52 protein-coding genes and 2 tRNA genes (2 of these 54 only partly in view) are annotated in these 56,160 nt (G+C 68.7%); 12 read left to right on the top strand and 42 right to left on the bottom strand.

The window, feature by feature from the left end; translation table 11 throughout:
* Positions 1 to 11: the 3' end of a M16 family metallopeptidase gene (locus tag ACWDV4_RS17965; RefSeq protein ID WP_449980021.1), read on the top strand. It extends 1,315 nt beyond the left edge of the window; 11 of the gene's 1,326 nt are visible here — the last part of the coding sequence; the start codon falls outside the window, past its left edge; the stop codon is at positions 9 to 11.
* A 2-nt stretch (positions 12 to 13) separates the two neighbouring features.
* Positions 14 to 1,345, top strand: a complete 1,332-nt coding sequence (locus tag ACWDV4_RS17960) for a M16 family metallopeptidase (RefSeq protein WP_449980018.1) — start codon at positions 14 to 16, stop codon at positions 1,343 to 1,345.
* 66 nt (positions 1,346 to 1,411) lie between these two features.
* Here the strand turns inward: ACWDV4_RS17960 and ACWDV4_RS17955 are convergent.
* The 3 genes from ACWDV4_RS17955 to ACWDV4_RS17945 all read right to left on the bottom strand — a co-directional run bounded on the left by ACWDV4_RS17955 (position 1,412) and on the right by ACWDV4_RS17945 (position 3,963).
* A tRNA-Ile gene (locus ACWDV4_RS17955) sits at positions 1,412 to 1,488 on the bottom strand.
* 116 nt (positions 1,489 to 1,604) lie between these two features.
* Entirely contained in the window at positions 1,605 to 3,734 is a 2,130-nt protein-coding gene (locus ACWDV4_RS17950; protein ID WP_449980016.1) for an MMPL family transporter, read from the bottom strand.
* Between the two features lie 156 nt (positions 3,735 to 3,890).
* Positions 3,891 to 3,963, bottom strand: a tRNA-Asn gene (locus ACWDV4_RS17945).
* 257 nt (positions 3,964 to 4,220) lie between these two features.
* Here ACWDV4_RS17945 and ACWDV4_RS17940 point away from each other — a divergent pair.
* The gene (locus tag ACWDV4_RS17940; RefSeq protein WP_449980014.1) at positions 4,221 to 4,640 is read left to right on the top strand and encodes a hypothetical protein; all 420 of its coding nucleotides are present in this window, start codon (positions 4,221 to 4,223) and stop codon (positions 4,638 to 4,640) included.
* Between the two features lie 194 nt (positions 4,641 to 4,834).
* Here the strand turns inward: ACWDV4_RS17940 and ACWDV4_RS17935 are convergent, their stop codons facing one another.
* From ACWDV4_RS17935 to ACWDV4_RS17925, 3 genes are all read right to left on the bottom strand, one after another.
* On the bottom strand, positions 4,835 to 5,842 hold the full coding sequence (locus tag ACWDV4_RS17935; RefSeq protein ID WP_449980012.1) for a sugar phosphate isomerase/epimerase family protein: 1,008 nt from the start codon (positions 5,840 to 5,842) through the stop codon (positions 4,835 to 4,837).
* A gap of 82 nt (positions 5,843 to 5,924) precedes the next feature.
* Positions 5,925 to 7,688, bottom strand: coding sequence for a ThuA domain-containing protein (locus ACWDV4_RS17930; protein ID WP_449980009.1), 1,764 nt, complete (start codon positions 7,686 to 7,688; stop codon positions 5,925 to 5,927).
* A 77-nt stretch (positions 7,689 to 7,765) separates the two neighbouring features.
* Positions 7,766 to 10,609 (bottom strand): PQQ-dependent sugar dehydrogenase, encoded by a 2,844-nt coding sequence (locus ACWDV4_RS17925; RefSeq protein WP_449980007.1) that lies wholly within the window; start codon positions 10,607 to 10,609, stop codon positions 7,766 to 7,768.
* A gap of 386 nt (positions 10,610 to 10,995) precedes the next feature.
* On the opposite strand from ACWDV4_RS17925, the gene ACWDV4_RS17920 reads away from it, so the two are divergent.
* A complete protein-coding gene (locus ACWDV4_RS17920) occupies positions 10,996 to 11,448 on the top strand; it encodes a nuclear transport factor 2 family protein (protein ID WP_449980005.1) in 453 nt (150 codons plus the stop codon).
* A 43-nt stretch (positions 11,449 to 11,491) separates the two neighbouring features.
* On the opposite strand, the gene ACWDV4_RS17915 is transcribed toward ACWDV4_RS17920, so the two are convergent.
* The 15 genes from ACWDV4_RS17915 to ACWDV4_RS17845 form a co-directional block, all read right to left on the bottom strand.
* On the bottom strand, positions 11,492 to 12,157 hold the full coding sequence (locus ACWDV4_RS17915; RefSeq protein WP_449980003.1) for a hypothetical protein: 666 nt from the start codon (positions 12,155 to 12,157) through the stop codon (positions 11,492 to 11,494).
* Between the two features lie 7 nt (positions 12,158 to 12,164).
* Positions 12,165 to 14,327, bottom strand: a complete 2,163-nt coding sequence (locus ACWDV4_RS17910; protein ID WP_449980000.1) for a glycoside hydrolase domain-containing protein — start codon at positions 14,325 to 14,327, stop codon at positions 12,165 to 12,167.
* 93 nt (positions 14,328 to 14,420) lie between these two features.
* Entirely contained in the window at positions 14,421 to 15,494 is a 1,074-nt protein-coding gene (locus tag ACWDV4_RS17905) for a polyprenyl synthetase family protein (protein ID WP_449979998.1), read from the bottom strand.
* On the bottom strand, positions 15,491 to 16,927 hold the full coding sequence (locus ACWDV4_RS17900; RefSeq protein WP_449979995.1) for an alkaline phosphatase family protein: 1,437 nt from the start codon (positions 16,925 to 16,927) through the stop codon (positions 15,491 to 15,493). The genes ACWDV4_RS17905 and ACWDV4_RS17900 overlap by 4 nt, the downstream gene beginning before the upstream one ends.
* Positions 16,924 to 18,117 carry a metabolite traffic protein EboE gene (gene eboE, locus ACWDV4_RS17895; protein ID WP_449979992.1) on the bottom strand — a complete coding sequence of 398 codons (1,194 nt, stop codon included), beginning with the start codon at positions 18,115 to 18,117 and terminating at the stop codon, positions 16,924 to 16,926. Before eboE ends, ACWDV4_RS17900 begins: the two co-directional genes overlap by 4 nt.
* Positions 18,117 to 18,980, bottom strand: coding sequence for a TatD family hydrolase (locus ACWDV4_RS17890; RefSeq protein ID WP_449979989.1), 864 nt, complete (start codon positions 18,978 to 18,980; stop codon positions 18,117 to 18,119). Before ACWDV4_RS17890 ends, eboE begins: the two co-directional genes overlap by 1 nt.
* The gene (locus tag ACWDV4_RS17885) at positions 18,980 to 19,603 is read right to left on the bottom strand and encodes an EboA domain-containing protein (RefSeq protein WP_449979987.1); all 624 of its coding nucleotides are present in this window, start codon (positions 19,601 to 19,603) and stop codon (positions 18,980 to 18,982) included. Before ACWDV4_RS17885 ends, ACWDV4_RS17890 begins: the two co-directional genes overlap by 1 nt.
* Positions 19,603 to 20,526 (bottom strand): sugar phosphate isomerase/epimerase family protein, encoded by a 924-nt coding sequence (locus ACWDV4_RS17880; RefSeq protein WP_449979984.1) that lies wholly within the window; start codon positions 20,524 to 20,526, stop codon positions 19,603 to 19,605. Before ACWDV4_RS17880 ends, ACWDV4_RS17885 begins: the two co-directional genes overlap by 1 nt.
* A 104-nt stretch (positions 20,527 to 20,630) precedes the next feature.
* Positions 20,631 to 21,626 carry an SCO3242 family prenyltransferase gene (locus ACWDV4_RS17875; protein ID WP_449979981.1) on the bottom strand — a complete coding sequence of 332 codons (996 nt, stop codon included), beginning with the start codon at positions 21,624 to 21,626 and terminating at the stop codon, positions 20,631 to 20,633.
* Entirely contained in the window at positions 21,598 to 22,833 is a 1,236-nt protein-coding gene (locus tag ACWDV4_RS17870) for an inositol-3-phosphate synthase (protein ID WP_449979978.1), read from the bottom strand. The genes ACWDV4_RS17875 and ACWDV4_RS17870 overlap by 29 nt, the downstream gene beginning before the upstream one ends.
* A 247-nt stretch (positions 22,834 to 23,080) precedes the next feature.
* Positions 23,081 to 24,253: a Gfo/Idh/MocA family protein gene (locus ACWDV4_RS17865; RefSeq protein ID WP_449979976.1), complete on the bottom strand. Its 1,173-nt coding sequence runs from the start codon at positions 24,251 to 24,253 to the stop codon at positions 23,081 to 23,083.
* Between the two features lie 20 nt (positions 24,254 to 24,273).
* Positions 24,274 to 25,329: a substrate-binding domain-containing protein gene (locus tag ACWDV4_RS17860; RefSeq protein ID WP_449979974.1), complete on the bottom strand. Its 1,056-nt coding sequence runs from the start codon at positions 25,327 to 25,329 to the stop codon at positions 24,274 to 24,276.
* A 110-nt stretch (positions 25,330 to 25,439) separates the two neighbouring features.
* Positions 25,440 to 26,510 (bottom strand): ABC transporter permease, encoded by a 1,071-nt coding sequence (locus ACWDV4_RS17855; protein ID WP_449979971.1) that lies wholly within the window; start codon positions 26,508 to 26,510, stop codon positions 25,440 to 25,442.
* Positions 26,507 to 28,069 carry a sugar ABC transporter ATP-binding protein gene (locus ACWDV4_RS17850; protein WP_449979968.1) on the bottom strand — a complete coding sequence of 521 codons (1,563 nt, stop codon included), beginning with the start codon at positions 28,067 to 28,069 and terminating at the stop codon, positions 26,507 to 26,509. The genes ACWDV4_RS17855 and ACWDV4_RS17850 overlap by 4 nt, the downstream gene beginning before the upstream one ends.
* Positions 28,066 to 29,244, bottom strand: coding sequence for an ROK family protein (locus ACWDV4_RS17845; protein ID WP_449979966.1), 1,179 nt, complete (start codon positions 29,242 to 29,244; stop codon positions 28,066 to 28,068). The genes ACWDV4_RS17850 and ACWDV4_RS17845 overlap by 4 nt, the downstream gene beginning before the upstream one ends.
* A gap of 178 nt (positions 29,245 to 29,422) precedes the next feature.
* Between ACWDV4_RS17845 and ACWDV4_RS17840 the strand changes: the two genes are divergently transcribed.
* On the top strand, positions 29,423 to 29,575 hold the full coding sequence (locus tag ACWDV4_RS17840; protein ID WP_449979964.1) for a hypothetical protein: 153 nt from the start codon (positions 29,423 to 29,425) through the stop codon (positions 29,573 to 29,575).
* A gap of 33 nt (positions 29,576 to 29,608) precedes the next feature.
* Here ACWDV4_RS17840 and ACWDV4_RS17835 read toward each other — a convergent pair whose 3' ends face one another.
* The 3 genes from ACWDV4_RS17835 to ACWDV4_RS17825 all read right to left on the bottom strand — a co-directional run bounded on the left by ACWDV4_RS17835 (position 29,609) and on the right by ACWDV4_RS17825 (position 32,513).
* The gene (locus ACWDV4_RS17835; protein ID WP_449979961.1) at positions 29,609 to 30,685 is read right to left on the bottom strand and encodes a hypothetical protein; all 1,077 of its coding nucleotides are present in this window, start codon (positions 30,683 to 30,685) and stop codon (positions 29,609 to 29,611) included.
* Positions 30,686 to 30,871: 186 nt separating this feature from the next.
* A complete protein-coding gene (locus ACWDV4_RS17830) occupies positions 30,872 to 31,681 on the bottom strand; it encodes an ABC transporter permease (RefSeq protein WP_449979960.1) in 810 nt (269 codons plus the stop codon).
* Between the two features lie 31 nt (positions 31,682 to 31,712).
* Positions 31,713 to 32,513 carry an ABC transporter permease gene (locus ACWDV4_RS17825; protein WP_449979958.1) on the bottom strand — a complete coding sequence of 267 codons (801 nt, stop codon included), beginning with the start codon at positions 32,511 to 32,513 and terminating at the stop codon, positions 31,713 to 31,715.
* A gap of 166 nt (positions 32,514 to 32,679) precedes the next feature.
* On the opposite strand from ACWDV4_RS17825, the gene ACWDV4_RS17820 reads away from it, so the two are divergent.
* The 4 genes from ACWDV4_RS17820 (at position 32,680) to ACWDV4_RS17805 (ending at position 35,217) form a co-directional block, all read left to right on the top strand.
* Positions 32,680 to 33,819: an LLM class flavin-dependent oxidoreductase gene (locus ACWDV4_RS17820; RefSeq protein WP_449979956.1), complete on the top strand. Its 1,140-nt coding sequence runs from the start codon at positions 32,680 to 32,682 to the stop codon at positions 33,817 to 33,819.
* Entirely contained in the window at positions 33,816 to 34,430 is a 615-nt protein-coding gene (locus ACWDV4_RS17815) for an FMN reductase (protein ID WP_449979954.1), read from the top strand. Before ACWDV4_RS17820 ends, ACWDV4_RS17815 begins: the two co-directional genes overlap by 4 nt.
* A gap of 77 nt (positions 34,431 to 34,507) precedes the next feature.
* The gene (locus ACWDV4_RS17810) at positions 34,508 to 34,831 is read left to right on the top strand and encodes an ArsR/SmtB family transcription factor (RefSeq protein WP_449979952.1); all 324 of its coding nucleotides are present in this window, start codon (positions 34,508 to 34,510) and stop codon (positions 34,829 to 34,831) included.
* On the top strand, positions 34,831 to 35,217 hold the full coding sequence (locus ACWDV4_RS17805; RefSeq protein ID WP_449979949.1) for a VOC family protein: 387 nt from the start codon (positions 34,831 to 34,833) through the stop codon (positions 35,215 to 35,217). The genes ACWDV4_RS17810 and ACWDV4_RS17805 overlap by 1 nt, the downstream gene beginning before the upstream one ends.
* Before the next feature lie 56 nt (positions 35,218 to 35,273).
* On the opposite strand, the gene ACWDV4_RS17800 is transcribed toward ACWDV4_RS17805, so the two are convergent.
* From ACWDV4_RS17800 to ACWDV4_RS17785, 4 genes are all read right to left on the bottom strand, one after another.
* Positions 35,274 to 36,080, bottom strand: coding sequence for an inositol monophosphatase family protein (locus tag ACWDV4_RS17800; RefSeq protein WP_449979947.1), 807 nt, complete (start codon positions 36,078 to 36,080; stop codon positions 35,274 to 35,276).
* Positions 36,081 to 36,201: 121 nt separating this feature from the next.
* Positions 36,202 to 37,188, bottom strand: coding sequence for a hypothetical protein (locus ACWDV4_RS17795; protein ID WP_449979945.1), 987 nt, complete (start codon positions 37,186 to 37,188; stop codon positions 36,202 to 36,204).
* 100 nt (positions 37,189 to 37,288) lie between these two features.
* Positions 37,289 to 37,951, bottom strand: a complete 663-nt coding sequence (locus ACWDV4_RS17790) for a TOPRIM nucleotidyl transferase/hydrolase domain-containing protein (protein ID WP_449979942.1) — start codon at positions 37,949 to 37,951, stop codon at positions 37,289 to 37,291.
* A gap of 152 nt (positions 37,952 to 38,103) precedes the next feature.
* Positions 38,104 to 38,712 carry a TetR/AcrR family transcriptional regulator gene (locus ACWDV4_RS17785; protein ID WP_449979939.1) on the bottom strand — a complete coding sequence of 203 codons (609 nt, stop codon included), beginning with the start codon at positions 38,710 to 38,712 and terminating at the stop codon, positions 38,104 to 38,106.
* A 67-nt stretch (positions 38,713 to 38,779) separates the two neighbouring features.
* Here ACWDV4_RS17785 and ACWDV4_RS17780 point away from each other — a divergent pair, with 67 nt between their 5' ends.
* Positions 38,780 to 39,631, top strand: coding sequence for an NmrA family NAD(P)-binding protein (locus ACWDV4_RS17780; RefSeq protein ID WP_449979937.1), 852 nt, complete (start codon positions 38,780 to 38,782; stop codon positions 39,629 to 39,631).
* Positions 39,632 to 39,698: 67 nt separating this feature from the next.
* On the opposite strand, the gene ACWDV4_RS17775 is transcribed toward ACWDV4_RS17780, so the two are convergent.
* Both ACWDV4_RS17775 and ACWDV4_RS17770 read right to left on the bottom strand, forming a co-directional pair.
* Positions 39,699 to 40,100 carry a carboxymuconolactone decarboxylase family protein gene (locus tag ACWDV4_RS17775; protein ID WP_449979934.1) on the bottom strand — a complete coding sequence of 134 codons (402 nt, stop codon included), beginning with the start codon at positions 40,098 to 40,100 and terminating at the stop codon, positions 39,699 to 39,701.
* 37 nt (positions 40,101 to 40,137) lie between these two features.
* Complete coding sequence (locus ACWDV4_RS17770; RefSeq protein ID WP_449979931.1) at positions 40,138 to 41,070, bottom strand: ABC transporter ATP-binding protein; 933 nt, start codon at positions 41,068 to 41,070, stop codon at positions 40,138 to 40,140.
* Between the two features lie 169 nt (positions 41,071 to 41,239).
* On the opposite strand from ACWDV4_RS17770, the gene ACWDV4_RS17765 reads away from it, so the two are divergent.
* Entirely contained in the window at positions 41,240 to 42,313 is a 1,074-nt protein-coding gene (locus ACWDV4_RS17765) for a sugar phosphate isomerase/epimerase family protein (RefSeq protein WP_449979929.1), read from the top strand.
* A gap of 84 nt (positions 42,314 to 42,397) precedes the next feature.
* Here ACWDV4_RS17765 and ACWDV4_RS17760 read toward each other — a convergent pair whose 3' ends face one another.
* The 3 genes from ACWDV4_RS17760 to ACWDV4_RS17750 form a co-directional block, all read right to left on the bottom strand.
* On the bottom strand, positions 42,398 to 42,943 hold the full coding sequence (locus ACWDV4_RS17760; RefSeq protein ID WP_449979928.1) for a hypothetical protein: 546 nt from the start codon (positions 42,941 to 42,943) through the stop codon (positions 42,398 to 42,400).
* Positions 42,944 to 42,946: 3 nt separating this feature from the next.
* On the bottom strand, positions 42,947 to 44,821 hold the full coding sequence (dnaG, locus tag ACWDV4_RS17755) for a DNA primase (RefSeq protein ID WP_449980081.1): 1,875 nt from the start codon (positions 44,819 to 44,821) through the stop codon (positions 42,947 to 42,949).
* A gap of 141 nt (positions 44,822 to 44,962) precedes the next feature.
* Complete coding sequence (locus ACWDV4_RS17750) at positions 44,963 to 46,204, bottom strand: phospholipase D-like domain-containing protein (RefSeq protein WP_449979926.1); 1,242 nt, start codon at positions 46,202 to 46,204, stop codon at positions 44,963 to 44,965.
* A 243-nt stretch (positions 46,205 to 46,447) separates the two neighbouring features.
* On the opposite strand from ACWDV4_RS17750, the gene ACWDV4_RS17745 reads away from it, so the two are divergent.
* Positions 46,448 to 48,649, top strand: coding sequence for an MMPL family transporter (locus ACWDV4_RS17745; RefSeq protein ID WP_449979923.1), 2,202 nt, complete (start codon positions 46,448 to 46,450; stop codon positions 48,647 to 48,649).
* Between the two features lie 203 nt (positions 48,650 to 48,852).
* Here ACWDV4_RS17745 and ACWDV4_RS17740 read toward each other — a convergent pair whose 3' ends face one another.
* The 9 genes from ACWDV4_RS17740 to ACWDV4_RS17700 form a co-directional block, all read right to left on the bottom strand.
* Positions 48,853 to 49,263 carry a RidA family protein gene (locus ACWDV4_RS17740; protein WP_449979922.1) on the bottom strand — a complete coding sequence of 137 codons (411 nt, stop codon included), beginning with the start codon at positions 49,261 to 49,263 and terminating at the stop codon, positions 48,853 to 48,855.
* Between the two features lie 93 nt (positions 49,264 to 49,356).
* Complete coding sequence (locus tag ACWDV4_RS17735) at positions 49,357 to 50,112, bottom strand: DUF1275 family protein (protein WP_449979919.1); 756 nt, start codon at positions 50,110 to 50,112, stop codon at positions 49,357 to 49,359.
* A gap of 9 nt (positions 50,113 to 50,121) precedes the next feature.
* The gene (gene amt / locus ACWDV4_RS17730; RefSeq protein ID WP_449979918.1) at positions 50,122 to 51,834 is read right to left on the bottom strand and encodes an ammonium transporter; all 1,713 of its coding nucleotides are present in this window, start codon (positions 51,832 to 51,834) and stop codon (positions 50,122 to 50,124) included.
* An 80-nt stretch (positions 51,835 to 51,914) separates the two neighbouring features.
* Positions 51,915 to 52,952 (bottom strand): urea transporter, encoded by a 1,038-nt coding sequence (gene yut, locus ACWDV4_RS17725; RefSeq protein WP_449979915.1) that lies wholly within the window; start codon positions 52,950 to 52,952, stop codon positions 51,915 to 51,917.
* Positions 52,953 to 52,980: 28 nt separating this feature from the next.
* Positions 52,981 to 53,916 carry an urease accessory protein UreD gene (locus ACWDV4_RS17720; protein ID WP_449979913.1) on the bottom strand — a complete coding sequence of 312 codons (936 nt, stop codon included), beginning with the start codon at positions 53,914 to 53,916 and terminating at the stop codon, positions 52,981 to 52,983.
* On the bottom strand, positions 53,913 to 54,596 hold the full coding sequence (gene ureG / locus ACWDV4_RS17715; RefSeq protein WP_449979910.1) for an urease accessory protein UreG: 684 nt from the start codon (positions 54,594 to 54,596) through the stop codon (positions 53,913 to 53,915). The genes ACWDV4_RS17720 and ureG overlap by 4 nt, the downstream gene beginning before the upstream one ends.
* 22 nt (positions 54,597 to 54,618) lie before the next feature.
* Positions 54,619 to 55,299 (bottom strand): urease accessory protein UreF, encoded by a 681-nt coding sequence (locus ACWDV4_RS17710; protein ID WP_449980079.1) that lies wholly within the window; start codon positions 55,297 to 55,299, stop codon positions 54,619 to 54,621.
* Between the two features lie 23 nt (positions 55,300 to 55,322).
* Positions 55,323 to 55,889, bottom strand: coding sequence for an urease accessory protein UreE (gene ureE, locus ACWDV4_RS17705; RefSeq protein WP_449979909.1), 567 nt, complete (start codon positions 55,887 to 55,889; stop codon positions 55,323 to 55,325).
* A 106-nt stretch (positions 55,890 to 55,995) separates the two neighbouring features.
* Positions 55,996 to 56,160 carry the 3' portion of an urease subunit alpha gene (locus ACWDV4_RS17700; protein ID WP_449979907.1) on the bottom strand. The gene runs 1,554 nt beyond the window's last position, so 165 of the gene's 1,719 nt are visible here — the last part of the coding sequence; the start codon falls outside the window, past its right edge — the gene reads right to left on this strand; it ends in the stop codon at positions 55,996 to 55,998.

Below are 56,160 nucleotides of genomic sequence, written 5' to 3'. Positions count from 1 at the left end.
AGCGGAGGTAGCGATGGAGGCACCTCTGATACCTGCGATCGGCCCGATGAAGCCGCTGCGGGTTCCCGCATTCCACGAGCAGGTGCTGTCGAACGACCTGACGGTGACCGCCATCCGACGCACCGGCTCGCCCCTGGTGGACATGCGAATCCGAATCCCATTCGGCGGTGTGGACCCAAGCGTCTCCTCGGTCCTCGCCCGCCTCATCGGCACCCACTCGTCCGGGCCCGGCTCGCTGCCGGCTGCCGCAGCCGCGGAGGCGATCGGGGGCGGTGTGCAGACCAGCATCAACCCGGACCGCCTCCTGATCTCCGCACACGCGCTCGGCAGCCACCTGGACCAGATCCTCGGAATACTTGCCTCGATCCTCACGGCACCGGCCTACCCCGTCGACGCCGTAGCCTCGGCAACGGCGCGTCTCGTGGCCCGCGCTCGGAGCGCGGCCTCCCAGCCACGCCATCTCGTCCGCGCCGCCCTGATGTCGCGCTTCTACGGCCGACACCCGTACGGGCGGCGCAGTCCGACCGCGGCTCAACTCCAGTCGGTCGATCAGGCCGCGGTGACCGATCTCCACCGGCGGCGAATCCGTCCAGACCGGGCACATCTGGTTCTCGTTGGGGATCTGGATCCGGCAGCGGTAGTCGAGCATGCCGAGCAACGCCTGGGCGGTTGGACGGGCAGGAGCGAGGTGCCCCAGACATCCGTTCCCGGACCGCCGCAGGCAGGGCCGGCTACCCTGCTGGACCTGCCGGGCTGCGGGCAATCCTCGATACGGGTCGCGCTGCCCGCCGTCGGACGGACCGATCCGGACTACGAGTCGCTCCACCTCGCCAACATCATCTTTGGTGGCTGCTCCTCCAGCCGATGGGTGGACAACCTGCGCGAGACGAAGGGCTACAGCTACAACCCGATTTCCTCGATCGAACACCAGGCCACCGCCTCGTTGCTGCTCGCGACAGCCGAAGTGGGATCGGAGGCAACGGCACCTGCGCTTGCCGAGACCTTGCGGGAACTGGAGAACATGTCGACGGGAGGCATCGACGAAGAGGAGCTCGAGCGCGCGAAACGCTACGCCCTCGGCACCCTGCAGCTGGGAATCTGCAGTCAGCGGAACCTCGCCGGACTCGCCGCGATCTACCTGGGTGCCGGGCTGAGACTCGACCACCTCGTGCGGCATGCCGAACGGATGGTCGCGGCAACCCTGGCGGACGTCGACCGAGCCGCGGAACAATTCCTGAGCCCGGCGCGGGCGGTGGTGGTGGTGCTCGCCGACGCGCAAGGCATCGGGTCGACACTTGAGCAGGTCGTTCCGGTCGCGCCGGTGCAACCTGCGCAAACCGGCTAGAGGCCACCACGATGGGTGTCCGGCGCTTCGCATGGAAACGCAGGTCGACAACGAAATCACGTTGTGTGGTGGGGCGGACGGGACTCGAACCCGTGACCGATCGATTATGAGTCGACTGCTCTAACCTGCTGAGCTACCGCCCCTCGCCGGGCGAAAGCCTAACGTACGTACCCCGTTCGTGTGGTCTCCGCCAGGACAGCCCGGCGTGGCCCGCCCCACCACCAGGGGCTGGCCGTGGTCACCGTCCGACGGGCTACGGTCACCGATCGAGCGGGTCGCCGGTGTCACCGTGGTTACGCCGGGCGAGCCGGCTCGGCCACCACATCGGCGACCCCAGGTCGTACGCCAGTGCCGGCACGAGCAGCGAGCGTACGACGACGGTGTCGAGCAGCACGCCGATCGCCACCGCGAGGCCGAGTTCGACCAGCACCACCAGCGGGAGTACGACCAGCGAGGCGAAGGTGGCGGCGAGCACCACGCCCGCCGAGGTGATCACGCCACCGGTGACCACCAGGCCGCGCAGGGTTCCGGCCCGGGTGCCGCGTTTTATCGCCTCCTCGCGTACCCGGCTCATCAGGAAGATGTTGTAGTCGATGCCGAGGGCGATCAGGAACACGAAGGCGAAGATCGGGAAGGACGAGTCGATTCCGGGATAGCCGAGGACATACTTGAACAGCAGCGCGCACAGTCCCAGCGTGGCGGCGAAGGAGAGCGCGACGGTGAGGATCAGCAGCACCGGCGCGACCAGGGAACGCAGCAGTACGGCGAGAATGACCGCGATCACCAGCAGCACCACCGGGATGATCACATTGCGGTCCCGGTCCGAGGCGTCGGCGGTGTCCACGTCGATGGCGGTCGAGCCGCCGACCACCGCGTCGGCACCGGGCACGTCGCGTACGGCCACCCGCAACTGACGTACCGTCTCTTTTGCCTCGCTGCTGTCGATCGGGTCGGCGAGGGTGGCCTGAAGCTGGATCCGCCCGTCGACCACCTTCGGTGCGGCGTTGTCCGGCTGGTTCGGTTGTTCGGAGGCCGCCCCGGTCTGCGGGGTGACCGGCTGCACCTGGGCGATTCCGGGGACGCTGCGGATCCGCTCCGTCATCCGGTCGGCCGCCTCTGCCCGGGTGAAAACAAGCACCGGGTCGCCCAACCCACCCGGGTAGTGCCGGTTGATCGTCTCCTGGCCGACGACCGCGTCGGTCCGGCTGGTGAAGAGGTCGACCTGACTGAGGGTGGTGGTGCTGAACTGGGTCAGGCCGATGGCCAGCGCGGCCAGCCCCAGGGTGGTGACCAACCAGACGGTACGGGCCCGCCGGGCAACGAAGTGGGCAATCCGGTGCCACACGCCGCCAGCCGCCTCGGCCGAGTCGAACTGGGGTCGGCGGGGCCAGAACGCCCATCGCCCACCGATCAGCAGCAGCGCCGGCAGGAAGGTGAGCATGACCACCAGGGTCGCCCCGATACCGACCGCCGAGACCGGCCCCATCGCCTGGTTGGATTCGAGCCCGGAGAGCAGCAGACAGAGCAGGCCGGCGATGACCGTGGTCCCGGAGGCGAAGATGGCCGGTGCGGCACCGCGCCAGGCCACCAGCATGGCCTCGGCGGGGTCGGGATGGTTCCGCAGCTCCTCCCGGTAGCGGGCGATGAGCAGCAGCGCGTAGTCGGTACCGGCACCGAAGACGAGTACGGTGAGGATGCCCTGCGCCTGCCCGTTGAGCATGACGATGTCGTTGTCGGCCAGGTAGTAGATGGCAAGGGTGGAGAGCAGGTACGACACGCCGGCACTGAGCAACGGGATGATCCACAACACCGGGCTGCGATAGACGATCAACAGAATGACCAGCACCACACAGAGGGTGACCAACAACAGGCGCCCGTCGATGCTGGAGAAGACCTCGAGCAGGTCGGCCTGGAGGCCGGCCGGCCCGGCGACGTTGATGGAGAGGCCGCCGTCGCCCTTGCCGGTGATCTCCCGCAGCCGGTCGACGACATCCAGCACCGAGGTCCCCTCGGCCTCGCTGATCGGCACCATCACCTGGAGCGCCTGTCCGTCCTGACTCGGGACGGGTGGCGGCACCGGCGACAGCACACCCGGCACCTCGGCGAACCGGGCCGCGTCGGCAGCGGCCCGCTGCCGGTCCGCCTCGGTGATTCCGCTGGTGCGCTGGTAGACGACGAGCGCTGGGGTCGTCTGCTGCTCGACGAAACCCCGGGTCAGCTCCAGGGCCCGGCTGGATTCGGCGTCCTTGGGCAGAAAGGCGACGCTCGAGTTGGTCGCCACACTGGCGAGCTTCCCACTGTAGGGAGCGGCGATCAGTGCGATGACCAGCCAGACGAGTGCCACCGCGATCGCGACCAGTATCGGCCTACGCGTCCGATTCTTGACCATTCCAAACCCACCTGTCGCACGTAGCTTCAGGCGACGCCCCCGCGTACCCGGGACGGCTGCCAGCCCGGAAGCCCGGCTGACCACCTTGCAGTGGACGGGCCCCAGATATGACGATGCCCGCCGACCTGGGGTCGGCGGGCGGGTTTGGTGAAGAGGCTCCCCCGTTTGGACTCGAACCAAAAACCTGCCGGTTAACAGCCGGCTGCTCTGCCAATTGAGCTACGGAGGATTGTGCTGTGCCCGGCTCGGGATCTCTCCTTCACCGTGCGACGGGACAAGAGTACAGGACATCGGGGGGTGCTTCGCTACTGGGTTCCCGGTGAAAAATCGCCCACTCGGATATCGGGGCAAATTGTGATGCTGGTCGTCTCAGGCATGCCCTTCGAGGAGGATGGGTAGTTAGCACTGGACAGACGACGTAGGCGCGACACGGTGGCACACCGGTCCCCCGGTGAGCGACTCGCGTCAGGTACGAGAGGAGCCGCCATGCGCGGAAAGCTGTGGTTCATCGGCGGGCTCGCCGCGGGCTTCGTCCTAGGCGCCCGCTCAGGCCGTGAGACGTACGAGCAGTTGGTCGTCAAGGGCCGCAAGGTGCTGGACCACCCGACGGTGCAGGAGGCGGCCGGGGTCGCCCAGGCCCAGGCCACCCGCCTCTACACCGAGGGCCGGGACAAGCTGAGCCAGACTCGGCTCGGCGAGAAGCTGCACGTCAGTTCGAGCACCGACAGCACCACGGAGCTGACCCCGGCGGACACCGCCCTGGCCGGCACCACCTCCGGCGCGAGCCGGACCCCCGGCACGTCGACCTCTGCCGCGACGCCTTCTTCGGCAACGACCTCTTCGGCAACGACCCAGCCCCGGGCCAAGTCGACGACCAGCGCCAACACCAACGGCAGCACGGTCTGAACATCGGTCCGCGCGAGCTGAACATCGGTCCGCGCGAGCCGAACCGTCGCCGCAACGCTGAACATCGGTCGGCGCGAGTCGAACCGTCGGTCGGGGGCGGTCACCGAATGTCTCGGTGACCGCCCCCGCCGCATGTGTCGCCTGGGCCGTTGCGTCCCGGCCGCTGGCTACTTCTCGCCGGTGCAGGCGGTGTCTTACTTCTCGCTGCTGAAGGCGGCGTCGAAGGCAGCCGCCGGCGCATCGAAGGCGAGCCCCCGGACGAACCGCAACGCCTCGGGGGCACCCACCAGCCGGTCCATGCCGGCGTCCTCCCACTCGATGGAGATCGGGCCGTCGTACCCGATGGCGTTGAGCGCCCGGAAACAGTCCTCCCACGGCACGTCCCCGTGCCCGGTGGAGACGAAGTCCCAGCCGCGCCGCAGGTCAGCCCAGGGCAGGTGGGAGGCCAGCCGCCCTCGCCGCCCATCCCCGGTACGTACCTTCGCGTCCTTGCAGTCGACGTGGTAGATCCGGTCGGCGAACTCCAGGATGAAGTTGACCGGGTCGAGGTCCTGCCAGACGAAGTGCGACGGATCCCAGTTCAGCCCGAACGCCGGCCGGTGCCCGATCGCCTCCAGGGCCCGACGGGTGGTCCAGTAGTCGTACGCGATCTCGCTGGGGTGCACCTCGTGGGCGAACCGTACGCCCACCTCGTCGAAGACGTCGAGGATCGGATTCCACCGGTCGGCGAAGTCCTGGTACCCCTTCTCGATCATGGAGGGCGGGACCGGCGGGAACATGGCCACGGTGTGCCAGATCGACGAGCCGGTAAAGCCGACGACAGTCCGTACGCCGAGCTTCGCCGCCGCCCGCGCGGTGTCCTTGAGCTCCGCTGCGGCCCGCTGGCGTACCCCCTCGGGTTCCCCGTCGCCCCAGATCCGGGCCGGCAGGATGTCCTCGTGCCGTTCGTCGATGGGGTGGTCACAGACCGCCTGACCGACCAGATGGTTGGAGATCGCGAAGACCTGGAGGTGGTACTTCGCCAGCGTCTCCCGCTTACGGTCGACGTACGTGTCGTCGGCGAGCGCCTTGTCGACCTCGAAGTGGTCACCCCAGCAGGCGATCTCCAGTCCGTCGTAGCCCCACTCGGAGGCCAGCCGGCACACCTCCTCGAACGGTAGGTCGGCCCACTGGCCGGTGAACAGCGTGACGGGTCGCGCCATGCTCCCTCTCCCCTCCCTTGAAAGGAAGGGCCCCTTCTTATCGCTTTCTGTATAGGAAGGGGCCCTTCCTAACCGCGCTGCGCTACGGCAGCGTCCACTTCTGGTTCGCCCCGGTGTGGCAGGTCCAGATGTGGATCTGCGTACCGTCGGCGGAGTTGTTGCCGGAGACGTCCAGGCACTTGCCCGACTGCGGATTCAGTACCGTGCCGTTGGCCTGCGGCGTCCAGTTCTGCGCGCCGCTGCCGTTGCACGTCCACAACTGGACCTTCGTGCCATCGGCCGTACCACCAGCCGACACGTCCAGGCACTTGCCCAGCGCGCGAATCGTGCCGCCCCCAGCGGAAACCGTCCACTGCTGCGCCCCGGTGCCGTTGCAGCCGTACAGCTGGACCTTCGTACCGTCGGCGGTGGCCGCACCCGCCACATCCAGGCACTTACCGGCCAACCCCACGACCGGACCGGTACGCGGACCCGGCGGGGCGGTCAGGTCCTTGATCCGAATGTTGCGGAACGATGCGTCGTCGCCGTCGCCGTGGTTCTGGATGCCGATGTGGCCGGCCAGCGAGCGGGCCGGGTTGGTGTTGGTGAAGTCGTTGATCTTCACCCCGTTGAGGAAGACCTGGAGCCGTTCGCCCTCGACGAGCAGTTCGTAGGTGTTCCACTCCCCCGGCGGGTTCAGCGCCGCATCCCGGGCGGCGATGTCCGCCGATTTGAACGTGTAGACCGCGCCGGTGGTCCGGTCCGCCGCGTCGGTGGCGTCGATCTGGACCTCGTAGCCGTTGTTCACCGCCGACCACGGGTCACTCGACGGCGGGAAGCCGATGAAGACGCCGGTGTTGTCGTCGCCGGCCAGCTTCCAGTCCAACTTCAAGGAGTACGAGGTGAACTCCCGCGCGCTGTACCAGTAGAGGCCCATCCCGCCGACCGAGGTCAGCGTGGCGTCCGAGTTGGTGAAGCTGCCCGGCCCGGCCTGCGACCAGCCAGTGGTCGAGCCGTTGTAGAGGCTGGTGTAGCCGGACTCGGGCCGGCAGTCGGCCTTCGTGCGGCCGGCCGCGTACCGGATGCCGCCGAGCAGGTGCGCCCGGAACGCCGGCTCGGCGTACGACTGCTGGGTGTGGCCGCCACCGGTGTAGAACGAACGCCCACCCTCGTACGGCTTGCACCAGGTGTGCGGGTGGTCGGCCCCCATCCCGCCCCCGGAGTACGACGACTCGTCGAGCGTGGTCAGCACCCGGGCGGTGGACCGGGCGTTGGTCTGGTAGTTGTACCACTCGTCGGTGCGGGTCCAGGTCTGCGGCAGGTGGGCGGTGGCGGCGTGCCCCCGGTCGACTGCCTTGACGTTGGCCTGCTGGATGGCCGGGTGCGAGGCGAAGTACGCCCCGACCAGGTTGCCGTAGAACGGCCAGTCGTATTCGGTGTCGGCGGCGGCGTGGATACCGACGTACCCGCCCCCACCCCGGATGTACGCCTCGAAGGCGCTTTGCTGGCCGGCGTCGAGTACGTCCCCGGTGGTGTTGAGGAAGATAATCGCCTCATATTGGGCGAGGTTGCCGGTGGTGAACGCCCCAGCATCCTCGGTGGCGGTAACGGTGAAACTGTTCGCCGCGCCGAGGTCGCGGATGGCCTGAGTGCCGACCGCGATCGAGTCGTGCCGGAAGCCGGCGGTCTTCGAGAAGACCAGCACGTCGTACGGGGTGTCGGCGGTGATGGCCGTCGACCCCGTCGGGTCGATGCTGGCGCCGGCCGGAGTGGTGTCGGCAATCGCCGGGCTGGCGGGGGTGGTGCAGGCGAGCGCAGCCAGGGTCGTGGTGGCTGCGGCTAGAACCGGACGGAGGAGTCTACGCATGGTTGCTCTCCTATCGACGGTGGTTAGGAAGGGCCCCTTCCTATGCAGAAAGCGATAAGAAGGGGCCCTTCCTTACATCAGGGCAGGGTCCACTTCTGGTTGGCACCGGTATGGCAGGTCCAGATGTGGATCTGCGTACCGTCGGCGGAGTTGTTACCGGAGACGTCCAGGCACTTGCCGGACTGCGGGTTGAGCACCGTGCCGTTGGCCTGCGGCGTCCAGTTCTGCGCGCCGCTGCCGTTGCACGTCCACAGTTGCACGATCGTGCCGTCGGCGGTGCCACCGGCGGAGACGTCCAGGCACTTGCCCAGCGCCTTGACCGTGCTGCCCGGTGTAACCGTCCACTGCTGCGCCCCGGTGCCATTGCAGCCGTACAACTGCACCTTCGTACCGTCGGCGGTGGCCGCACCCGCCACATCCAGACACTTACCGGCCAAGCCCACGACCGGACCGGTACGCGGACCGCCGGTGTTCAGGGTGAACGCGTCCACGTCGTAGAGCGCCCCGGTCCCGCCCGCGAAGGTGAGGTAGAGGGTGGTGGTGCCGGCCGGGGCGCCGGAGATCGTGCCGGTGACCTCGGTGAAGGTCTCCCATCCGCCGGTCACCGGCACGGTGGCCGAGCCGAGCACGGTGCCGGTGGCCGACCCGGCCCGGATCTGGAGCGTGCCGCCGATCCCGCCGGAGGAGACCCGCGCGGTGAAGGAGGTCGCATTGTTCAGCCGGTACGGCTCGAAGGCGATCCAGTCGCCGTTGTGGATGTCACCGACGGTCTTTCCGCCCTCGGCCGTGGCTTTGTCGAAGATGTTGATGCCGGCGGAGGTCTTGAAGTGTTCGGCCTGCCGGTGTCGGGGTTGCAGGGTCTGCTGGGTGTGCGTGGTCAGTCCGCCGCCGTCGGTGTACTCGGCGTCGAAGATGGCGAAGATGTTCGCCGCGTCGTCGTGTTCACCGTCGACCGGGATGTCGATCGAGCCGGAGCAGCCGGTCTTGGCGGTGATCTGGTGGCCGTGGCTGTCGTGGCCCAGCACGTAGGTCATCTTGACCTTGGTGCAGTCGATGGTGCCGTCCTCCGGGTCGGTGACGGTGATCTGGAACGGCACGGTGTCACCGAAGGAGAAGAGCTGCCCGTTGCCGGGGGCGCTGACCGTCACCGTCGGCGCGGTGTTGCCGACCGTGATGGTGACGCTGGAGCTGCCGGTGGCCCCTTCCGGGTCGGTCACGGTCAACGTCGCGGTGTACCGCCCGTTGGTGTTGTAGGTCTTCGTCGGGTTGGCCGCCGTCGAGCTGGTGCCGTCACCGAAATTCCAGGCGTACGTCAACGCGCTGCCCTCCGGGTCGGACGAGCCGGCCGAGGAGAAGTTGACGGTCAACGGGGCCGGACCGGAGGTCCGGTTCGCGGAGGCGGCGGCGGTCGGTGCCCGGTTGCCCCCACCCACGTAGTCGAACCGGTAGAGCGCCGAGTTCTCGTCACCGTTGAAGTAGCCGGTGCCGTAGTCGAGCACGTAGTACGCCCCGTCGGGGCCGAACGCCGAGTCCATCACCTGCTTGCCGACCCACGGGAAGGCGTCGATGGTGCCGGGTGACCCGTCGGCGTTGACGTGGATCGGCTTGATCCAGCCCCGGCCGAACTCGGTGGCGAAGAACTGCCCGTCGAACGAGGACGGAAACTTCGTCGCCGAGTTGAGGTTCGGGTCGTAGCGGTAGACCGGGCCGCCCATCGGCGACTCGGATCCGCCGCCGAACTCGGGGGGCGTGCCGGCGTCCCCGCCGTACCGGATCCAGGAGGGCCGGGCGGCCGGGAGGGTGGTCAGGCCGGTGTTGCGGAACGAGTTGTTGGTCGGGCCGCCGGTGCAGTTGTACTTCGCACCGCTGGTACCGGCGGCGAAGTCCCACTCGTTGTACGTCTCGCTGCTGGTGTTGGTGCCGGTGCAGTACGGCCAGCCGTAGTTGCCGGGTCCGCTGACCCGGTTGAACTCGACCTGGCCGGCGGGTCCCCGAGTAGCGCTGGTGGTGCCGGCGTCCGGACCGTAGTCGCCGACGTAGACGATGCCGGTGGTCTTGTCGACGCTCATTCGGAACGGGTTGCGGAAGCCCATCGCGTAGATCTCCGCCCGTGCCCCGGCGGTGCCGGGCGCGAACAGGTTGCCCGCCGGGATCGCGTACGTCCCGTTGGCGTTGACCTTGATCCGCAGGATCTTGCCCCGCAGGTCGTTGGTGTTACCGGCACTGCGCTGGGCGTCGTACGCCGGGTTGCGGTTGGTGCGCTCGTCGATGGGGGCGTAGCCGGCCGAGTCGAACGGGTTGCTGTCGTCGCCGGTCGACAGATAGAGGTTGCCGGCCGCGTCGAAGTCGATGTCCCCGCCGACGTGGCAGCACATGCCCCGGTCGGCCGGTACGTCGAGCACGGTGACCTGGCTGCCCAGGTTCAGCGTGTAGTCGGCGTTGAGGGTGAACCGGGCCAGTCGGTTGACGCCCTGCCAGGCCGAGAAGTCGGTGCCGGTGGCCGGGGCGTCACCGGCCGGGGTGGACAGTGGGGGCGCGTAGTAGAGGTAGATCTGCCGGTTGGTGGTGAAGTTGGGGTCGACACCGACGCCCTGCAGCCCCTCTTCGTCGTGGGTATAGACCGGCAGGGTGCCGATCACGGTCGTGGTGCCGGCCGCATCGGTACGACGCAGGCTGCCGTCGCGTGCGGTGTGCAGCACCGACCGGTCGGGCAGTACGGCCAACGACATCGGCTCGCCCATTTCGGTGACGCCCCGCGCCATCTCGACCTGCTGGAAGTCGGTCGCGCTGATCGGGTGTGCCTGGGCGGGGGCGGCGGTGGTGCCGACAGCCGTGCTGATGGCTGCCGCAACGAGCAGCAGGGCGGAGCCGCCCGCCTGCCATCGTCGGGTACGTCCGGATCGGGAATCCAAACTGGACATGGTGGGGTCTTCCCTTCCTGACACGGGGGTCTGCCAGGCCGGGCGCGCGCCGTCGCGCCGGATGCCGTAGCGGTGGGGGCCGGGCCGCCGGGGATGCTCCCCCGGTTGTCCGTGACCGCCGATCGGTGTCGACCACCGTGCTCGGAGGTCACCAGTCGATGGGCTAACCGCGCCGCCGGTTACATCGACGAAACATGTTCGTGTTGCGGACGACACTAGGAGGGAACCGACGACGTGTCCAGACCTTCTGCCCAGACAACGCAAACTTTCGCTCGCTCCGAAAAAACGGGGTTACCTGCGAGGTAATTGCCGGCAAGCACCCACGTTGGCAGGGTTGGTCTCACCGCGCCAGTCAGGGCGCGGACGCACGATGAAGGAGAACCACCATGCCCGTAGCCTCGGAGACGACCACCCGCGCAGTAGTACAAGAGCTGCTCCAGCGGATCGGCGCGGGTGACCTCGAGCGCATCGCCGAACTCTTCGCCGAGCAGAGCGACTGGAAGCTGAACTGGCCGGAGGCCGAGCACGGCTCGGCCGTCACCCCGTGGATTCGGCACCGATCCACCCGCGCTGACGCCGTAGCCAACTTCCGCGAGCTCGCCGAACACCACGTACCTGGGACGGTGGACACCCAGATCGAGCGGATCCTCGTCGACGGGGAGCATGCCGTCGTGCTTGGCGAGATCCGCCAAACCGCCAGGCGCACCGGTCGCGCGTACCGCGCCCGGTTTGCCCTGCATCTCACGGTCGAAGGCGGCCTGGTCACCCGATACCACATTTACGAGGACAGCCTCACCATCGCCCAGGCGTTCGCGGACGGCCCTCAGGACCGACCCTGAACAGGGGCCGGTCCTGACTTCCCGCGTCACCGGATGGCAAAGGTCAGCGCGGGCGAGGCAGCCGCCGCGCCTTCTCCCGTCGGGCTGGTGTCGTCGGGTCGGCGACCGCACCAGCGGTCTGGGACCGGAACTCGGCGTGCCTACTGGTGTCCAATCGAGCGGAGACGCGCGCCAGGGCCGGCGTGCCGGGACGGGCGACGAGCTGGAAGTGGGAGAGCTTCGCCGGGGTGAGGTCGCCACCCCAGACGACCGTGCCGTCACAGTCGACGAGGATGTCCCGCACGATCGCCTCCTGATGGGGCCACAGCCGCTCACTGCCGCCCAGCGGATAGGCGGTGGGATGCAGGGCGAGGGCGGTTCCGGAGAGGTAGTTGGACTCGAAGTCCGCCCGTACGGTGCGCCGGGTGGTGTGGGCGGTGACTCCTCCCCCCTCCCCCGTGTCCAACGGACCGATCTCGTAGTGCCAGCGCCGCGCCACATGCAACAGCACTGCGGCGGCCTGGCCCTGCCGGAGCGCGATGGAGACTCCCGCCCCTTCGACCCGGTAGGTGGCGATGGCGGCGGGATCGATCCGCCAGCCGTTGGCGGACACGTCTCGGGTCCATTTCCCCACACCCGGACCGGCGGCGTGAGCCACCGCACCGGGCGCGACGACAAACGCGCCGACACCAGCAGCAGCGGCACCGAGAAGACTACGTCTGGTGATCATCAGGTCCTCACAAACCGGTGACGAGGGTGGACACGCCGGGATCTGCTCCCTGACGCCAGACGTCGTGGTCCAGCCCCCAGCCGGGCTGGAACTCGTACTCCCTGATCTGGTTGAACGACCAGTTCTCCGGCAGTGGAAAGCCGAGGTTCCCGGAGTAACCCCAGGACATGCCGGACACCAGCGACCAGCGGGCACCCACCTCGTGCGACACCCGACTGCACACGTTGCGCGATCCGTAGATGCCGAAGGTGTAGCGGTTGCCCAGTTCGGCAAGCCCCGCCTTGACCCCCGAGAAGTACGGCTTGATGTTGGAGTCGATGTCGATGTCGAGCGCGTCGTAGTCGACCGCGAAGTAGATGCAGGTGCCGGCGGGGATACGGTGCTCCAGGGCCTTCTGGTGGGCGATCTTGCCCTGGTCGTACCCCTTGTCGTACGTGAAGTTGCCCAGCTGCGTGCCGTTGTACTGGAAGATCGGAAAGAATCGCAGCCCCGCATCCAGGATGGTCTGCGGCTCACCGGGCTTGAGCGCCTTGCCGAGGTAGTACGGATCGCTCGGCGGAAGATGCTCATCGAGGTAGCGGCCGACGATCTGGTAGCCGGCCGCCTTGAGCTGCGCACCCCGGGTGGCCGTGATCTCCGTGATGCAGTCGCAGCCGGTGGCCGGCCGGTCCGTGTCACCGGAGGAGACGAGCAGTTGGGCCCAGGTCGTGTAGTCGTTGGTGCCCGTGACGGGTATCTGCGAAAACCGCTGGAAGGCGCGCACCCACTCCAGGTGGGTGCTGGTCTGGGTGTCGGTGCCGATGTCGTCCGGGTCGTACATCAGCGGCACCTGGGGATCGCCCGGCAGCATCGTGGGGGAATTGAAGTAGCACGCCGAGCGGAACAGGTAGCGCAGGTTTCCGGTGAGCTGACCGGAGCCCGGCCCCCGCAACCCGGCCTGGGTGCCGGGACCGAAGTAGCCGGTGATGGCGTCCGGGGCGATGCCGATCTCGTACTGGACCGCCATCATGAAACCCTGCTGCACGTCCCGGGAGTAGATACCGTCGCAGGGCACCAGAGCCATCGCGGGGATGCCGATATCGGCGACATAACGCGAGTTGAGCCGCTGCTGGATCCGCTGGATGTTGATGTCGCCACGAGGCACCAGACGGAACTGGTCCATCCGCATCAGCGCCTTGACCACGTGCGGCCACATCTCGTACCGCTCTGACGAGTCCGAGTACGACAGGCCGGCGTGGCCGTAGAGTGCCTCAAGCGCGGCCTGTGAGTCGCTGTTCCAGAACGCCTGGACGGTGGAAGTCCAGTAGCCCTTGCACCACAGGGCACCGTTGTAGATCCGGATCAGGTTCAGGTTGGACTCGTCGGAGGGCATGAGCCTTCGCTGCTTGACCGCGGCGAAGGTGCCGGGGCCGAAGTTCTGGACGGTCGGGGAGATGCCGAGTTCGTGCTGGAGCCCCTGGGTGAGGGAGAGCACCGTGGACCAGCCGGTACGCCCGTTCTCGGGGCACCGCAGGTATCCCGGCGCGTTCTGGTAGGTCGCGTTGACCCATTTCTGCGCCGCGAAGATGTAGATGTCGGCGGGACCGGTCCATGGGGCGGCCGGGTCGATGGTCGAGCCCGGCTGCGCGTACATCGTGAGGTTTCCCGGGCACTCGGTGTCGTACCCGAAGGAGTGCGGGTAGATCCTCGTCCCGCAGGTGCGCGGCGCCTCGGCACGAAGGTGCTGAATGAGCTGCCGGTACGCCTCCAGCAGCGGCACGGTGGCGGTGTGGTTGGACCGCATGAGGGCGCAGATGGAGTAGAAGTTGGCGTTGCGCTTCAGGCCGTCGACCGGACCCGCCTCGCCGGCATTCGCCTCACCGCGTTCGTAGCCCCGCCCCTCGTAGATGTTGCCGTGCTGGCAGATGAGGAAGTTGTAGGCGATGTCCCCGTTGAACTCGTCGTCCGACGTGTGCTCCTCGTAGACCTCGGCGATGTCCCGCAGGCAGTCCTCCTCCGTCGGGTAGTCACCGCCGAAGGGGTCGGCCGGGCCACGGTGGTGGACGAACACCCCGCCGATCGGATTCCAGTCCGGGTTGTCGCTGGGAGCAGGGTCCGCAGCGGCATGCGCCCGCTGGCTCTCATCGACGTACTGCGCCCACGTTGCACGCCTGTGGATCGTGACAGGCATAGCTCCTCGTTTCGCCGACGACTCAAAACTCAACCTATTGGCGATCATTTGAATAGTCACTGACCAATATCTGACGCCGCCCGCCCGACCGGTTCAGACGTGCCGGTCGATCGCCTCGGCGGCCAGCGCGGCCAGCGCTGCTCGGGCCTCCTGCGTCATCGGCATCTCCGCCAGCTCGACCAGGGCAGCGTCAGCGCGTACCCGGATCATCTCCTCCACCCGACGCAGCGCGCCGGTGTCGACGATGATTCCGCGCAGCTCCGCCGCACCGGCCGCATCGAGGTACGGGTTGCCGAAGAGCGCGGTCAGCCGGGCAGTCTGCCGCCGGTTGGCGGCGTCCCGCACCAGCCCCATCATTACCGTGGGCTTGCCCTCCCGCAGATCGTCCAGGGTCGACTTGCCGGTCACCGCCGGATCGCCGAACACCCCCAGCACGTCGTCACGCAACTGGAAGGCGTCGCCCAACGGGTCGCCGAAGGCAGCAAAGCCGTCCATCAACTCGGGGCCGGCACCGGCCAGCGCCGCGCCGATCTGCAACGGCCGGGTGATCGTGTAGCGCCCCGACTTGAGCCGGATCACCGTGAGGGCATTCTCGACCGACCCGTCGTCCACCCCGGAGACCAGGTCCAGATACTGCCCGGCGATCACCTCGGTACGCATCGCCGCGAACATCCGGTAGCCCCGAAGCATCTGCTCGGTGCCCAACCCGCACTCGTGGAACATCTGGTCCGCCCAGGCGGCACAGAGGTCCCCGCAGAGCAGGGCGGTGCTGCGGCCGTACGAGGTGGGGTCGCCCCGCCACTGCGACTGGGAGTGCAGCTCGGTGAAGCGCCGGTGTACGGAAGGCTCCCCCCGACGCTGGTCACTGCCGTCCATGATGTCGTCGTGGATCAGCGCGAACGCGTGGAAGAGTTCCAGCGCGGCGGCGGCGGTCACGATCGGCGTACCGTCCGGCCCCCCGGCGGCCCGCCAGCCCCAGTAGCAGAACGATGGCCGGAGCCGCTTTCCGCCGGCCAGCACAAACCGGCGCAGGGTGGTGAAGACGTCCCGGGGCGTGCTGTCCGGCCAGTCCGGCTCCTGCCGGTCCAGAAACGCGGCGAGCCGCGCGTCGAACCGGGACCGTAGGTCCTCAGCGAGGCCCACCGGGGCCGCCATCTCCACCGTCATGCCTTCTCCCCATTCAGTCCAGCCAGGTCGAGCAGCGTCTGTTTCACATCCACGGCAGCGAACCGGCCCCGGGCCACGGACCGGTCGGAACAGAGCAGCACCGGCCCGTCCAGCGGGTCAGCCGGTAGCCGCCCGTGCGAGCCCCGCACCGCGCGCGCCCCGGCATCCAAGCCCACCACGTTCATCAGGTAACGCAGGCCGAGCTTCTTGCGGATCAGCGCCACCGCCGCCCGTCGCTTGGCCGAACCCGGGGCCGCGGGGTCGAAGAACAGCTCTGCCGGGTCGTACCCGGGTTTGCGGTGGATCTCCACCAGCCGGGCGAAGTCGGGGGCCGCCGCGTCGTCCAGCCAGTAGTAGTAGGTGAACCAGGCATCCGGTTCGGCGACCAGCACCAGCTCACCGGAGCGGGGATGGTCCAGGCCGTACCGTGCCTGACCGGTCCGGTCGAGCACCTCGGCCACCCCGGGCAGGCCGGCGCAGAGCTTCGCCACCGCCGGCACGTCGGCCGGATCCGGTACGTAGACGTGGGCCACCTGGTGGTCGGCGACGGCGAATGCCCGGGAGGTCCACGGGTCCAGGTATTCCATGCCGTCCTGGGTGTGGACCCGCAACCACCCCTCGGTCCGGAGCAGCCGGTTGACGTCGACCGGCCGGGAGACGTCGGTGATGCCGTACTCGGAGAGGGCCACCACGGTCGCGCCCCGGGCCGAGGCGGCGTCCAGCAGCGGACCGAGCACCCCGTCCAGCGCGGTCGCGGCGGCCGCCGCCTGCGGCGAGGACGGGCCGAAGCGTTGCAGGTCGTAGTCGAGGTGCGGAAGGTAGACCAGGGTCAGGTCTGGCCGGTGGGCCGCCATGATCTCGACCGCCGCGCCGGCGATCCACTCCGACGACGGCAACCCCGCCCCCGGCCCCCAGTACGTGAACAGCGGAAAGGTGCCGAGCGCGGCGGTCAGCGTGTCGTGCAGCTCGGGTGGATCGGTGTAGCAGTCCGGCTCCTTGCGCCCGTCGGCGTAGTAGATCGGCCGGGGCGTGACGGTCCAGTTCACGTCCGCGCCCATCGCGTACCACCAGCAGACGTTGGCGACCGTGTAGTCCGGGCGTACCCGCCGGGCCGCCTGCCACAGCTTCTCGCCGCCGACCAGGGCGTTGTGCTGCCGCCACAGCAGCACGTCACCGACGTCGCGGAAGTACCAGCCGTTGCCGACGATGCCGTGCCCGGCTGGCAGCTCCCCGGTCAGGAAGGTGGACTGTGCCGAGCAGGTGACCGCCGGCAGCACCGTACCCAGCTCGGCCTGGAACCCGGCCTCGGCCACCGCCCGCAGTCGGGGCATGTGGGCCAACAGCCGGGGGGTCAGGCCCACCACGTCGATCACCACCAGCGGAGTCACGACCGGCGGGGGCACGACTGGCGGGGGCACAACCGGTCCGGTCATGACCACACCTCGCTCGGCGCTGCCGGTACGAGCCCGAGCCCACCCAGTTCGGCGCGGGCGTACGCCAGCTCGGCCGCGATGCCGGCGGCGAGTTCCGCATCGGATCGCGGCCGGCGCGACGTCGGCAGCACCCCCCAGGTGTACGTCTCGACGTCGAGGTGGTCGCAGCCGGCGACCGGACCGGCGAAGAGTTCCCGGAGCGCGGCGCGCAGCACCGGGTTGGTCGAGGTGAGTGGCGGATCCGGCTGGGCGTGCAGCGGCACGTGGTAGTGCACCCGCCAGGCCCCGGGCAGCCCATCGTCCAGCGCCGTGTCCAGGTCGTCGGCGGCGTGCGCCGGGTCGGCCGGTTCGACCGCATCAGCGCAGGCCGCGGATCGGGTCTGGTGCAGGAAGCGGGGTTCGACGTACCCCCGAAGGTGATCGGCGGCGGCGACCGGGTCGAGGGCCTGGAGTGCGGCGGAGACCTGGACCTTGACGACCGGCAGTCCGGCCGCGTGCAGCCGGGCCAGCGCGGCGGCTGGTTCCTCCCAGGCGCAGGCCAGATGGGCCAGGTCGAGGCAGATCCCCAGCCACCTGGTGTCCACCTTGGACAACCGCTCGACCGCCTGCGTGGTGCTCTCCACCACGCAGCCCGGCTCCGGCTCGAAGGCGACCCGGACCACCCGCCCGGTACGGTCGTACAGCTCGGCCAGCCCGGTCGCCAGCTCGGCCAACCGCCGATCCGCCTCGGCGGCCCGGGCCGCGTCCCACGGGTCACGCCAGGCCAGTGGCAGGGTGGAGATGGAGCCCCGGGCCGCCTCCTCGGGCAGCAGATCGACCAGCACGCGGGCCAGGTTCAACGTGTAGTCCAGCCGCTCCCGGGCGGTCCAGTCCGGCTGGTAGACGGCGTGCTTGACCACCGGTGCCTGGAACGACCGGTAGGGAAAGCCGTTGAGGGTCACCACCTCCAGCCCGCGCGCATCCAGCTCGGCGCGAAGTCGCCGTCGGGCGGCCGGGTCGGCGGCCAGCGCGGTGGCGACCGGGGCCGACAACCACAACCCCAACCCGAGTACGTCGGAGTCGAGCCGCCGCCGGATCGGCACCGCGTACGCGTCGAGCTGCCCGACGATGCCGGCCAGGTCCTCGGCCGGGTGCACATTGGTGCAGTAGCTCAGGTGGACCGTCTGGCCGTCGCGGTGCCGCAGCCGCATCAGCTGCCTCCCCGCAGGATCGAGTTCCCCTCGAAGGTCGGTGCCAAGTCGAGCCCGGCCAGGTCGAGGTCGGCCAGGTCGAGCCGGCCGGACTGGGCATAGAACTCGACCGGGTTACGCCACAGCACCCGGTCGACCTCGTCATCACTGAACCCGCCCAGCAGCATCGCCTCGGCCGTCGCCCGGGTGAGCAGCGGGTCGGAACGGCCCCAGTCGGCGGCCGAGTTGACCAGCATCCGCTCCGTGCCCCAGCGGCGCAGAATCTCCACCATCCGGGGCGGGGACATCTTGGTGTCCGGGTAGATGGAGAAACCCAGCCAACAGCCGCTGTCCCGGACCAACTCGACGGTCACCTCGTTGAGGTGGTCGACCAGCACCCGTCCCGGGTCGAGGCCGGACTCGGCCACCACCGCCAGGGTGCGTTCCGTCCCCCGGGCCTTGTCCCGATGGGGGGTGTGCACCAGGGCGGGCAGCTCGTACGCCACGGCCAGGGCGAGCTGGGCGGCGAAGGCCTCGTCTTCCTCGGGGGTCATCGAGTCGTACCCGATTTCGCCGACCGCCACCACCCCGTCCTTGTCGAGGTAGCGCGGCAGCAGGTCGAGCACCTCGCGGCAGCGCGGGTCGTTGGCCTCCTTGGGGTTGAGCGCGATCGTGGCGTGGTGTCGGATGCCGAACTGGCCGGCCCGAAACGGCTCCCAGCCGAGCAGCGAGTCGAAGTAGTCGACGAAGGTGGCGGCGCTGGTACGCGGCTGCCCCAGCCAGAACGCCGGCTCGACCAGGGCCCGGACCCCGGCGGCGGCCATCCGCTCGTAGTCGTCGGTGGTCCGTGAGGTCATGTGGATGTGCGGGTCGAAGATGCGCATCACGCCTCCTTCGAGGTGGGCCGGTCGAGGTATGCGGTCAGGCGCTCCAGCAGGTCGGTCGCGTCTGCGGGGATGCTCCGGCCGGCGGCGCGCCGCTCGTCGGCCAGCCCGGCCAGCATCACGGCCAGTTCGGCGTCGGCCCGCTCGTCGAGCGCGTCCACCGCCGACAGCGGTACGCCGAGGAAGACGCACTTGAGCACCGCCTGCCGCCAGGCCGCGTCGTCGAGGTGTCGGGCGTACGGCCCGAGCGCGGCGGTGAGCAGCCGGGTGTCGTTGGTGCGGATCGCGTCGTGCAGCAGGGGTACCGCCTCGGCGTCCAACGGCAGCATCGGCAGGGCACGCAGCACCGCCCGCTTCTCCGCCGCGTCGCCGTACCGGTAGAGGGTTTCGACCTGGGCGGCCACGGCGTCGGCCGGCAACGCGGTCAGCAGCAGCACCCGCGCGGCGTCGTCGGCGGTCCAGCCCAGGGCGTCCGGTAGCTGGCCGCGACCGCAGTTGCGGCCGGCGGCAGCGAAGATCCGCGGCAGCGCGGCGGGCTCGGCGGCGACGCGGCGCAGCGCCTCGGCCAACCACCCCGGATCGGGTACGCCCTCCAGCGCGGCTCGGAGTCGGTCCGGTCCCATCAGCGCTCCTCTCCGGCGGGGGCCACGGTGGTGGCCACGGTGGGGTTCGTGCCGGCCCGGTCGGCGGTGGCCTGGTCAGCAGCGGCCCGATCGGCGGCGGCACGGAGGAAGTCCAGCGACCGGCGGGCAACGGCCGGGGCGGCGTGGGAATGCCGGGGCAGCTCGACGGCGATCAGCCCCCGGTAGTCGGCGTCGGCCAGGGCCCGCAGCACCGGCGGGAAGTCGATCTCTCCGTCGCCGAATTCGAGATGCTCGTGTACGCCCCGGCGCATGTCCTCGATCTGCACGTTGACCAGGTACGGGGCAACCTGGGCGACGCAGTCGGGCACCGGCTGCGGCTCCAGGCACCGGCAGTGTCCGATGTCGAGGGTGATGCCGAAGTTGCGCGGCGCGCCGAGGGCGGCATGCAGCCGCTGCCAGCCGGCGATGTCCGGCACCAGCATGCCCGGTTCCGGTTCGAAGCCGAGGGTGACCCCGGCCCGGTCAGCCACCGCCAACACCTCGGCGCAGCCGGTGACCAGCCGGTCCCAGGCGGTAGTCTCGTCCACGTGGGGCGGCCGTACGCCGGCCCAGAAGGAAACCGCCTCGGCACCAAGGTCGGCTCCGATCGCCACCGCCCGGCGGAGGAAGTCGATCCGGCGGGCCGGATCGTCATCGAGCAGGGTGGGTGAGTGCTTGTGCCACGGGTCGAGCAGGTAGCGGGCCCCGGTCTCGATCACCAGTCCGAGGTCGAGGTCGGCGAGGCGCCGGCCGACGGTAGCCACCCGGGCAGCGAGGTCCGGCCGGTACGGGTCGAGGTGGTCGTGGTCGAGGGTCAGCGCGACCCCCTGGTAGCCGAGGTCGGCCAGCACCGCCAGCGCGTCGTCCAGCCGGTGGTTGGCGAATCCGTTCGTGCCGTACCCGAACCGGGGGATGTTCGTCATCGGCCCACCTCTACCGTCAACCTAGAGATGAATTCGCATTTCCCAATATTCTCGCCTAGACTGCCACGTTCTTGATCAAAGCGGTAGCCCTCGATCGGCTGAGATCAGGTAGGTGACATCCAGCGGGCCAGCCACCGCCCCACCGGTGCGGCAGCAGCCACCGCCATCCCCAACACCGGTGCACCCGCCCGGGCGATCAGCGCCCCCTGCAAGGCGGGCAGCCCGGTGATGCCGGCCCCCACCGCGGCCCGGATCCGGGCCGCATCCGGGGTGGCCATCGCCCGTGCCTGCGCCCGGCCGTAGCGGGCGGCGTAGCCGGCGGCCAGTACGGCCGGCACCAGCCCCCGCCAGTCGCGCCGAGTACGACGCATTCGACCAGCCCCCGCCTCACCGGCTGTTCTCGCCTCGGCCACCACCGGCCCAACTGCCGGGCCGGCCAGAGTCGCCGCGCCGGCCAGGGTCGCCGTGCCGGCCAGGGTTGCCGTCGGCAGCCACCGGTCAGCACCGGTCACCTCGCGGCGGGACAACTCGGTCACCGTGTAGGTGTGCGCGGCTATCGTCAACGCCGCCGGTACGGCCCGCAGTGGCCGGCCGAGGCTCGCGCCGAGCAGCACGTCCAGCCCGCGACAGGCGGCCATCACCGCCGGGCCGGCCGCTGTCTTCTTGGCCCACAGGTCGTACGCCCACACCGCGCCGGCCAGCGGCACGGCCACGGCCAGCGACCGGCGGCCACCCGCGAGCCCGGCCGCCGCCAGACCGGCCACGGTGAGGCCGGCGGAGAGGCCGAGCGCGGTCGCCGGGTGGACCCGGCCGCTGGGGATGGGCCGTTCCGGCCGCTCGAGCGCGTCGAGTCGACGGTCGGCCCAGTCGTTGGCCGCCATGCCGGCCCAGTAGAGCAGCACCGAAGCTCCGGCCAGGCCGGACGTCCGCGCCGCCCGGCCACGACGATTCCCATCCGGCGGCTCAGCTGCGAAATCGGCGACCGGGTACGCCGGCCCGGCGGCGACCGCACCGGCCAGCACGTCCCCAGGTACGGAGAGGGTGGCCGGGACCCGGACCAGTTCCGCGAGGTCACGCAGCGACGGCATCGCCAGCTCCATCCCGCCCGATGGTGGTGTCGAGTTGTCGGACCAGTCCACGCAGGGCAGCCCACTGCTCGGCCAGCGCGTGACCACCTGTGGCTTCGGCGACGCCCCCGAAACCCTCCGTTTCGGCGGTGGCCCCGGAATCCGCCACCGAACCGAGCGGATCCTTGAAGAAGAAACCCAACTCGGTCAGCGGACCGGTACGACCAGCCGCATGTGCTGCGGCCGTAAGCCGGGCCAGGTCGAGCACCAGCGGGGCGGCCAGCGCCGAATCACAGCCGTGCCAGGTGAACTCCATCCGCATCGGGGTGCCCAGGAAACCGGAGAAGGTGACCAGGTCCCAGGCCGTCTTGAAGTCGCCGATGTCCTCGACGTACTCGATTCGGGTGGTGCCCTGCGGAACGTAGCCCAACGTCTCGCCGAGGACCCGCTGCTTGCTGGCCGCCTTGGCGGCGTTGGCCGCCGGCTCGGCCAAGGCGGCACCATCCCCGCCGCCGAGCAGGTTCACCCCCGACCAGGTGCGCACCCGCAGGTTACGCATGGCGAACATCGGTGCCAGCACCGACTTGACCAGCGTCTCGCCGGTCTTGCCGTCGTGGCCGGCGTACGGCAGCCGCTCGCGAGCGGCCAACTCGGCCAGCGCTGGTAACCGGGCACCGGTCGACGGCGTGAAGTCCACGTAGGAGCAGCCGGCGGTGAACGCAGCGAAGGCGTACCCGGCGCTGGGCGGAAGCACCGTCTCCCCGGCTTCCAGCGCGGTGGTCAACGCGGCCAGGTCGGCGTGGGCCGGGTGGGTGGGGGGCACCGGCTCGGTCGTGGAGACGTTGACCATCACCACCCGATCCAGGCTGTGCCGGTCTCGGAATCCGGTCAGGTCAGCGATGATCCCGGCGATCGTGTCGGCCTGCCGTCCGACGTTGGGCACCGGCCGGATCTCGCGCTCCACCCCGGCCAGTTCCTCGGCGAGCGCGGTCACCAGTCGGGCCGGCAGCACTCCGGCCGCCGCCAGCGCCTCCGCCTTCTTCACCAGCGGGGTCGCCATTACGTCGTGCCCGCCGAAGACCAGGTCACCGAGGGCGGGCAGGGCCGGACTCCGCAGCGCCGGCAGTTCGGTGACGCAACCGGTCGGCTCGGCCAGCCCGGCCCGCAGGGCGAGCGCCCCGACGATGCTGGTGGTCGCCACCGAGCCACGCGCCCCCACCAACCAGACACCCGTACGCATGTGTGCTCCCTCCTCGTGCGGGGCACCCGGGGGACATCGCCCGCACGGCCGAACAGGTATGAAGTTAACCGCGTTCCGGGCACGGTGGTGCCCCGTCCGTCCCTGCGTCCGGTACGACGAGCCCGGAATCAGTGCCGACGTCGGCGGCGTCGGTGCTGTCCCCGGGGTGCCTGCCGGTACGAACGGACGGGGCTGGCAGACGAGGTCGGTCGGCGTTCCGGCCTCGCCTCCCCCGCGTCCTGGATGGTCATGCGGCGACCGTGGTGAGGGCTGGCTCCACCTCCGCCCATGACGAGCCGAGCGCGGCGGAACGTTCCACGGCGTCCAGCACCAGTTGCACTCCAAGTGCGTCGGCGAAGGACGGGGTCGGGTCGGCCCCGGCGGCGATCGTCGCCAGAAAGTCGCGCATCTGGTGGGTGAACGAGTGCTCGTAGCCGATGATGTGCCCCGGCGGCCACCACGCGGACAGGTACGGGTGGTCGGATTCGGTGACCAGGATCCGGTTGAACCCCTGCTCGGTGCTGGGTGCCGAGGCGTCGTGGAACTCCAGTTCGTTGAGGCGTTCCAGGTCGAAGACGAGCGAACCGAGCGACCCGTTGATCTCGACCCGGAGTGCGTTCTTGCGTCCGGTGGCGAATCGACTGGCCTCGTACGTGGCCAGCGCGCCGCCATCGAGCCGGGCGACGAAGACAGCGGCGTCGTCCACGGTGACCAGCCCGGTCGTCACCATGTCCGGCAGCGGTCGTTCCTTGATGAAGGTCTCGGTGATCGCGCTGACGCCGGTGATCCGCTGGCCGGTGACGAACTGGGTCAGGTCGATGATGTGCGCACCGATGTCGCCCAGCGCGCCGGAGCCCGCCCGGTCCTTCTGTAGTCGCCAGACCAGCGGATACTGCGGGTCGACAATCCAGTCCTGTAGGTAGGCCGCCCGGACGTGCCGGATCACCCCGAGCCGGCCGGCAGCGACCAGGTCACGCATCATGGTGACCGCGGGCACCCGACGGTAGTTGAACCCGCACATGGACCGGACCCCCGCCGCCTGGGCGGTGGTCGCGGCGGCGGCCATGGCTCGGGCCTCGTCGACCGAGTTGGCCAGCGGCTTCTCGCACAGGACGTGCTTGCCCGCTGCCAGGGCCGCGATCGCGATCTCGGCATGACTGTCGCCGGGAGTGCACACGTCGACGACGTCGATGTCGTCCCGGCCGACCAGGTCACGCCAGTCGGTGGTGTACCCGTCCCAGCCGAGCCGGTCGGCGGCGTCGGCCACCTTCGCCGCGTCCCGACCGCAGATGAGGGCCATCCGGGCTCGCACCGGCAGGTCGTACACCCGGTTCACGGTCCGCCACGCCTGCGAGTGCGCGGCACCCATGAACGCGTAGCCGACCAGGCCGACCCGCAGCTCATTATCTACAGTGGACAAGGTGGGTCTCCCCCCGTACGTCAGAACCCGAGCTTGAGGTAGGCGCTCGCGTTCTCCTTGGTGATGGTCTCCGAAGCGAGGACGATCTCCTTCGGCACCTGGAGTTCCACCAGGTCGGACATGCCCTTGCCTTGCCCGATCAGGCGGGCCAGCGAGATCGCCGAGGAGGCCATCGACGGGCTGTAGGTGACCGTCGCCTTCAGCACGCTGTTGTCGGCCTGGATCGCCTCGATCGCGGCCTTGGAACCGGCTCCGCCGACCATGATGAACTCGGACCGGTTGGCCTGCTTGATCGCGGCCAGCACACCGATCCCCTGGTCGTCGTCGTGGTTCCACAGCGCATCCATCTTCGGCAGCGCCTGGAGCAACTGTGCCGCCTCGCGCTGGCCGGTGTCGGCGGTGAACTCGGCGGCCCGCCGGTTGGACACACTGAAACCGAAGGTGGCCAACTCGGCCTTGAATCCGGCGGACCGCTCCTGGGTCAGCTCCAAAGCATCAATGCCGGCGATCTCCCCGATGATCGGGTTGGTCACGCCCTTGGCCTTCAACTGCTCACCGATGTACCGGCCGGCCGAAACCCCCATGCCGTAGTTGTCGCCCTTGATCTGGGTGCGGTAGGCGAGCGCGTCCGGGAACGCCCGGTCCAGGTTGACCACCGGGACGCCGGCCTTCATCGCCTCCAAGCCGAACGCGTTGAGCTCCTTGCCGTCGTGCGGCAGCAGGACGATCACGTCCGGTTTCTGGGACAGCAGCGTGGCCAGCGCGGCCCGCTGGGTGGCGGCGTCGGCACCGGCCTCGACCGACTTCAGCTCCACGTCCGAGTACGCCGCGGCCTGCGCCTTGGCGTTGATCGTGATGGCGGCGGTCCAGCCATGGTCGGCGGCCGGCGCGGAGAAGCCGATGGTGACCTTCTTGCCCGGGGCGGCGTTGCCACCGCCGGCGTCGCCGGCCTTGGTCTGCGCCGCGTTCGGTGCGGCCTCGTTGCTGGTGCAGGCGGTGAGCAGGGTGCCGGTGCCGATCGCGGCACCGCCGAGCAGCAGCCGGCGGCGCGACAGGTCGCGACTGTGCTGGGTCATGTCGACCTCCTGTTTTCTGGACTGATGGGGGTGTGCTGTTAGGGGTATGCGGGTGTGCGGGATCAGGCGAGCGCCCGACAAGGGCGTCACCAGGTGCGGGTGGTGCTAGGTCAGGTCGTGGTCGTGACCTTGTTGTTGCGGCGCAGGAATTGGGTCAGCGACTTGAATCGGAACTGCTGGACCAGTACGGCGACGACGATGATGCCGCCCTTGACCATGTTCTGTGCTTCTACCGACAGGTCGTTGATCGCGAACAGGTTGGTGATCGTCGCGAAGATGATCACGCCGAGCAACGATCCGACGATGGTGCCCCGACCGCCGCTGAGCAGAGTTCCGCCGATGATGGCGGCGGCGATCGCGTCCAACTCATAGAGGTTGGCCATTGCCGCCTGGGCGGAGTTGGCCTGCGCGGTCAACATGATGGCGGCGATGCCACCACAGAGCCCGGAAAGCGCGTAGAGCAACATGGTGTGGAGCTTGACGTTGATCCCGGCGAGCCGGGCCGCCTCCGGGTTACCGCCCACGGCCACCGTGCGTCGGCCGAAGGTGGTGCGGTTGAGCAGCACCCAACCAGCGGCCACCACCACGGCGAGGATGTAGACCAGCAGCGGGATGCCCAGCAGTTTCGCGCTGGCGATGCTGTTGATGGTGTCGTTGGCCGAGACCTGGGTCTGCTTGTTGGAGATCTCCGCCGCCAGGCCCCGGGCGGCGACCATCATCGCCAGGGTCGCGATGAACGGCACCAGCCGGCCGTACGAGATGAGCAGGCCATTGACCAGCCCGACCCCGACGCCGACCGCGATCGCGGTGAAGATCATGCCGCCGGCACCGAAACTCTGGGTGGCGAGCGTGGTGGACCAGACACCGGCCAACGCCACGATCGCCCCCGCCGACAGGTCGATCCCGCCCCCAATGATCACAAAGGTCATGCCGACGGTGACCACGCCGATCACCGAGGCGAGCTTGAGGATGGAGAAGATGTTGTCGCTGACCCAGCGCGAGTCGCCGTAGAGGTCCGGCCGGGTGACGATGCCGATGACGACCAGCGCGACCAGCACCCCGAGCAGGCCGAGGTTACGCCGTACCGACTCGCTGCCGTCCCCACGCCACCACGACGTACCGGGCTCGGGGTCGGGCTGCGCCGGCGTCTTCCGTACGGCGGTCGCGGTGCTGTCGGTCATGTTGCCACTCCTTCCATCAGCGAACCCGCCATCACGAGATCGAGGACGGTGTCCTCGTCGAGTTGCCCGGCCGACGCCTGGTGGACGATGTGTCCCTCCCGCATGACCAGCACCCGGTCGGCCAGGCCGAGCACCTCCGGCACCTCGCTGGAGACCAGCAGGACACCCACGCCACGGGCGGCGAGCGCCCGGATCACCTGGTACAGCTCGGCCCGCGCGCCGACATCCACCCCTCGGGTCGGCTCGTCGAGCAGCAGCAGGCGGGTGTCACCGAGCAGCCACCGGCCGACCACCACCTTCTGCTGGTTGCCGCCGGAGAGGGTGCGCACCGGACGGCGTACGTCCCGGGGGCGCAGTTCCAACGTCTCGGCGATCCGGTCGGCCTCGGCCCGTTCCCGGCCCGCGTCGGTGAACCCGAGTCGGGCGTAGCGGCTGAACGTGGCCAGGGTGACGTTGCGGTAGATCGGTTCGCCGAGCAGCAGCGCCTGGCTCTTACGTTCCTCCGGGGCCATGCCGATGCCGGCCCTCACCGCCGCCCGTACGCTGCCGGGGCGCAGCGTCCGGCCGGCCATCCGCACCGTGCCGGTCTCCGCTCGGCGGGCACCGTAGATGGTTTCCAGCAGCTCGGACCGGCCGGAGCCGACCAGCCCGGCGATGCCGACGATCTCGCCGCGGGCCACGCTGAGCGAGATGTCGGCGAACTCGCCCGACCGACCGAGCCGGTCGACCCGCAGCAGCTCGGCGTGCTCCGGCTCGGCGGCGGGCTGGTCCGGCGCGGTTCCAGGCTGGTCCGGCGCGGTTCCGGGCCGGTCCGGGAAGACGTACTCGATGGTGCGGCCGGTCATCCGCCTGACCAGGTCGCGGGTCGGGGTGTCCCGGGCGGAGAGGTTGGCCGCGGTGGTCCGACCATCCTTGAGTACCGTGACCCGGTCGCCGATCTCGCGAATCTCCTCCAACCGGTGCGAGATGTAGATGACCGCGATCCCCTGGGCGGTCAGCTCCCGGATGATCCGGAACAGGTTGCCCACCTCGTCGTGGGCGAGCACCGCACTGGGCTCGTCCATCACGATCAGTCGGGCCTCGTGGGACAGCGCCCGGACCATGCTGACGATCTGCTTACCGGCGGCGGGCAAGGCCCGGACCATCCGCCGGGGCGGAATCTCGGCGTGGCCGAGCCGGCCGAGGATCTCCCGGGTACGCCGGACGATCTGCCCTCGACGGATGAAGCCGAACCGACGTGGTTCGTGACCGAGGAAGGCGTTCTCGGCCACCGACAGGTCCTCGACCAGGTCGAGTTCCTGATAAATGGTGGCGATGCCGGCCTTCATCGCGGCCTGCGGATTGGCGAAGGTGACCGGCTGTCCGAGCCATTCGACCTGCCCCGAGTCAGGTCGGTGCGCCCCGGAGAGCACCTTGATCAGGGTCGACTTACCGGCACCGTTCTGGCCCAGTAGGCAGTGCACCTCGCCGGCGCGTACCTCCAACTGCACCCCGTCCAGGGCCCGTACGCCCGGGAACGTCTTGACCACGTCGGTGAACCGCAACACGACCTCGGTCACGTCGCCTCCCCGAAGGCGACGTCGCTGGCGAGCACCGCCGCCCCGGTGACCCCGGCCCGGGGCCCAAGTTCGGAGAGTACGACCGGCAGGTTTCCGGTGGCCAGGGGCAACGAGCGGCGGTAGACCACGCTGCGGATCTCGGCCAGCAGGATGTGCCCGAGTTGGGCGAGCCCACCTCCGATAACGATCATGGATGGGTTGGCGAAGCTGACCAGCCCGGCAAGCACCCCGCCGAGGCGACGACCGCCGTCCCGGATGAGCTGGATGCAGGCCACGTCCCCCTCGATGGCTCCGGCCGCGACGTCGAGGGCGGTGAGTACGCCCTTGGCGGTCAGCCGCTCGGCCAGCGCCGGCGAGGTACCGCTCCGGGCGACGGTGACCGCCTCCTTGGCCAGCGCGGTGCCGCTGAAGAGCGCCTCCAGGCACCCGATGTTGCCGCAGGTGCACATCGGACCGTGCGCGTCGACCTGGATGTGTCCGATGTCCCCGGCGCAGCCGTCGACGCCTCGGTAGACCTCGCCGCTGAGGTAGATGCCGCACCCGATGCCGGTGCCCACCTTGACGAAGAGGAAGTCGTCCACCGAGTGGGCCACCCCGCCGTGCCGCTCCCCGATCGCCATGATGTTGACGTCGTTGTCGACCACCGATGGGCAGCCGTGTTCCCGGGTGAGCAGTTCCCGGACCGGAAACCGGTCCCAGCCGGGCATGATCGGCGGTGAGACCGGGACGCCGTCGCGGAAACTGACCGGACCGGGTACGCCCACGCCAACCGCGTCGAGTCGCTCGTACGCTCCGTCGGCTTTCGCCTTGTGCAGTAGCTCGTTGACCCGTTGCAGGATCACCTTGGGGCCGGTACGGATGTCGGCCGGCTCGGCGTAGGCGACGACCGGTTCGAGCCGCCCGTTGACCACCTCGACATCGATCGAACTGGCCCCCAGGTCGACGGCGGCGAACCGCAGGCTCGGGTTGAGTTCCACCAGTGTGGAGCGTCGCCCGCCCCGGGAGGCGGCCAGGCCGGCCTCGGCGACGTAGCCCAGGCTCACCAGTCGGGACACCTCGGCCAGTAGTCGTGGTCGGGGAATCTCCAGCCGGTCGGCCAGTTCGGCACGGGACACCGCACCGTTGTCCCGCAGCAGTCGCAGCAGCCGGAGATGTAACGGTTCCGCGTTGCGCACTCGGTCTCACCTCCGCTGGGGAGCCTGATGTCCACGCCGACAGCACGCCGGTACGACATCGAAAGTTGTGCCCGCCACAGTAGGAGTGCGCCGCGTCACCTGTCCAGAGGTTCCGCCAATCTGACGCTAACTTTCGTCCGAAGCGACAAAAGGGCCTTATGGATCAAGGAAAGCCGGGATGCCTTCTCCCCAGCTCGCGCAGACCTGCGGCGAGTTCGGTGCTGGCATGCGGCAAGTTCGCCGTGAACATGCGGCGGGGCCGCGTACCGATGCGGTACGCGGCCCCGGGGTGCTGCACGGTCACGCCGTCGCGTGGCCGGTTACGCCGTAGGCAGCACGATCACCTGCTCGCACGACGCGGCGATCAGGACAGGAACTTCTTGAACGCTGCGTTCAGCGTGCCGTCGTCCGGCGAGGCGTACGACTTGAGCGTCGTCTTGTTGTAGGTCATGAAGCTCGGGCAACGGGTGGCCGGCGCGTTGACGCTGCCACCATCGCCGATCTTCTCGCCGGTCTGGGCGTTGTGGAAGGTCAGCGTGTAGCGGGACGACATGTAGTCGATCGTGAGTTTGGTGCCGTCGGTGGCCTCGATGTTGCACTTCTGGCCCGACGCCTCGCTGCCCTCCTCGTAGGTGAGGCAACCCACCACGCTCACCGTGGCGTAGTCGGCAGACTTGGCGTAGTACGCCGCGTCGTAGTCGAGCGACTCGGTGCTCCAGCTGGTCAGCCGGCCCGGCGAGTTGGAGAAGGCGTACGCCTTCGCGCCAGCGGGGCCGTTGTAGGGTGCCGCGTTCGTGATCGCGCCACCCGAGCAGACCTCACGGAAGTCGCTGGCAGAGTCGGCGGTGATGGCGTTGTTGTTCTTCTTGTTGTCGCCGCCCTGCGAAGGCTTGCCGCTCGGGTCCGCGCCCGCGCTGGTGCTCGGCTGGGCCACCGGGTCGTCCTCGTCGTCGCCGCTGTTCATCACCAGCGCCACCGCACCGCCGCAGAGCAGCAGCACGAGCAGCACCACACCACCGATGATCAGACCGATGGTCAGGCCCTTCTTGGACTTCTTCGGCGGCTCCGGGGTGCCGAAGGGCGGCTGTCCGGTGGGGTCGTACGCCCCCGGCTGGCCCGGGGCACCATACGGCGGAGGCTGACCCGGCACGCCGTACTGCGGCTGCTGGCCCGTCGGGTCGTACGCACCGGGCTGACCCGGCTGACCGGGCGCTGCGTACTGCGGCTGCTGGCCCGTCGGGTCGTACGCACCCGGCTGACCCGGGGCGCCGTACGCACCCGGCTGGCCAGGCACGCCGTACTGCGGCTGGGCACCCGGCTGTGCCGGGTCGGGGTAGCCGGCCGGCTGACCGGGCGGCGCAGAGGTGGGCGGCGGGCCCCACTGCTGCTGAGGCTGGTTCGGATCGGGCTGGTTCGAATACGGGGAGTAAGGGTCGGTCATCGGTGTCCCAAATTCTCCTGGCCAAGGGGATGCAAGCTAAACCTCCAAAGACCCTAACCACCGCATGCAAAGCCATTAGCAGCAGCCCAAAATCGGTAGGACAATGTGACACCCTGTCCGACTGTCACCGATTGGCGGCAGCGCGCCGCCGACAGCTCCACTACTGACAGCGATGGAGGGCGGCGCTCATCGGTACAGCAACCGTCCCATTCGCCGGGCCGCGAGCGCCAAGCCCAGGATCGTGGCGGCGAGAAGGTAGAGCACGTCGACCAGCTGAAGCCAGCCCGTACTCCCGGTGCTGATGCCCCGGACGAGGTCGACGGCGCGGTACAACGGCGTCACCTCCACCAGCCACCGCAGCAGCATCGGATAGGCGTCGGCCGGCACAAAGGTTCCGGAGAAGAGAAAGAGGGTGAACTGGATGGCCCCCATCAGATCGAAGTCCTGCCAGCTGCGCATGTACGTCGACAGCGCCATGCCGAGCGCCCCGAAGGCGAAGCCCACCAGGACCGTGGCCGGGAAGGCGACGACCGCCCGGCCGGCGCTGGTCAGGTCCATCGCCACCATGATGCCGAGGAACGCCGCCGAATAGAGCGTGCCGCGCAGCATCGCCCAGGCCAGCTCGCCGAGCGCGATCTCGAACGGCTGCACGGGGGTGTTCAGGATGCCGTCGTACAGCTTCATGTACTTCAACTTCCCGAAGAAGTTGAACGTGGTCTCGGCCAGTGCCCCGGTCATCGCCGAGGAGGCGAGCATCGCGGGCGCGACGAAGGCGGCGTACGACACCACCTCGCCGCTGGGCAGCGTGATGTCCCCGATCAGTGCCCCGACCCCGACGCCGATGGAGAAGAGGTAGAGCAGCGGCTCGAAAAAGCCGGAGATGAGCACCAGCCAGTAGGCGGAACGCACCGTAGCGATGTTCCGCTCGGTGACCGACGCCGACCGGCGGTACGTTCCCTCGAAGTTGACCAGCCGGGGCAGGACAACGCTGACCACGTACTCGCTCTCCTCTCAGCTCACCAGCCGGTCAACTCACCAGCCGGCACCGGAACCGCCACCACGCCAGCAGCCAACCGACCGCCGCCCAGAGGGCCAGGTAGCCCAGGTGACCGGGGATCGACCAGTACGGCGTGACGCCGAGGGTCGCCGCCCGGGACAGGTCGACCCCGTGCCACAGCGGCGACACGTACGCGAGCCACCGCACCGCCCCGGGCAGCGACTCGACCGGGAAGAAGACCCCGGCGAACAACGTCATCGGGATCACGCCGAACCGGAACAGCAGCGACAGGTAACTGTCGCTGGGGATCATCGAGGTGTACGCCACCACCGGCCCGGCGACCGCCAACCCGAGCAGCAGCATCAGCGGCAGCACGGCCAACGCCCAGGCCGAGTGCAGCGCGCCGAAGGCCACCGCGACCAGGAGGAAGACCACGGTGCTGGTGAGCACCCGAAAGAGCACGAAGGCCAACTGCCCGTTGAGAATGTCGGCCACCCGCAGCGGGGACGCTGCCTGCGCGGAGTAGTACTTGTTCCACTCGAAGTTGCCCAGCACCGGCCAGGTCGACTCGCCGATGGCGACCTGGAGTGCTGTCGAGGCGATCAGACCGGGAACGATGTAGTCGAGGTACGGCACGCCGGCGACCCCGCCCTCGACGTACGCCCCGACGCCCAGCCCGAAGCCGAGCATGGTCAGCAGCGGCAGGGCGAACGCCCCGAAGACGCTGCCCCGCCAGCAGCGCCGGTAGACGACGAGGTAGTACTCGAAGACCGCCAGGGTGGCCGCCCAGCCGCTCGGGGCCACGGCAGCGCGACGCTCGGCAACGATCACCGGCGTACTCTACGGCGCTGATGTAAGGAAGGGCCCCTTCTTATCGCTTTCTGCCTAGGAAGGGCCCCTTCCTAACACCTCTGGAATAGTTGACGAGTCAAACATGTTGTGCCGGTGGTTCAGAGGGTCGGACGGCTGCCCCTCGTACCTGAGTGAGGAGCTGACCATGCAGTTCGGGATCTTTACCGTCGGCGACGTCACCACCGACCCGACCACCGGCCGCACCCCGTCCGAGGGTGACCGGATCAAGGCGATGGTCACCATCGCCCGCAAGGCCGAGGAGGTGGGGCTCGACGTCTTCGCCACCGGCGAGCACCACAACCCGCCGTTCGTGCCGTCGTCGCCGACCACCATGCTCGGCTATCTCGCGGCGCAGACGAAGACGCTGCTGCTCTCCACCGCCACGACCTTGATCACCACCAACGACCCGGTCAAGATCGCCGAGGACTACGCGATGTTGCAGCACCTGGCCGACGGCCGGGTCGACCTGATGCTGGGTCGGGGCAACACCGGGCCGGTCTACCCGTGGTTCGGGCAGGACATCCGCAACGGCATCCCGCTGACGATCGAGAACTACGACCTGCTGCGCCGGCTGTGGCGCGAGGATGTCGTGAACTGGAAGGGCAAGTTCCGTACGCCGCTGCAGTCGTTCACCTCGACTCCCCGGCCGCTGGACGGCATCCCGCCGTTCGTGTGGCACGGCTCGATCCGCAGCCCGGAGATCGCCGAGCAGGCCGCGTACTACGGCGACGGATTCTTCGCCAACCACATCTTCTGGCCGAAGGAGCACACCCAGCGCATGGTCGGCCTCTATCGCCAGCGCTTCGCCCACTACGGCCACGGCAGCGAGGACCAGGCCATCGTCGGTCTCGGCGGCCAGGTGTTCATGCGCCGCAACTCGCAGGACGCCGTACGGGAGTTCCGGCCGTACTTCGACAACGCCCCGGTGTACGGCCACGGCCCGTCGCTGGAGGAGTTCAGCCGGGAGACCCCACTGACCGTGGGCAGCCCGCAACAGGTCATCGACCGGACCCTGACGTTCCGCGAGTACGTCGGCGACTACCAGCGGCAACTGTTCCTGATGGACCACGCGGGACTGCCGCTGAAAACCGTACTGGAGCAGCTTGATCTCCTCGGCGAAGAGGTGGTGCCGGTGCTACGCCGGGAATTCGCGGCGCTGCGGCCGGCGCACGTGCCGGAGGCCCCGACGCACGCCTCACTGAAGGCGGCCCGGGACACGGCAGGCACAGCGGGCAAGACCGGCGCGGCGGGAGTTACCGGGGACCCGGCGGAGGCCACGCGATGAAGCAGCGCACCCTGGCCGTGGTCTCGGCCGGCCTCAGCCAGCCGTCGTCCACCCGTCTGCTGGCCGACCAGCTCGCCGCGGCCACCCGCGACGAGCTGGTCAAGCTGGGCGTACGACTCGACACCAAAATGATCGAGCTACGCGATCATGCGCATGACGTGGTCAACCACACCCTGACCGGTTTCCCGTCGGAGTCACTGCGGCCGACCATCGAGGCGGTGACCGGCGCGGACGGTCTGATCGCCGTCACGCCGATCTTCAACGCCTCGTACAGCGGGCTGTTCAAGTCGTTCTTCGACGTCCTGCCGGAGGGGGCGCTGACCGGACGGCCGGTGCTGCTCGGCGCGACCGGCGGCACCGCCCGGCACTCGTTGGCCCTCGAACACGCGGTGCGCCCAATGTTCACCTATCTCCGGTCGGTGGTCGTACCCACGTCGGTGTTCGCCGCCACCGACGACTGGGCCGCAGCCACCGTCGAGGGCGAGCTGCGCGGTCGGATTCGGCGGGCGGGCCGGGAGCTGGCCGAGGAGATGGTACGGCGGGAGCCGGTCACGCCAGCCGACCCGTTCGCCCTGTCGGCGTCCTTCGAGGAGCTGCTCTCCAACGAGTAGGTGCGGGGTGCGCCAGCCGTGAGCCGATCCGCCTGTCAGCCTTGATAGGCAAGTCCACACTTGCCTATCATCGTGTGGTGGGTCACAGCGCCGAACCTGAACGCGACACCGCCCGAGAGGGTGACGTGTTCAAAGCACTGGCCGACCCGACCCGCCGAAGGATCCTCGACGAGCTGGCGGAGCGTGATGGCCAGACGCTGTTCGAGATCTGTTCCCGACTGACCATGAAGTACCAGCTCGGCTCGTCCCGGCAGGCGATCTCCCAACACCTGGAGGTACTGATCGGGGCAGGCCTGGTCACCAGCCACCGCGAGGGCCGTTACAAGTTCCACTACATCGACACCAGCCCCCTGGAGCGCCTCACCGATCGTTGGCGCAACCGCGAAACGAAGGAGAACTGATGCGCATCAACCTCACCAGCGTTCTCGTGCACAATCAGGACGAAGCACTGCGGTTCTACACCGAGGTACTGGGCTTCGTGAAGAAGACGGAAATTCCCCTCGGCGAGGCACGCTGGCTCACCGTCGTCTCCCCCGACGATCCGAACGGTTGCGAGTTGGTGCTCGAACCGGACGGGCACCCTGCGGCCAAACCGTTCAAGGAGGCGCTGGTCAACGACGGTATCCCGTACACGTCTTTCGCGGTCGAGGACGTCCGCGCCGAGTTCGAACGACTGAGTGGCCTGGGCGTACGGTTCACCCAGGAGCCTCTGCAAATGGGTACGGTCACCACGGCGGTCTTCGACGACACCTGCGGCAACCTGATCCAGATCGCGCAGGCCACCTGACCGTCCGACTCGTCCCGCGGAATCGTCACTGATGTTGGCTCCGACGCACCATTCGATCAGTCCCCCGCTGCACGCTGGTCCTTGACAAGCGTCAGCAGAGCGGCGTGCGTTTGCTCGTCGGCGGCCACGATGAGGCCGCCGGCACTGGCGTGAAGGGGCTGGCCGTCGATTCCGGTCACCACGCAGCCGGCCGCCTGACCGAGGGCGATGCCGGCCGCGAAATGGACGCTGTCGTGGAGGTGCCGGCCATCGGTTACGTAGGCGGCACGTCGGCCGGCAGCGACCCAAGCCACCGCCAGGGTGGTGGAGAGGACGCGTGGGCGGAACTGTTCGATGAACCGTTGGTCGGCAAGCATCCGGGTGGCCCGGAAAACTCGCTCATTGGGAAACGGCGGGTCGAGATTGACGTCTACCAGACTCGACTCGGCCGACGGGGTGAGTCGCTTGTCCGCGCCGTCACGACGCACGTACGCGCCAGCACCGTCAGTCCAGAACACCTCATTGGCGAACGGGTCCACCGAAGCTGCCGCCACGATCTGCGTCCCGGTTCGCAGAGCAACATTGACCGCAGCCAACATGTTTCGTACGGCGAAGTTCAGCGTCCCGCACAACGGGTCGACCAGCCACTCGCGTCCGTTCCCGCCGGTTCCGGTGCGTCCGCTTTCCTCTCCCACCACGACGTCGTCCGGTCGGGCGGCGTGCAGAACGTCGAGGATGGCCTTCTCGGCTTCGACGTCGGCCGTCGTGGCAAAGTCCCCTCCGGACTTCTCGAACCGAGTCAGCGACGTCCCGTAATGGGAACGCACGACGGCAGCCCCGGCATCGGCCGCTTCGATGACCAGTTCTCGGTCGTTGATCGACATGACGCACACGATAGGTGCCAAGCAGGCAGGCACCCAAGACTGCAAGATCCAAGCCGGGGCCAGCGGATATCCGCTCGTGCCGCCGAAAGTGCAGCTTGGTGCGCTCGTTGTCGCGTCCCTATCAGTATTCGTACGGCGGTCGGCCGTCGAGGATCGCGGTAACCGCCGCATCGACCTCTGCTGGGCTGACCCGAGCGTCCAACTGCGCGCGGAGACCAGGGTGGTACTCGTAAAACTCATCAACGTCGACGCCCCGCCCGCGCAGGGTCTCCTCGACCGGCCAATTCCTTCCTACGCGATCGGCAAGGATTCGCAGCGCCAGGTCCACGTCGACCGGGGGAAAAGTAAGGTCCTCGACGCAGGCGAGCTGATGGCGGGGGTCGTCGGCCCAGAACTCCAGCTCCCAGCCGGGCCAACGCTGCGGCCACCACTCGGAAAGTCCACGGAGGGCCTCGATACTCCAAAGCCCGGCACGTCGGGCACGGATATCAAGGTGCAGGCCGGCCAGGGGCATCGTGCGGCAGGCGGTAACCGGCTCCTCGGCCGGCAGCACCGTGAGCAGTTCCGGACCTAGCCGCCACGGCTGCTCGGCAGACGCGTCCAGCGCGTAGGCGCGACACCCGGTCTCGTCGGCCACGCTGACGACGTACTTGACCGGCCCGCCCGGCTCCTGTCGACCGTACGGGAACAGCTCGGTGATGAACGGGTCGGTCTCGCGTACCACGCTTCGATCCTCGCCGAGGGCCGCGACGAGGTCGCCGGTCCCGTCGTAGGCCCATTCGATCGTCCAGCCCGGCCAGGTTCGCGAGTACCCGTCGAGCAGCGCAGCACGGAAGGCATAGATTTTCTCGCACTCAAACGGGGACAGGCTGGTGTAGAACAACAGGCGGCGTCGATCCGCGTCGATCAGGAAGGCGTCCGGACAGCTCCGATCGTCGGCCCAACCGTCGTCGCCGTCGTAGTCCTCGTTCAGTGCGCTCAGCCAGCGCAGCACGGCCGCCGGCCCGATCGCGAAGTTGTAGTCGACGCCGTAGGCGACGCTGCCACCCATCGCATATCGCGAAATAACTCCATCGTGGACGATCACAAAACGTACCAGGGTCCCCACCCGGCGCAGCGTACCGCCTGCCGGCCCACGGCTACCGTTCGGTCGATAGCCGTGGGCCGTGGCCGTCGAGCGAGGCCGACTGCCCGGGACGCGAGGCGGATCAAACGGCGGCGAGCAGCGCGTCGAGTGGGCGAGGCAAGACATCCCGGGCAACTGCCACCTCGACCAGCAGCCGGGCGTAGCGCAGCTTGCGGCGCGAGCCGCTACTCAGAAACCGCCGCATCTGCGCTTCGAGATGCCGTCCGCGCCAGGCGGGTTGGCTCTGCAACGAGCGGAACGACCCGAGGTCGCCCTGCGAGTCGAAGACGGCTTCGACCTCTGTGGTGCCCACGGCACGGAGCAGCTCGTCCTCCAGATCGTCGACGCAGACGTAGAACCCGAGCTGTTCCATATCGGCGCGGGTGGGAATTGAGCCGACCTGGGCGGCGAGGCCGCGCCGGAATAGCTCCTCCTCCCGCAGGTCGCACAGGCCGGCAAGTCGTACCCGGGTGCCAAGCGGGCCCAACCCAGCCAGGAAGTGGCCGATCGCGTGTGCGCCGTTGATCGGTACGATCACGATCCGCTCCGCCGCAAGGTCCCGGCCCCGACCTACGGCGGCTGTTTCCAGTGCGATCTGGTCGCTGACGCCCTCGACGAGCACCATGGCCACAGCGTCGTCGACCTTCGCGAGGGCACGGGCCATCGCCAGGGTCGTAGCATCGGGGCCACTGGCGTAGCCATCGAGCGCCCGATGAGCAAGCTCGCGGCGTTCGGTGACATTCATGGTGGCTCCCGGTCTGGCTCTCGCACGGGTCTTCGTCGGGCGGTGTGCCATCCGCAGCGGACATGTCGGCCCGTCGGGTCGGGTCGGGTCGTGGCCGTGGCCGTGGCCGTGGCCGCAATCATCGGCGATACACGTATCTGCTGGCCAGGGATTTAACGACGGCTCAACTCGCCGTCCTCCGGCCGTAGACCGCTGAAGATGACCGACGCCAGTCGGTCGGCGTGCCCGGGGTCGGACTGGTTGCCGTACAGCCAGGCCGCCGCACTGATGAGGGCGAAGACGTCGTCCGCCGAAACATCGGCCCGGATCACCTCGGCCGCTCGGGCCCGTTCGACCAGTGCACCACCGGCTTCCGACATCCGTTTGCACGCCTGGTGCAGCGCGGACGTCTCGTCGTCGAGGCTGCCCAACATCTGGTCGGCCAGTCCACTGTAGGTCGCACCGTGCTCGGCGACGGCCCGCATCCACCGGTCGAGTGCCTCGCCGGGCGGGGCGGACCGGTCGGCCAGGAGTTCGTCGCCCAGGGCGAAAATGGCGTCCTGCCGGTCGGACAGCAACGCCATCAGCAGGGCGTGGCGGTTGGGAAAGTGGGCGTAGAGCGTACCGATGGCGACCTTCGCGCGACGGGCGATCTGCTCCAGCGAGGCCTGGGTGCCCTGCTCCCGCAGGACCGCCTCGGCCTCGGCCAACAGCCGTTCGCGGTTACGCCGTGCGTCGGCGCGTGGACGCCGTACCGGCGTCGATCGTAATGAGTCCGACATAACTTGAGCAGTCCTCGACTTATTGCTAGCTTCTTGAGGGCACCTCATCTTACTTCGGAGGAAACTCATGATCCTGGTGACCGGAGCGACCGGCACGATCGGTCGACACCTGGTACGGGCACTCGACGACGCCGGAGCGTCGTTCCGGGCTCTGGTACGCGACGAGGCCAAGGGCAGGAAGCTGGGCTGCGACTTCATCGTGGGGGACCTCGACGAGCCAGCATCCGTGTCGGCCGCGCTGAAGGGCGTCGACCGCCTGCTGCTCAACAGTGGGGGTGCGCTCCCGGTTGCCGGACCGCAACCGATGGTCCGGCAACAGATCGCCGCCATCGATGCGGCCCACGCAGCTGGCGTCACCCAACTGGTGAAGGTGTCGGCGTGGCAGCCCAGCCCCGAGGCGAAACTGTCGGTACGGGCACACTGGGAGATCGAACAGCACCTCCACAGGTCCGGCCTGACCTGGTCGACCATGCAACCCACCGGCTACATGCAAAACTTCTTCACTGGCGAGGGCGGCTTCGCTGGCGACAACGCCGTGGCGGGGCCGTACGGCGAGGGCCGGGTCGCCTACATCGACGCCTACGACATCGCTGCCTGCGCGGCCGTACTGTTGACCAGGGATCCCGAGGCTGCCGGCACGGTCTACCCGCTCACCGGCCCGGAGGCGCTGACGCACCGGGAGATCGCGGCGAAGATCGGCGCAACCTTCCGGGACCTGTCCCCTGCCGAGGCGGCCGACGACCTGCGGGCGAAAGGCCTGCCCGACTGGTTCGTGGCAGACCTGTTGTGGCTCTACGCGGACATGGCATCCGGCGGCATGTCCGAGGTGACCCCGACGGTACGGGAACTGACCGGGCGGGCACCCCGCACGTTCGACGAGTTCCTGGCGGCAAACGAAGTGCCCACCGCAACCCGCTGACTGATCAGACCCGGCCGGCAGCGGAGTCGGAGTAGCCCAGCTCAGTCCACCTGTGTTCGCCCGGCTGCTACGGGCGGACCGGGAGCAGGTTGCGCTCGGCGAAGACCTTCTTGGCGACGAGGGTGGCGTTGACCGCCCGAGGCACACCGCAGTACACCACCGACTGCAACAGCGCCTCGACGATTTCGGCGGGCGTCAGGCCGGCGTTGAGCGCACCGTTGACATGCACCTCGAGCTGGGCCTCGGCCCCACCGAGACCGGTGAGTATGCCGAGGGTCAACAACTCCCGGTCGCGGCGCGGCAGTTCGGGCCGGACGTAGAGGTCCCCGTATGACCAGGCGACGGATCGGTGGCTGAGCTCGGGCGAGATGTCGGCGAGGGCATCGAGGAGCCGCTGCCCGGCACCGCCGTCGGCCTGCTGTAGGGCCGCCAGGCCACGCTCGTACTGTTCGTCGCCATCAGTGGTCATGGTCGTGCCGATACCCGAGGCTTTACCGGATAAACGACTAATCCACCAACGTACGGCCGGTGAGGTGCAGGAACACGTCCTCCAGGCTGCTGCGCCGGACCAGCACGCTGGCCGGGATCAGCGCCCGCTCGTGCACCTGCGCCACGGCGGCATCGCCGTCGGCGACGTACAGCAGGATCCGGTCGGGCAGCACCTCGGTCCGCGTACCGATGCCGGCCAGCTTGCCGGCGAAGTCTTCCTGGGACTCGGCGGCGAACCGCAGCTCGACCACCTCGCGAGTCGAGTAGCGCTCGATCAGGGCCCGGGGTGAGCCCTCGGCCACGATCCGCCCGCCGTCCATCACGACCAGCCGGTCGCAGAGCTGCTCGGCCTCGTCCATGTAGTGCGTGGTCAGCACCAGCGTGACGCCCTGCTGCTTGAGCCGGAACAGCCGTTCCCAGACCAGATGCCGGGCCTGCGGGTCGAGCCCGGTGGTCGGCTCGTCGAGCAGCACCATCTCCGGCTCGTTGACCAGGGCCCGAGCGATGGTCAGGCGGCGCTTCATGCCGCCGGAGAGCGGCTCCACCTTGCTGTCGGCCCGGTCGGTCAGCTGTACGAAGTCCAACAGCTCGCCTGCGCGGGCGCGGGCCACCTTGCGCGGGATGCCGAAGTAGCGGGCGAAGGTGGTCAGGTTTTCCCGGACGGTCAACTCCGGATCGAGGCTGTCATGCTGTGGACAGACGCCAAGCCGGGCCCGGATCGCCGGCCCGTCGCGACGCGGGTCCATCCCCAGGATGGTCAGCTCGCCGTCGGTCGGTGGTGAGACGCAGCCGATCATGCGCATGGTCGAACTCTTGCCGGCCCCGTTCGGGCCGAGGAAGCCGAACGCCTCCCCCGCCGGTACGTCGATGTCGATCCCGTCGACAGCGGTGAAGTCGCCGAAGCGTTTCACCAACCCCCGCGCTCGGATGAGAGGTCGATCGGTCGTCACGGGACGACCCTAGCCGGGACGTCCGACTTGTCCCACTGGGTTTCCCGAGCTTTCGACGGCACCAACAAAAGCTTGGCAACATATCGATGGAACTTCAATTCATCAAGCTCTATCTTTTGGCTCATCCTGCGGGTACGGTCCGGCTCAGGATCGAGCCAGGAGGGAAGTAATGGGCACAGGAGACACCCCCACCCCGCACGCCAACCCCTGGAGCCGGCGCGGATTCCTCGGCCTCTCCGCCTGCGCGGCAGCCAGTGCGATCTCCATCGCCGGCCCGTTCACCGGCGTGGCCGAGGCACAGGCCGAGGCACCGGCCGACAGCGCGGTACGCGACCACCGGGGCAACCGACTCCCGGTCGGAAAGATCGGCATCCAGCTCTACTCCGTACGCAGCGACCCCGCACCCTTCGCGGAAAAGCTGCCCATCCTTGCCGCACTCGGCTTCAAGGAGATCGAGTTCGCAGGCTACGGCGTGGGCAACCCGTCCGACGCCGACATCCGCGCGATCCGGCAGATCCTCGACGACAACGGGTTACGCGCGGTCGGCTCACACGTCGGCTTCGGCGCGTTCTGGAACGACCTGACCCGGCAACTCGACATAGCCGAGATGTTGGGCATGAAGCACGTCGGCACCGCCGAGGCACCGACCGGCAGCCGCTACCGGGCCGACTGGCGGGCGGCGGCCGACCGCTACAACGCCGTCGGCGGGGCGGCCAAGGCCCGAGGGCTGAAGTTCTACCAGCACAACCACGACGGCGAATACAACTTCCTGCTCGACGCCGGGCCGCTGGACGACGCCGGTCGACCGACCCGATCCAGCGGAGTACGCGGGCTCGAATACTTCTTCGACCTGACCGAGCCCGACCTCGTCCACTTCGAGATGGACATCTTCTGGGCCTACCAGGCACAGGTGCGGTTCAAGACGTACGTCGACGAGCACGGAAACAGCCGTACCGACGTCTTCGACCCGATCCGTACCCTCAGCCGACGGCAGGAACGTTTCCCGCTGTTCCACGTCAAGGACGGCGTACTCAACGCCGAAGGCACCAGCCTGTCGATGACCGAGTTCGGCGTACCCGGCGGCTACGTGCCGTTCGAACGCTTCTTCAAGAGCCTGCGTTCAATCGGCCAGCATCACTACATCTGGGAACATGACAACGCCGGCTCGACCCCGCCCGAGCAGGGCGGCGTCTACGGCGCGGCAGAACGCAGCTACGACAACATGTTGGCGCTGCGCTTCTGATAACCCCGAACCGCCACGCGGCCAGCAGCCGATGACGCGAACTCAGTCGTCAATGACGGGACGTCAATAGTCGGTGACGCGACGTCAGTCGTCGGTGCTGGCCGCGTTCCGGGCGGTCGCCACCAGCGCAGCGGTCTGCGCGACCACCGTCTCGTCGTCGATCGCCGTACCGGGGTCGTAGCGCACCGTCCAGGTCAGACCGTCGACGCCGCTGACCCGACGGGCGGCCACCCGGACGCCCCCACCGGCAAGCTGATGATGCGCGGTGTACGCCACCGAGCGGGTCACCCGGGCTCGTACGTGGTGCGGCACCTCCCCCGGATCGGGCAGCAGGTAGGTGCGGAACGGTCGGTCGGCGAGGACCCGGTAGTCGTCCCGATCCTCGACCAGCTCGGCCGGGGTGACCACCAACTCCCGCCCGGTCCAGGTGGCCTTGTGGATGTCGTGCCACCCCAGCCGCTGCTGCTCGTCGGGGAGCCAAAGCCCGTAGTTGGTCGCCACGACGACCTTGCCACCGTCGGTGGCCTTGTTACCCTCGGCGACCGACGCCCAGGCGAGCACCCGTTCGTCCCGGTCGAGCGGAGGCCGACGGTCGGCCGGCAGCTTGGGCCGGCGGTTGAAGATACCCATCAGCTACAGCCCTCCCGCCGCCTGGTCCCGCAGCGCCCGCGCGTGCTGCTCCAGGGAGAGCAGCTCACCGAAGAGCGCGAAGTATTCGTCCTTGTTGGCCACCGGGTTGACCCGCTGCACCTTCGATTTGAGGTTGGCGATCCGGCTGCTGACCGCACCCAACTCCAGCCGGGCCAGGGTGATCGAGACGTAGCGCGGGTCCGGCTCGCCGTCGAGGCGCAGCGGCTCGACCGCCAGCTCGGTCACCAGCGCCTGGGCGGCCAGGTCGGTGCAGGCATCCTGGAGCTGGCCGATCCAGACCGCCCCGCCGGTCGCCGCTGCCGCCCCGCCGGCCTCGGCCACCGCCTGCCGCACCACCACATGTACGGGGTGCAGGTAGACCTCCGACCCGAGCGCGTCGAACATCGGGCCGGCCAGCACCGGCACCTGGATGGCGAGCTTCAACGCCTCCCGTTCGACCTGCGACTGCGGGTTGTCCACGATCGGTGCGGCGGGGCTCGGCCGGGCCGGTTGGGCGGGCTTGTCCCCGGGGGTGCCCTTGGTCGGGGCGGCAGCGGCGGCCAGCACCGCCCGCTGCACCGGTTCGATCTCCATCCCGAGGTCGCCGGCGAGCTTGCGTACGTACTCCGGGCGTTTGTCCCGGTCCTTGAGCTTGGCCACCAGTGGCGCGGCCCGACGCATCGCCTCGACCCGGCCATCGACGGTGTCCAGGTCGTACCGGCTGAGCACCTGGCGCAGCGCGAAGTCGACCAGCGGCTCGCGGCGGGCGACCAGGTCGCGCACGGCCATGTCGCCCTTGGCCAGCCGCAGGTCACAGGGGTCCATGTTGTCCGGGCTGACCGCGATGAAGGTACGACCGACGAAGCGCTGATCTTCCTCGAAGGCCCGGAGCGCCGCCTTCTGCCCGGCGGCGTCTCCGTCGAAGGTGAAGATGATCTCGCCGGCCACGGCGTCGGTGTCCATCAGCAACCGGCGCAGTACGCCGATGTGGTCGGTGCCGAAGGCGGTGCCGCAGGTCGCCACGGCGGTCGGTACGCCGGCCAGGTGGCAGGCCATCACGTCGGTGTAGCCCTCGACGATGACCGCCCGCCCCTGCTTGGCGATCTCCCGTTTGGCCTGGTCGACACCGTAGAGCACGTGCGACTTCTTGTAGATCGGCGTCTCGGGGGTGTTGAGGTATTTCGGGCCGTCGTCGGTGTCGAAGAGCTTCCGGGCACCGAAGCCGATCACGTCGCCGGTCAGTTCCCGGATCGGCCAGAGCAGCCGCCCCCGGAACCGGTCGATAAGCGAGCCAGAGCGTGCCTCGCGGGCCAGGCCGGCGGTGATCAACTCCGGGGCGGTGAAGCCTTTCTGCCGTAGGTGCCGGGTCAACTGGTCCCAGGCGTTCGGTGCGAACCCGCAGGAGTAGCGCTCGGCGGCGGCCCGGTCGAAGCCGCGCTGGGCGAGGAACTCCCGGGCCGGCCGGGCCTCGGCGGTGCCGAGCTGGCCGGCGTAGAACTCGACCGCGGCGGCGTGCGCGGCGACCAGGCGCTGCTTCTGACCGGGCTGTTGACGGGCCGGGGCGGAGCCGGACTCGATGTAACGCAGCTGAATGCCGGCCCGACCGGCGAGCCGTTCGACCGACTCGATGAAGGTCAGGTGCTCGGCGTCCATCAGGAACTTGATCGCATCGCCACCGGACCCACAGCCGTGGCAAAAGTAGACATTTCGGGCAGGCGCCACGGTGAACGAGGGAGTCTTCTCGTCGTGGAACGGGCACAGGCCCTTGAGGTTGCCGCCGCCGGCCGACTTCAGAGTGACGGTCTCGGAGATCACATCGGCGATCGAGGTGCGCTCACGAACCAGCGCGATGTCCTCGTCTCGAACCCGGCCCGCCATCTTCGCCACCCCCTCCGGCGTACATCCTGCCCTGCCCGACAGCACCCGAGGCCGCCGGGGGCAGGCTCGCCGCCCGGATGTTAGGAAGGGCCCCTTCCTAGGCAAAATCCGATAACAAGGGGCCCTTCCTAACGCGGGCCGTCAGTAGACACAGCTCCCGTTGTCCGGGTTCACGCACTTGGCCCGCGACCAGAGCGTGGCGAAGTTGGCCCGGTAGTCGGCCGAGACGGTGGGATGTTCGATCTTGACGAACGTCTCGTCGTGATTGCGCAGCGCTGGCCCGGTCAGGTTGTGCGAGCCGGTGAAGACGATGGTCCGGCCGGGGGTGCCGTTGTAGTTGCCCTTGACGACCAGGTACTTGGAGTGCACGGTGACGATCCGACCGTCGTAGTTGTCGCTCTCCGCGTCGTAGTACTTCTTCATCGCCACGTTGGCCGAGCCCTGCAGCGTGCGGTGAACATCCGTGCCCATGCTGCCGTAGACGATCCGGACCTGGCAGCCGAGCCGGGCGATCCGCAGCAGCTCGCTGGCGATCACGGTACGAGGATCGGTGAACATCGCCTGGGCCACCTCGACCGAGCAGCCGCTCTCGTACGTGGTCACGTAGCTGAGCACGTTGCCTACCGTGTCGCCGCTGGCCCGGGGCGAGTGGTAGAGCGTCACCGCCGTGTTCGGCGACTTGTAGTAACCATCGGCGGCGGTGAAGAAGTCGTTGTCCTTGCGCTGCGCCCGCATCTCGTTGAAGTAGCGGGTGAAGTGGTCGTAGAGGTCATAGTCCTCGTGCACCACCACCGCGTTATTGAACAGGTTGTTCTGGGAAAAGGTCAGGTTCTGCGAGGCCAGCAGGACGACCCGCTTCTTCGTCCCCGACGTCGAGAAAGTGAAGAACTTGTTGTGGTTGATCGAGTTGCTGAAGTTCGCCACGCACCCGCTGGATCCGGCCACCGAGGACGAGGAGCTTCCGCAGAAGACCAGGTCGTCGAGGTTCGCCGCCTTGAGGGTACGGATGGCGGCGTTGTCCGGGTCGAGGTTGACGTTGCCGGCACCCTCCCGGTCGATCACCAGTCGGACCACGACGCCTCGCGCCGCCGCCCGAGCCAACGCCTCGGCGACCACCGGCGAGGTCCAGCTGAACATCGCACCCCGGATGTAGGAGCCGGCCGGTACGGCGTCGGTCAACGCGACGATCTCGTCCTCGATCGTCCGGTCCCGGGTCCCGTTCTCGGTCGGGACGTTGAACCGGGTGTACGCGGAGAACGTCGCCGCGGCCTCGACTGTCATGGCCGCCGGAGCCGAAGCCGAAGCGGTCGGGGCAGCCGAAGCGGTCGGGGCGGCGGCGACCGCGACCAGTACGGCCGCCACCGCACCGAGCAGTCTTCGCATTTGGCGTTTTCTATATGACATGCCTCGTGTCTACGGCAGGGGCACACACCACGGCAAGTACGACGTACGACCACCGGTCTCCGCCACCTCAGCGGAGCTGGCTGACAGGAGGCGGCGCAGTTTCGCAACGTAACGTTTCTACCCAGCCACATCCCCTTCGGTCGACAACTCGGCACAGCACACGTCAAACCGCAACAAACGCGCTACCTGCCATAGAATGGGACAATTTCCATGCTGACCGCCTTGGGCAAGTTAGTTGCCCAATCTCGGACCCGAGCCCTGCTGGTCGTGGGCATCTGGATCCTGCTCGCTGCGCTCGTACCACGTCTGACTCCGACCCTCGACGAGGTCAAAGAGGACAGCGGGTCCAACGCCCCGCCGCCCAGCGCCGAATCCGCCGAAGCCCGAGACCTGCTGCTGGAGAAGTTCCCGGATCAGGACGGCGTGCCCGCGATCATCGTGCTCCGCAACCCGAACGGACTCCAGCCGGCCGATGAGGCCGAGGTGAAGCGGATCAGCGACGCCATGACCGGTCCGGACGCTCCGGAGGGTGTGGCCGGCGCGGTCTCCATCACGACCGTACCGCCGCCGGCCGCGCAGGCCCTGCGCTCCGAGGACGGCACCACCACCACGATCATGGTACCGATCAAGGGGATCCCCAGCAGCGACGAGCGGTTCGGCGAGACCGTCCAGAAGATCCGCGACATCGCGGGCTCGGGCCAGGGTGGGACCGAGATCCGACTCACCGGTCCGGCCGGCATCGCCACCGACGCCACCGAGGTCTTCCGTAACGCCGACTTCATCCTGCTCGGCCTCACCGTGCTGCTGGTGCTCTTCATCCTGCTGGCGATCTACCGATCACCGATGCTGGCCCTGATCCCGCTACTCGGCGTCGGGGTGGCCCTGCAGTTGACGAACGCGGTTGGCGCGGCTCTGGCGGACGCCGGAATCATCAAGATCGACTCTCAGACAGCTTCGATCATGACGGTGCTGCTCTTCGGTGCCGGCACGGACTACGCCCTGTTCGTACTGATGCGGTTCCGCGAGCAGCTAGCCGACACACCGGACCGGTTTGCGGCGATGCGCCTCGCCCTACGTAAGGTCGGCGAACCGGTGATCTCCAGCGCCGGCACGGTCATCCTGGCCCTGTTCACCCTGCTGCTGGCGATCGTCCCCAAGACCCGGGAGTTCGGTTCCTTCCTCGCCCTCGGTGTCTTCTTCGTGCTCCTGGTCAGCCTGACCTTCGTGCCCGCCGCGGTGCTGCTGCTCGGCCGGGCCGCGTTCTGGCCGATGAAGAACGCCGAACGTGTCCCCGGCGAGCGGTCCCTGTGGGGCCGAATCTCCGCCCTGGTGCTACGCCGGCCCGGCCCGGTCGCCGCCAGCACGGTCGCCGTGCTCGGCCTACTCGCCCTCGGCTTCCTCACCTACACCCCGAACGCCAACCTGGTCGCCGATTTCCGTGGCGACACCGACTCGCTGCGCGGACAACAGATCCTCACTCAGGCATTCCCCGGCGGACAGCTCGCCCCCACCACGGTGCTCGTCACAGGCGGCGACCCGACCGCCGGGGCGAACACCATCGGTGCGGCGATCAAAGGAGTCGACGGCGTCAGCCGGGTAGGGGAACCGACCCTCTCTGCCGACGGGCAGGTCGCCCGCTTCCAGGTCATCTACGCCGATGACCCGTACGGCACGCCAGCCCTGGACCGCACCGAGCAGGTACGGGAGGTCGCCAAGGCAGCCCTGCCCAACGGAACGGTCCTGGTCGGCGGAGAGAGCGCCAACGCGCTGGACAACCGGCAGGGCAACCTACGGGACTTCCTGGTCGTGACGGTGGCGATGGCCATACTCATCCTGGTAGTCCTGATCGTGCTGCTCCGCGCGATCCTGGCCCCGCTGGTCCTGCTGATCACCACCGCGCTCTCCCTGCTCTCCGCGCTCGGCGCGACGAGTCTCACCTGGGTGGCGTTCGCCGGTCAGGCCGGCACCAACGATCTGGTACTGCTCTACTGCCTGATCTTCCTGGTCGCGCTCGGCGTCGACTACAACATCCTGCTCGCCAGCCGGATCCGGGAGGAGGTGTCGATACACGGCTACCCGAACGGCATCGGGGTGGCGCTGACCCGTACCGGTGGCGTGATCACCTCAGCCGGGGTGATTCTGGCCGCCACCTTCGCCGTACTGATGACGCAGCCGTTGAACTCGCTGTTGCAGTTCGGGTTCGCCATGGCGGTCGGCATCATGCTCGACACCTTCCTGATCCGGGGTGCCCTGGTCCCGGCACTGTTCCGGCTGATCGGTCCAAGGATCTGGTACCCGAGCCGACTACCGACTACGACTACGGCTTCGGCATCGGAGGCTCCGACGCCGACACAGGTTGCGGATCCGACGACGGAGTCGGCTGCGGACCTGACGCCGGAGCCGGTTGAGGCCCAGCACAAGTAGTGGTGCGACCTCTGCCGGGCCCCGCCCGGCACCAGCAATAACGACACCGGCCCGGGGGTGGCACTCGCCCCCGGGCCGGTGTCGTTCACTGGCCGGTGTCGTTTACTGGCCGCTGCCGCCCGCTCGGACAATGCCGCCGTGGCCCACTCGGGCAGGGCCACCTGCCGCCCGGCTCAGTCGGGCAATGCCACCGGTCGCCCGGCTCAGTCGGGCAATGCCACGGTGAGGTCGACTTCGACGAGCTGCCCGATGTAGCCCAGTTGCGCGACGCCGAGCAGGGTGCTGGCCGTACTGAACGCCGGACCGATGACCGACCCGGTCAGCTGCCGCCAGACGTCACCCAACACCACGCTGTCGTTGCTGACCACATAGATCACCGACCGGACGACATGTTCCGGGCTAGCGTCGATCGCGGCCAGGGCCGCAGCGGCGTTCGCTACGACCTGGTCGACCTGGGCTTCCAGGTCGCCCGCTCCGACCAGGTTTCCGGCGCGGTCCAACGGGCACTGACCGGCCAGGTAGGCAGTCCGGCCGGCCTCGACGATGGTGACGTGGTGATATCCGGGATTGTCGTGAAGAGTGTCGGGATTGAGCCTGATGATCTTCGTCGCCATGTCGGCATTCTGGCCGGGCCCAAACCGATCCGCAGCCGAATTCCCTCGGCACCCCGAATCGCCAAGCACCCCGAATCGCCAAGCACCCCGTGTTCAGTCCATCGCCCCGAACCGGGGTGGACGCACAATCCCCAACAGCACGACCAGGCCGGCGACCGCGCCGACGAACACCCAGACCGGCCACGGCGTGACCAGGGCACCGAATCCCCCACCGGCGGCGTAGCAGCCGGTGCCGACGAATCCCAGCAGCCAGCGCCGGTTGCTGGAGCGACGCCGGTCACTGTGCCGTAGCCAGTTGACGAAGTTCTCCCCGGTGTTCAGCACCGTGCCGCTCTGATAGGTGGTCGTCGTCTTCACCCCGGCGGTACGGACGAACAACACCGCGTGCATGCCCATGCCGATCGCACCGACGGCGGCGAGCGGAACCCGCTGTGCGAGCCCAAACTGCCCGTGTCGTACGGCGAGAGCCTGCTCCAACCCGGCCCACAGCAGTACGACTCCGATCACGACGACCAGCTGCGGGCCAGGCGGCGCGCGACGATGCGACTCGACCCGGCGACGCAACAGGTGGGCCAAGCCTCCGCCGAGCCCGAATCCGACGATCGAGGCGAGCGCCGCTGGCCAGCCCGGAAAGTGTCCGGCCAGGCCCATCCCGAGGTGGATGAGGCTGCCCGACTGGTTCGCGACGAAGACCCCGTAGCGCAGCAGGCTGAACGCGTCGACGTACCCGGCGACCCCGGTGGCCAGGGCCAGCGCGAGCACCGGCTGGCGGAACTCGGATTCCGCGTCCTGCCACCGGCTAGCGTCACTGCCGCCCGGGGCCGGGCCCCCTCCCCCGCCACCGCTCATCGCAGCGGATCAGCTCGCACCACTGGACCCGGGCGGCGAGCCGCCGGAAGGGCCGCCACCGGGCCCGGGACGGAAGTCGTCGCTCGCTTCGGCGACCTGGACGAATCCCTCGGGATGCCCGGGCGAGAGTTGGTCGAAGACCTCCAGCACCGCCAGCACCTCCGCCTCCGGCACCAGCACCTCAACCCGGATCCGGCCGGCCAGTTCGAGGTCACGCCGGTAGCCCCGGACGACCTGGGGATGGGCGGGTGCGGTGGAGACGTGCGCCTCGGAGACCACGATCGAAACCGCTCCGGCGGCTTGCAACGCGTCCCGCAGGTCACCGGAGTGCACCACCGCCGCGTCCAGCAGCCCGATGACCAACCGGGTCTGGTCGGGCTTCGGCCGTACCGGTGTGCCGCCGACGATTGGCTGCGGACCCGGCCCACCGGTCGGCGAACCGCCGCCCGGCAGGCTGGAGACCGGGTCGAGATGGTAGGCGTCCATGCCCTGCTGGGTGTGGTCGAGTCGGCCCTCGTCGGCGACCGGCACCCGTAGCCCGATGGTCTTCTCAATGCCGGTGGCGATCAGCCAGGTCAGGACGAACGAGAACAGCACCACGACGAGTACGCCGACCACCTGGTTGCCGAGCAGCCGGAACCCGCCGCCGAAGAAGAGCCCGTCCGCGCTCAGAGTGTTGGCCCGCTTCTGCGCGAAGAGGCCCAGCAGCAGCGAGCCGAGCATGCCGCCGACCCAGTGCACGGCGAGTACGTCGAGCGCGTCGTCCAGCCGGAACAGGTACTTCAGCCGCAGCGCGGTGTGGCAGACGAAACCGGCGATCGCCCCGATCGCCAGCGCGGAGAGCGTGCTGACGAAGCCGGCGCACGGAGTGATCGTGGCCAGCCCGGCGACTGCGCCGGAGACCGCCCCCACCACAGTCGCGTGCCCGTCCTCCACCCGTTCCATCAGCAGCCAGATCAGCATTCCGGCCGCAGCGGCCAGATGGGTGTTGATCAGTGCCTGCGCGGCGACCCCGTTGGCCTGGAGTCCGTCCCCGCCGTTGAACCCGAACCAGCCGAACCAGAGGATGCCGGCACCGACGATCATCAGTGGCACCGAGTTCGGCAGGGTGTTGGTGTGGGGCCAGTTCCGTCGCCGGCCGACCACGAGCAGCAGGGCCAGTACGGCCGCCCCGGCCGAGGCGTGCACGACCATGCCGCCGGCCCAGTCCTGCGTACCCAGTTTGGCCAGCCATCCCCCGGGGTGCCAGAGCCAGTGTGCGACCGGCGCGTAGACGATGATCGACCAGATGGCGAGGAAGACCGCCCAGCCGGCGAACTTCAACCGGCCGGCGGTGGCTCCGGTGGCCAACGCGGGGGTGATCACCGCGAACATCATCTGGTACGCCACGAAGGCCAGTGCCGGAATGGTGACGCCCTCGGCGACCACCCGGAACGCCGGGGCGGGTGGGGTGCCGATGTCGAGCAGCCCGAAGAGCCCGAGGTTGCCGAAGAGTCCGCCACCGGCGTCGTCGCCGAAGGCGATGGTGTAGCCGAGCAGGACCCAGGTGACGCTGACCACCCCGAGCGCGATGATGTTCTGCTGCAACATCACCAGGGTGTTGCTCTTGGGCACCATGCCGGCGTAGAAGAGCGCCAGGCCGGGCGTCATGAAGAGCACCAGCCCAGCGCAGATCAACACCCAGGCGGTGTCACCTGCGCTGATCGTGGCCTGCGCGAGCATCCGTGCCCCCTTCCTCACCGGTCCGGCCGGCGGCTCAACGGTTGGATCCGACGTGACTCAACGGTTCTTTCCGACGCGGCTCAGTGGTTCTTTCCGACGTCTGGTTTGAGTGGTGCCATCAGCCCGCCGCGATAGGACTTGTGTTGCGGAATGGGGGTGAAGTTCTCCTTCGCGATGACGAACATCCAGGTGGCGAAGACGAACGGCGCGGTCAGGGTCGGGATGCCGTACGGGGCCAGCACGGTGGCGAGCATGGCCTGGATGAAGACGGTGACCACGATGCCGAACAGGGCGTAGAGCACCGCTGGCACGGAGGGCTTGAAGAGCACCGCCCCCAGGGCGATGGCGGTCAGTACGGCGTTGAAGCTCCACAGCCCGGTATCCACGTCCGTGGCCCCGGCCTTGAACCAGATCGCGATCAGGGCGGCGACGACGGTGCCGATGACGGCGAACAGCGCCACCCGCAGTGAGTTGATCGCCAGTCCGACCAGGATGATCACGCCGCTGATCCAACTGCCGATCAGGAAGACCTGGGCGACGCCCTCCAGCATGCCGAGCACGGTGTCGCCGCCGAAGTAGGCCGCCTCCGCCCCGCCGTGCCCAGGCAGCCCGGGTGGGGTCGCTGTCTTCACGTGCAGCCGGACGAGTTGATACGCCCCCATCAGCAGCGCCCAGGTGGTCAGGACGAACGGAAAGGTGAAGGCCGGCACTCCCCAGGTCTTCATGATGTTGCTGAGCGCGAACGTCACCACCGTGGTGGCCGCCGCACCGAACACCACGTACAGCCAGACCAGGGCACTGCCCCGGAGAAAGAGAAGCACCCCGATCCCGGTCAGCACTGGGCTGAAGCCGTACAGGCCGGACCGCAGCGAGTCCCGGTCCGCGCGCAGCAGTATGGCGGTCGCGGTACCGACGGCCACCCCGACGACCGCGCCGCCAATCAGGCGGGGATGGCCGCTGTCGAACGCCCCGACGGCGATCGCGATCAGGATCACCAGGCCGGTTACCGGGTTGTTCTGCAGCATCACCTGCGCCACGCCGCGCAGGCACGCGTCGACGAACTCGACGATGGGGCTGCGGTCGGCAAGCCGCTTCCACGATGCGGTGATGTCGGCCATCTGCTCTTCCCTTCCCGGTGCTGACCGGTCAGCGCCAACTGAAGGCGGGAGCGAAGGGCCGCCCCACCGCTTCCTGGCGGGCCAGCGCGCAGAACTCGCGTACCTGTGCCCGGACCGGTTCGGTCTCCGTACCGAGCACCTTGTAGATCAGCCCGGCGTCGTTGGGCAGCCGGCTCACCCCGGCCACCAGCGGTACGTCTTCCGCCCACACCGGCAGCGTCTGGTCGTAGACCCGGTTGGCGCAGTCCGGATCGGTCAACAGCACGACGTTGGCGAAGACGTGGAACTGGTCCATCACGCCCACCCGGTCCACCCCGAACTGCTCCGGTTCGATCAGGAACTTCTCGACGAACAGGTCCGGGCCCTCCGGTCGGGCCGCCCGCAGGGTGGAGGAGAAGACGTCGTACTGGAAGATCTCTCCGTCCCGGTGGTATTTGCGGCCGGGGGCGAGGATCTCCGCGTAGAGCATGGTCGCCGTCTCCGGCAGCCGGATCCGGGTGTACGTGATGAACCGGCTGTGCCGGTAGGGGATGGTCTGTTCCGGCAGGTACTCCAGGTAGGCGCCGTCGGCGAGGGTGATGTCCTGGATCTGGGACGCGTAGTTGGCGTCCATCTCCTGGATCTTCATGGCGGACTGGCTGGTCAGGTGGACCCGCGCCCCCTCGCCCAACGCGAGGTCGATCCGGAACCGGTCGCCCTGGAGCACCCCGCCGGAGGTGGTGAGCATGAAGACGCAGGCCATCTCCGGCATTGCCTCGTCCCAGTAGAGCGCCCGCTGCACCAGCAGTGGCGCCTGCCGGTAGAGGTCGGCGAGCACCGTCCGGTCGTCCCGCTCCTCGAACCGCATCCGCAGCACCCCCACCTTGCCGGGGGCGCCGCTGGGCAGCTGGGCCGGCTCGTCGTGGTACGGCGCCAGTTCCGGTGCGACGTCCAGGACGGGCAGGTCGGGATCGAGCGTGATCATGCCGGGATTTCCACGCCGACTGGGACTTCCACATCGGCTGGGATTTCCACGTCGGCTGGGATTTCCACGTCGAACAACGCGTTGCGCCGGACCAGGGCGATGAGTTCGTCGATCCCCTCGCCGGTCTTGCAGTTGGTGAAGACGAACGGCTTGCCCTGGCGCATCAGCTCAGCGTCGCGCGCCATCACGGACAGGTCCGCGTCGACGTACGGGGCGAGGTCGGTCTTGTTGATCACCAGGATGTCCGACTTCGAGATCCCCGGGCCGTTCTTGCGGGGAATCTTGTCACCGGCCGCCACGTCGATCACGTAGATGAAGTAGTCGACCAGGGCCGGGCTGAAGGTCAGCGTCAGGTTGTCGCCGCCGCTCTCGATGAGGACCAGGTCGCTGTCCGGGAACCGGGCCTCCATGTCCTCCACGGCGGCCAGGTTCATGCTCGGGTCCTCGCGTACGGCGGTGTGCGGGCAGGCACCCGTCTCGACCCCGACGATCCGCTCCTCGACCAGCACCCCGGTCAACGCCCGGCGTACGTGCTGGGCGTCCTCGGTGGTGACCACGTCGTTGGTGACCACCAGCACCCGCAGCCCGTTCTCGACCAGCCGGGGCACCATCGCCTCGATGATCGCGGTCTTGCCGCTGCCGACCGGGCCCCCGACGCCGATCCGACTCACTGTCTTCATAGCTCTCCCCCGACTTACGTTCTCAGTTCATGAACATCCGGACGTGCGCGTGTACGTGTGCCGCCGCCAGTACGTCGACCACCGGCGCGAAGGTGGCCATCTCCGACAGGTCCGCCCCGGCCACCCGTCGGTACTCCTCGGCGGCCGTGTCGTTGACGGCGAACAGGATCGCCTGGGTGTCGAGGTGGTCGACCCGCATCAGGCGGATGGCGGCGCTGAGCACCATCACCGCCGCGCCGTACTGGTGGGCGGCGAAGGCGTCCTCCTCGGGCAGGCCGAGGGTGGCGAAGAGCACGCCGAGCGCCACCGGATAGGTGACCGGCACGTGGTCCGAGGCGGTGTCCCGGAACCGCTTCTCCAACAGGGAGTCGCCGACGATGTGGGTGGCCGCCTCGGCGAGCTTGCGCCCCATCCGTATGGTCATCGTCCGGGTCTCCTCGTTGAGCTTGCGCAGGTGGACCGCCTCGTCGGCCCGGCGGATCCCGTCCAGGTCGCCGGCGACCGCGGACCGGTGCCCGGTGAGCAGGGCGATCCCGTCGCCGCTGGCCGCCTGGCGGGTGGTGGTCCGGACGAACTCGTGCAGGCTCGCCCGGTCCCGTACGACACCGTGCTGGATCGCCATCTCCAGCCCGTTGGAGAAGGCGAAGGCACCGACCGGGAACATCGAGTCGCCGAACTGGAGGATCCGCAGGGTCGTCGACATCGTGCGCACGGCTCGGCTCCTGATCAGTTGGCGCTGGCGGGCGGCAGGTGGCTGTGCGGGGTGGCGTCGGCACCCCCGAAGAGGCGGCGGGCCTCGTGCGGCGCGAGGTAGGCGATCACCTCGGTGCCGGGTACGAACTCGTGCGTGATCCCGACGAAGGCGTGGGTACGCATCACCGAGTCCATCACCTTGCGGTCGACGGTCAGCGGGACGTACATGCTGCCGCCCTTGACCACCGCGGGCCAGTGCTGGTTGCCGATGGCGTGGCCGAGTTCCACCGCCGAGCGGATCGCCAACTCGGTGGGTTGCCCGTCGAGTCCGCCCAGGTCGACGACCATCACCTCGCCGAGTTCGATCCGGGCGACGATGGCGGTGGTGGTGGGCTCGTCCCAGACGAGGATGTCCCCGTCCCGTAGGCGGGTGCCCCGCCCCAGGGAGATCGCCACCTCGGTGCCGTCCCGGGTCAGTTTGCGCAGACGGTTCTTCTGCGCCTCCCACTGGTCGAGCACGAGGTTGTCCACCTGGGCGGCCTTGAGCCGCACCTCCCAGTCGGGTTCGCCGGCGTTACCGACCACCGATTCCACGAGCATGTCGTTCTCTCCTTGGGTCGTTCGCTGGCCATCCTGGGTAGTTGGCCGGTCATCCTTGGGTCGTTCGCTGGCCATCCTGGGGTCGCTCGCTGGTCAGTCCCGCCGGTCAGCTGAAGAAGTAGAGCTGGCTCATCGGCAGGTTCTGGGCCGGTGGCACGGTGGCGTGCTTGCCGTCGACCTTGACCGCGAAGGTCTCCGGGTCGACCTCCAGCTTCGGCAGCTTGTCGTTGCGAATCATGTCCCGCTTGGTCAGTCCCCGGGTGCCGTACAC

It is taken from the genome of Micromonospora sp. NPDC003197, from assembly GCF_053590565.1.
The sequence above is the reverse complement of the archived record's forward strand: the minus strand, read 5'-3'. Positions and strand labels throughout refer to the sequence as shown.

Coding starts and splice junctions, on each gene's coding strand:
- ACWDV4_RS17960 (WP_449980018.1), top strand. CDS start 14: ATGGAGGCACCTCTGATACCTGCGATCGGCCCGATGAAGCCGCTGCGG.
- ACWDV4_RS17950 (WP_449980016.1), bottom strand. CDS start 3,734: ATGGTCAAGAATCGGACGCGTAGGCCGATACTGGTCGCGATCGCGGTG.
- ACWDV4_RS17940 (WP_449980014.1), top strand. CDS start 4,221: ATGCGCGGAAAGCTGTGGTTCATCGGCGGGCTCGCCGCGGGCTTCGTC.
- ACWDV4_RS17935 (WP_449980012.1), bottom strand. CDS start 5,842: ATGGCGCGACCCGTCACGCTGTTCACCGGCCAGTGGGCCGACCTACCG.
- ACWDV4_RS17930 (WP_449980009.1), bottom strand. CDS start 7,688: ATGCGTAGACTCCTCCGTCCGGTTCTAGCCGCAGCCACCACGACCCTG.
- ACWDV4_RS17925 (WP_449980007.1), bottom strand. CDS start 10,609: ATGTCCAGTTTGGATTCCCGATCCGGACGTACCCGACGATGGCAGGCG.
- ACWDV4_RS17920 (WP_449980005.1), top strand. CDS start 10,996: ATGCCCGTAGCCTCGGAGACGACCACCCGCGCAGTAGTACAAGAGCTG.
- ACWDV4_RS17915 (WP_449980003.1), bottom strand. CDS start 12,157: ATGATCACCAGACGTAGTCTTCTCGGTGCCGCTGCTGCTGGTGTCGGC.
- ACWDV4_RS17910 (WP_449980000.1), bottom strand. CDS start 14,327: ATGCCTGTCACGATCCACAGGCGTGCAACGTGGGCGCAGTACGTCGAT.
- ACWDV4_RS17905 (WP_449979998.1), bottom strand. CDS start 15,494: ATGACGGTGGAGATGGCGGCCCCGGTGGGCCTCGCTGAGGACCTACGG.
- ACWDV4_RS17900 (WP_449979995.1), bottom strand. CDS start 16,927: ATGACCGGACCGGTTGTGCCCCCGCCAGTCGTGCCCCCGCCGGTCGTG.
- eboE (WP_449979992.1), bottom strand. CDS start 18,117: ATGCGGCTGCGGCACCGCGACGGCCAGACGGTCCACCTGAGCTACTGC.
- ACWDV4_RS17890 (WP_449979989.1), bottom strand. CDS start 18,980: ATGCGCATCTTCGACCCGCACATCCACATGACCTCACGGACCACCGAC.
- ACWDV4_RS17885 (WP_449979987.1), bottom strand. CDS start 19,603: ATGGGACCGGACCGACTCCGAGCCGCGCTGGAGGGCGTACCCGATCCG.
- ACWDV4_RS17880 (WP_449979984.1), bottom strand. CDS start 20,526: ATGACGAACATCCCCCGGTTCGGGTACGGCACGAACGGATTCGCCAAC.
- ACWDV4_RS17875 (WP_449979981.1), bottom strand. CDS start 21,626: ATGGAGCTGGCGATGCCGTCGCTGCGTGACCTCGCGGAACTGGTCCGG.
- ACWDV4_RS17870 (WP_449979978.1), bottom strand. CDS start 22,833: ATGCGTACGGGTGTCTGGTTGGTGGGGGCGCGTGGCTCGGTGGCGACC.
- ACWDV4_RS17860 (WP_449979974.1), bottom strand. CDS start 25,329: ATGACCCAGCACAGTCGCGACCTGTCGCGCCGCCGGCTGCTGCTCGGC.
- ACWDV4_RS17855 (WP_449979971.1), bottom strand. CDS start 26,510: ATGACCGACAGCACCGCGACCGCCGTACGGAAGACGCCGGCGCAGCCC.
- ACWDV4_RS17840 (WP_449979964.1), top strand. CDS start 29,423: ATGCCTTCTCCCCAGCTCGCGCAGACCTGCGGCGAGTTCGGTGCTGGC.
- ACWDV4_RS17835 (WP_449979961.1), bottom strand. CDS start 30,685: ATGACCGACCCTTACTCCCCGTATTCGAACCAGCCCGATCCGAACCAG.
- ACWDV4_RS17820 (WP_449979956.1), top strand. CDS start 32,680: ATGCAGTTCGGGATCTTTACCGTCGGCGACGTCACCACCGACCCGACC.
- ACWDV4_RS17815 (WP_449979954.1), top strand. CDS start 33,816: ATGAAGCAGCGCACCCTGGCCGTGGTCTCGGCCGGCCTCAGCCAGCCG.
- ACWDV4_RS17805 (WP_449979949.1), top strand. CDS start 34,831: ATGCGCATCAACCTCACCAGCGTTCTCGTGCACAATCAGGACGAAGCA.
- ACWDV4_RS17800 (WP_449979947.1), bottom strand. CDS start 36,080: ATGTCGATCAACGACCGAGAACTGGTCATCGAAGCGGCCGATGCCGGG.
- ACWDV4_RS17790 (WP_449979942.1), bottom strand. CDS start 37,951: ATGAATGTCACCGAACGCCGCGAGCTTGCTCATCGGGCGCTCGATGGC.
- ACWDV4_RS17785 (WP_449979939.1), bottom strand. CDS start 38,712: ATGTCGGACTCATTACGATCGACGCCGGTACGGCGTCCACGCGCCGAC.
- ACWDV4_RS17780 (WP_449979937.1), top strand. CDS start 38,780: ATGATCCTGGTGACCGGAGCGACCGGCACGATCGGTCGACACCTGGTA.
- ACWDV4_RS17775 (WP_449979934.1), bottom strand. CDS start 40,100: ATGACCACTGATGGCGACGAACAGTACGAGCGTGGCCTGGCGGCCCTA.
- ACWDV4_RS17765 (WP_449979929.1), top strand. CDS start 41,240: ATGGGCACAGGAGACACCCCCACCCCGCACGCCAACCCCTGGAGCCGG.
- ACWDV4_RS17760 (WP_449979928.1), bottom strand. CDS start 42,943: ATGGGTATCTTCAACCGCCGGCCCAAGCTGCCGGCCGACCGTCGGCCT.
- dnaG (WP_449980081.1), bottom strand. CDS start 44,821: ATGGCGGGCCGGGTTCGAGACGAGGACATCGCGCTGGTTCGTGAGCGC.
- ACWDV4_RS17750 (WP_449979926.1), bottom strand. CDS start 46,204: ATGCGAAGACTGCTCGGTGCGGTGGCGGCCGTACTGGTCGCGGTCGCC.
- ACWDV4_RS17740 (WP_449979922.1), bottom strand. CDS start 49,263: ATGGCGACGAAGATCATCAGGCTCAATCCCGACACTCTTCACGACAAT.
- ACWDV4_RS17735 (WP_449979919.1), bottom strand. CDS start 50,112: ATGAGCGGTGGCGGGGGAGGGGGCCCGGCCCCGGGCGGCAGTGACGCT.
- amt (WP_449979918.1), bottom strand. CDS start 51,834: ATGCTCGCGCAGGCCACGATCAGCGCAGGTGACACCGCCTGGGTGTTG.
- yut (WP_449979915.1), bottom strand. CDS start 52,952: ATGGCCGACATCACCGCATCGTGGAAGCGGCTTGCCGACCGCAGCCCC.
- ACWDV4_RS17720 (WP_449979913.1), bottom strand. CDS start 53,916: ATGATCACGCTCGATCCCGACCTGCCCGTCCTGGACGTCGCACCGGAA.
- ureG (WP_449979910.1), bottom strand. CDS start 54,596: ATGAAGACAGTGAGTCGGATCGGCGTCGGGGGCCCGGTCGGCAGCGGC.
- ACWDV4_RS17710 (WP_449980079.1), bottom strand. CDS start 55,299: ATGTCGACGACCCTGCGGATCCTCCAGTTCGGCGACTCGATGTTCCCG.
- ureE (WP_449979909.1), bottom strand. CDS start 55,889: ATGCTCGTGGAATCGGTGGTCGGTAACGCCGGCGAACCCGACTGGGAG.